Source organism: Streptomyces sp. NPDC007088 (assembly GCF_042869355.1).
Classification (GTDB): Bacteria; Actinomycetota; Actinomycetes; order Streptomycetales; family Streptomycetaceae; genus Streptomyces.
Window position 1 is genome coordinate 539,383 of the sequence record NZ_JBIAFO010000002.1, and the last position, 57,671, is coordinate 597,053.

The 57,671-nt window shown below is 72.8% G+C and carries 43 protein-coding genes and 1 pseudogene; 36 read left to right on the forward strand and 8 right to left on the reverse strand.

Features of this window, described 5'->3' with window-relative positions; all coding sequences use genetic code 11:
- Positions 1-118, forward strand: a pseudogene (locus ACFYMP_RS05455) (tRNA 2-thiouridine(34) synthase MnmA); the annotation flags it as partial.
- On the opposite strand, the gene ACFYMP_RS05460 reads toward ACFYMP_RS05455, so the two are convergent.
- The gene (locus ACFYMP_RS05460; RefSeq protein ID WP_388850835.1) at positions 100-426 is read right to left on the reverse strand and encodes a DUF427 domain-containing protein; all 327 of its coding nucleotides are present in this window, start codon (positions 424-426) and stop codon (positions 100-102) included. The pseudogene ACFYMP_RS05455 and the gene ACFYMP_RS05460 sit on opposite strands and share 19 nt — an antisense overlap.
- A gap of 138 nt (positions 427-564) precedes the next feature.
- Between ACFYMP_RS05460 and ACFYMP_RS05465 the strand changes: the two genes are divergently transcribed.
- From ACFYMP_RS05465 to ACFYMP_RS05535, 15 genes are all read left to right on the forward strand, one after another.
- Positions 565-1,104 carry a TIGR00730 family Rossman fold protein gene (locus ACFYMP_RS05465; RefSeq protein ID WP_388850838.1) on the forward strand — a complete coding sequence of 180 codons (540 nt, stop codon included), beginning with the start codon at positions 565-567 and terminating at the stop codon, positions 1,102-1,104.
- Between the two features lie 70 nt (positions 1,105-1,174).
- A complete protein-coding gene (locus tag ACFYMP_RS05470; RefSeq protein ID WP_388850841.1) occupies positions 1,175-1,864 on the forward strand; it encodes an SDR family oxidoreductase in 690 nt (229 codons plus the stop codon).
- 80 nt (positions 1,865-1,944) lie between these two features.
- Positions 1,945-2,943, forward strand: a complete 999-nt coding sequence (locus ACFYMP_RS05475; protein WP_388850844.1) for a methionine synthase — start codon at positions 1,945-1,947, stop codon at positions 2,941-2,943.
- Between the two features lie 61 nt (positions 2,944-3,004).
- The gene (gene ligA / locus ACFYMP_RS05480) at positions 3,005-5,260 is read left to right on the forward strand and encodes an NAD-dependent DNA ligase LigA (protein WP_388850847.1); all 2,256 of its coding nucleotides are present in this window, start codon (positions 3,005-3,007) and stop codon (positions 5,258-5,260) included.
- 209 nt (positions 5,261-5,469) lie between these two features.
- Positions 5,470-7,635, forward strand: coding sequence for a putative bifunctional diguanylate cyclase/phosphodiesterase (locus tag ACFYMP_RS05485; RefSeq protein WP_388850850.1), 2,166 nt, complete (start codon positions 5,470-5,472; stop codon positions 7,633-7,635).
- A 167-nt stretch (positions 7,636-7,802) separates the two neighbouring features.
- Positions 7,803-8,102, forward strand: coding sequence for an Asp-tRNA(Asn)/Glu-tRNA(Gln) amidotransferase subunit GatC (gatC, locus tag ACFYMP_RS05490; RefSeq protein WP_363149104.1), 300 nt, complete (start codon positions 7,803-7,805; stop codon positions 8,100-8,102).
- Between the two features lie 2 nt (positions 8,103-8,104).
- The gene (gatA, locus tag ACFYMP_RS05495) at positions 8,105-9,598 is read left to right on the forward strand and encodes an Asp-tRNA(Asn)/Glu-tRNA(Gln) amidotransferase subunit GatA (RefSeq protein WP_388850854.1); all 1,494 of its coding nucleotides are present in this window, start codon (positions 8,105-8,107) and stop codon (positions 9,596-9,598) included.
- Positions 9,595-9,837: a hypothetical protein gene (locus ACFYMP_RS05500; RefSeq protein WP_363149106.1), complete on the forward strand. Its 243-nt coding sequence runs from the start codon at positions 9,595-9,597 to the stop codon at positions 9,835-9,837. The genes gatA and ACFYMP_RS05500 overlap by 4 nt, the downstream gene beginning before the upstream one ends.
- Before the next feature lie 16 nt (positions 9,838-9,853).
- Entirely contained in the window at positions 9,854-11,365 is a 1,512-nt protein-coding gene (gatB, locus tag ACFYMP_RS05505) for an Asp-tRNA(Asn)/Glu-tRNA(Gln) amidotransferase subunit GatB (RefSeq protein WP_388850858.1), read from the forward strand.
- Positions 11,366-11,664: 299 nt separating this feature from the next.
- Positions 11,665-13,944, forward strand: coding sequence for an MMPL family transporter (locus ACFYMP_RS05510; protein ID WP_388850862.1), 2,280 nt, complete (start codon positions 11,665-11,667; stop codon positions 13,942-13,944).
- A 61-nt stretch (positions 13,945-14,005) separates the two neighbouring features.
- Positions 14,006-14,578, forward strand: a complete 573-nt coding sequence (locus ACFYMP_RS05515) for a GNAT family N-acetyltransferase (protein ID WP_388850865.1) — start codon at positions 14,006-14,008, stop codon at positions 14,576-14,578.
- Between the two features lie 35 nt (positions 14,579-14,613).
- A complete protein-coding gene (locus ACFYMP_RS05520; RefSeq protein WP_388850868.1) occupies positions 14,614-15,297 on the forward strand; it encodes a hypothetical protein in 684 nt (227 codons plus the stop codon).
- 215 nt (positions 15,298-15,512) lie between these two features.
- Entirely contained in the window at positions 15,513-15,686 is a 174-nt protein-coding gene (locus tag ACFYMP_RS05525; RefSeq protein ID WP_388850871.1) for a hypothetical protein, read from the forward strand.
- A gap of 140 nt (positions 15,687-15,826) precedes the next feature.
- On the forward strand, positions 15,827-18,907 hold the full coding sequence (locus ACFYMP_RS05530) for a helix-turn-helix transcriptional regulator (RefSeq protein ID WP_388851037.1): 3,081 nt from the start codon (positions 15,827-15,829) through the stop codon (positions 18,905-18,907).
- Positions 18,908-19,022: 115 nt separating this feature from the next.
- On the forward strand, positions 19,023-19,343 hold the full coding sequence (locus tag ACFYMP_RS05535) for a DUF6191 domain-containing protein (protein ID WP_388850874.1): 321 nt from the start codon (positions 19,023-19,025) through the stop codon (positions 19,341-19,343).
- A gap of 61 nt (positions 19,344-19,404) precedes the next feature.
- Here ACFYMP_RS05535 and ACFYMP_RS05540 read toward each other — a convergent pair whose 3' ends face one another.
- A complete protein-coding gene (locus ACFYMP_RS05540; protein WP_388850877.1) occupies positions 19,405-20,595 on the reverse strand; it encodes a PQQ-dependent sugar dehydrogenase in 1,191 nt (396 codons plus the stop codon).
- Between the two features lie 283 nt (positions 20,596-20,878).
- On the reverse strand, positions 20,879-21,952 hold the full coding sequence (locus ACFYMP_RS05545) for an aldo/keto reductase (protein WP_388850880.1): 1,074 nt from the start codon (positions 21,950-21,952) through the stop codon (positions 20,879-20,881).
- Between the two features lie 158 nt (positions 21,953-22,110).
- On the opposite strand from ACFYMP_RS05545, the gene ACFYMP_RS05550 reads away from it, so the two are divergent.
- The 6 genes from ACFYMP_RS05550 to serA all read left to right on the forward strand — a co-directional run bounded on the left by ACFYMP_RS05550 (position 22,111) and on the right by serA (position 32,595).
- Positions 22,111-23,073 (forward strand): 2-hydroxyacid dehydrogenase, encoded by a 963-nt coding sequence (locus tag ACFYMP_RS05550; RefSeq protein WP_388850883.1) that lies wholly within the window; start codon positions 22,111-22,113, stop codon positions 23,071-23,073.
- A 575-nt stretch (positions 23,074-23,648) separates the two neighbouring features.
- Positions 23,649-26,780 (forward strand): putative bifunctional diguanylate cyclase/phosphodiesterase, encoded by a 3,132-nt coding sequence (locus ACFYMP_RS05555; RefSeq protein WP_388850887.1) that lies wholly within the window; start codon positions 23,649-23,651, stop codon positions 26,778-26,780.
- A gap of 236 nt (positions 26,781-27,016) precedes the next feature.
- Complete coding sequence (locus tag ACFYMP_RS05560) at positions 27,017-28,876, forward strand: acetolactate synthase large subunit (RefSeq protein WP_388850890.1); 1,860 nt, start codon at positions 27,017-27,019, stop codon at positions 28,874-28,876.
- Positions 28,877-28,906: 30 nt separating this feature from the next.
- Positions 28,907-29,431 (forward strand): acetolactate synthase small subunit, encoded by a 525-nt coding sequence (gene ilvN, locus ACFYMP_RS05565; RefSeq protein ID WP_388850893.1) that lies wholly within the window; start codon positions 28,907-28,909, stop codon positions 29,429-29,431.
- A gap of 219 nt (positions 29,432-29,650) precedes the next feature.
- Positions 29,651-30,649 carry a ketol-acid reductoisomerase gene (gene ilvC / locus ACFYMP_RS05570; protein ID WP_388850896.1) on the forward strand — a complete coding sequence of 333 codons (999 nt, stop codon included), beginning with the start codon at positions 29,651-29,653 and terminating at the stop codon, positions 30,647-30,649.
- A 344-nt stretch (positions 30,650-30,993) separates the two neighbouring features.
- Positions 30,994-32,595 carry a phosphoglycerate dehydrogenase gene (serA, locus tag ACFYMP_RS05575; RefSeq protein WP_388850899.1) on the forward strand — a complete coding sequence of 534 codons (1,602 nt, stop codon included), beginning with the start codon at positions 30,994-30,996 and terminating at the stop codon, positions 32,593-32,595.
- Between the two features lie 73 nt (positions 32,596-32,668).
- On the opposite strand, the gene ACFYMP_RS05580 is transcribed toward serA, so the two are convergent.
- The gene (locus ACFYMP_RS05580; RefSeq protein ID WP_388850902.1) at positions 32,669-34,315 is read right to left on the reverse strand and encodes an MFS transporter; all 1,647 of its coding nucleotides are present in this window, start codon (positions 34,313-34,315) and stop codon (positions 32,669-32,671) included.
- A 96-nt stretch (positions 34,316-34,411) separates the two neighbouring features.
- On the opposite strand from ACFYMP_RS05580, the gene ACFYMP_RS05585 reads away from it, so the two are divergent.
- On the forward strand, positions 34,412-35,005 hold the full coding sequence (locus ACFYMP_RS05585; protein WP_388850905.1) for a TetR/AcrR family transcriptional regulator: 594 nt from the start codon (positions 34,412-34,414) through the stop codon (positions 35,003-35,005).
- A 383-nt stretch (positions 35,006-35,388) separates the two neighbouring features.
- On the forward strand, positions 35,389-36,729 hold the full coding sequence (locus ACFYMP_RS05590; protein WP_388850908.1) for a hypothetical protein: 1,341 nt from the start codon (positions 35,389-35,391) through the stop codon (positions 36,727-36,729).
- Positions 36,730-36,780: 51 nt separating this feature from the next.
- On the opposite strand, the gene ACFYMP_RS05595 is transcribed toward ACFYMP_RS05590, so the two are convergent.
- Entirely contained in the window at positions 36,781-37,944 is a 1,164-nt protein-coding gene (locus ACFYMP_RS05595; RefSeq protein ID WP_388850911.1) for a PucR family transcriptional regulator, read from the reverse strand.
- Positions 37,945-38,100: 156 nt separating this feature from the next.
- On the opposite strand from ACFYMP_RS05595, the gene ACFYMP_RS05600 reads away from it, so the two are divergent.
- From ACFYMP_RS05600 to ACFYMP_RS05620, 5 genes are all read left to right on the forward strand, one after another.
- Positions 38,101-39,027 carry a proline dehydrogenase family protein gene (locus tag ACFYMP_RS05600; RefSeq protein ID WP_388850914.1) on the forward strand — a complete coding sequence of 309 codons (927 nt, stop codon included), beginning with the start codon at positions 38,101-38,103 and terminating at the stop codon, positions 39,025-39,027.
- A gap of 181 nt (positions 39,028-39,208) precedes the next feature.
- A complete protein-coding gene (gene pruA, locus ACFYMP_RS05605) occupies positions 39,209-40,840 on the forward strand; it encodes an L-glutamate gamma-semialdehyde dehydrogenase (RefSeq protein ID WP_388850917.1) in 1,632 nt (543 codons plus the stop codon).
- 253 nt (positions 40,841-41,093) lie between these two features.
- On the forward strand, positions 41,094-41,627 hold the full coding sequence (locus tag ACFYMP_RS05610) for a GNAT family N-acetyltransferase (protein WP_388850920.1): 534 nt from the start codon (positions 41,094-41,096) through the stop codon (positions 41,625-41,627).
- A gap of 158 nt (positions 41,628-41,785) precedes the next feature.
- On the forward strand, positions 41,786-43,603 hold the full coding sequence (locus ACFYMP_RS05615) for an acyl-CoA dehydrogenase (RefSeq protein ID WP_388850923.1): 1,818 nt from the start codon (positions 41,786-41,788) through the stop codon (positions 43,601-43,603).
- A gap of 341 nt (positions 43,604-43,944) precedes the next feature.
- Entirely contained in the window at positions 43,945-44,079 is a 135-nt protein-coding gene (locus tag ACFYMP_RS05620; protein WP_388850926.1) for a hypothetical protein, read from the forward strand.
- Between the two features lie 172 nt (positions 44,080-44,251).
- Here the strand turns inward: ACFYMP_RS05620 and ACFYMP_RS05625 are convergent, their stop codons facing one another.
- Positions 44,252-45,838 (reverse strand): purple acid phosphatase family protein, encoded by a 1,587-nt coding sequence (locus tag ACFYMP_RS05625; RefSeq protein WP_388850929.1) that lies wholly within the window; start codon positions 45,836-45,838, stop codon positions 44,252-44,254.
- A 129-nt stretch (positions 45,839-45,967) separates the two neighbouring features.
- Between ACFYMP_RS05625 and ACFYMP_RS05630 the strand changes: the two genes are divergently transcribed.
- Both ACFYMP_RS05630 and ACFYMP_RS05635 read left to right on the forward strand, forming a co-directional pair.
- The gene (locus tag ACFYMP_RS05630) at positions 45,968-47,008 is read left to right on the forward strand and encodes a 3-isopropylmalate dehydrogenase (protein WP_388850932.1); all 1,041 of its coding nucleotides are present in this window, start codon (positions 45,968-45,970) and stop codon (positions 47,006-47,008) included.
- A gap of 264 nt (positions 47,009-47,272) precedes the next feature.
- Complete coding sequence (locus ACFYMP_RS05635) at positions 47,273-48,358, forward strand: branched-chain amino acid aminotransferase (RefSeq protein WP_388850935.1); 1,086 nt, start codon at positions 47,273-47,275, stop codon at positions 48,356-48,358.
- Positions 48,359-48,486: 128 nt separating this feature from the next.
- Here the strand turns inward: ACFYMP_RS05635 and ACFYMP_RS05640 are convergent, their stop codons facing one another.
- A complete protein-coding gene (locus ACFYMP_RS05640) occupies positions 48,487-49,896 on the reverse strand; it encodes an NAD-dependent succinate-semialdehyde dehydrogenase (RefSeq protein ID WP_388850938.1) in 1,410 nt (469 codons plus the stop codon).
- A 569-nt stretch (positions 49,897-50,465) separates the two neighbouring features.
- Between ACFYMP_RS05640 and cimA the strand changes: the two genes are divergently transcribed.
- Together cimA and ACFYMP_RS05650 are read left to right on the forward strand one after the other, a co-directional pair.
- Positions 50,466-52,124, forward strand: coding sequence for a citramalate synthase (gene cimA, locus ACFYMP_RS05645; RefSeq protein WP_388850941.1), 1,659 nt, complete (start codon positions 50,466-50,468; stop codon positions 52,122-52,124).
- A 159-nt stretch (positions 52,125-52,283) separates the two neighbouring features.
- Entirely contained in the window at positions 52,284-53,681 is a 1,398-nt protein-coding gene (locus ACFYMP_RS05650) for a hypothetical protein (protein ID WP_388850944.1), read from the forward strand.
- Between the two features lie 208 nt (positions 53,682-53,889).
- On the opposite strand, the gene ACFYMP_RS05655 is transcribed toward ACFYMP_RS05650, so the two are convergent.
- Entirely contained in the window at positions 53,890-54,516 is a 627-nt protein-coding gene (locus ACFYMP_RS05655; protein WP_388850947.1) for a YceI family protein, read from the reverse strand.
- Positions 54,517-54,809: 293 nt separating this feature from the next.
- Here ACFYMP_RS05655 and ACFYMP_RS05660 point away from each other — a divergent pair, with 293 nt between their 5' ends.
- The 3 genes from ACFYMP_RS05660 to ACFYMP_RS05670 all read left to right on the forward strand — a co-directional run bounded on the left by ACFYMP_RS05660 (position 54,810) and on the right by ACFYMP_RS05670 (position 57,443).
- On the forward strand, positions 54,810-55,355 hold the full coding sequence (locus ACFYMP_RS05660) for a hypothetical protein (RefSeq protein ID WP_388850950.1): 546 nt from the start codon (positions 54,810-54,812) through the stop codon (positions 55,353-55,355).
- A 242-nt stretch (positions 55,356-55,597) separates the two neighbouring features.
- Positions 55,598-57,172, forward strand: coding sequence for an acyl-CoA carboxylase subunit beta (locus tag ACFYMP_RS05665; RefSeq protein WP_388851040.1), 1,575 nt, complete (start codon positions 55,598-55,600; stop codon positions 57,170-57,172).
- A 55-nt stretch (positions 57,173-57,227) separates the two neighbouring features.
- A complete protein-coding gene (locus ACFYMP_RS05670) occupies positions 57,228-57,443 on the forward strand; it encodes an acyl-CoA carboxylase subunit epsilon (protein ID WP_388850953.1) in 216 nt (71 codons plus the stop codon).
- The last annotated feature ends 228 nt before the right edge of the window (positions 57,444-57,671 follow it).

The window sequence follows — 57,671 nt, forward strand, 5'->3', positions numbered from 1 at the left end:
CCTCGACGTGACCGGCCTGACCGCCGTACGCCCCCGCTGGTGCGGGACGGCACCCACCGGGCCCGGCCGGTACACGGCGCAGCTGCGCGCCCCCGGCTCTCAGCCGGCGACGACCTCCGTGTCGTAGAAGCAGTAGTGCCCCTTGATCGCGGCGACCTCCTTCTTCGGCTCCTCGTACGCCCAGACCAGATCCGGGGCGTCCGGCAGCGACCAGTAGGAGGCGTCGCCCTTGAACGGGCAGTGCGTCGAGGTGCCCGAGGGCGTCAGCAGCGCCGTGCGGACGTCCTCGGGCGGCAGGTAGTAGCGCACCGGGCAGCCCGTCTCGCGCAGGACCAGCGGCCGCCGGCTCTCCGCGAGCAGCTCCCCGTCGTGCACGACCCGCACGTGTTCCCCGCCCCGCTCGACCGTGATCGTGTGTCCCGCCATGGTGGTGTCCTCCCGTATCGTCCGCGCTGTGACGCGCGTCGGCTGACAGGTTCAGCTCCCCGTCCCCGCCGAGTGTTCCCGCGCGCCGCGCGAAGCCCCCCTTCCGGGAGGAAACCGGCGCGCCGTACCGTGGCGCCCATGAACATCTGCGTCTTCCTCTCCGCCGCCGACCTCGACGAGCGCTACACCCGGCCCGCCCGCGAGTTCGCCGAACTCCTCGGCAAGGGCGGCCACACCCTCGTGTGGGGCGGCTCCGACACCGGCCTGATGAAGGTCGTCGCGGACGGCGTCGAGGCGGCCGGCGGGGAGCTGCTCGGCGTCTCCGTCGAGTTCCTGTCGCACAAGGCCCGCCCCGGGCTCGACACGATGGTCGTCACCAAGGACCTCGCCGAACGCAAGGCACAGCTCCTGGAGCGGGCCGACGCGATCGTCGTCCTGGTGGGCGGGGTCGGCACCCTCGACGAGGTCACCGAGATCCTGGAGCTCAAGAAGCACGGCCGGCACACCAAGCCCGTCGTCGTCCTCAACACCGAGGGCTTCTACGACGGCCTCAAGCAGCAGTTCCAGCGCATGGACACCGAGGGCTTCCTGCCGCTTCCCCTCACCGATCTGGTGTTCTTCGCCGAGGACGCGGTCGGCGCGCTCGCCTACGTCGAGGAGGCGGGCGGCCTGCGCTGAGCACGCCTCCCCGGGGCCCGCGCCCGGCCCGGCGCGGATCGCGCGCCGGGCCGGTGGGACGATGGGCCGCATGGCTACCCATGTGATCACCGGCGCCGGCTCCGGCATCGGCGCGGCCCTCGCGCGCCGCCTGCACGAGCGCGGCGACGAGCTCGTCCTGCTCGCCCGCGACGCCGGACGCGCCAAGGAACTCGCCGCCCAGCTGCCCGGCGCCCGCACCCTCGTCGGCGACCTCTCCGACCCCGACCGGCTCTCCTGGGCCTTCTCGCACCAGAGCCTGCCCGACCGGGTCGACTCGCTGCTGCACGTCGCGGGCGTCGTGGACCTCGGCAGCGTCGCCGAGACCACGCCGAAGACCTGGCGCCACCAGCTCAACGTGAACCTGCTCGCCCCCGCCGAGCTGACCCGGCACTTCCTGCCGCAACTGCGGGCCGCCCGCGGCACCGTCGTCTTCGTCAACTCCGGCGCCGGACTCTCCGCGAGCCCCGAGTGGGGCGCCTACGCCGCGTCCAAGCACGGCCTCAAGGCCCTCGCCGACTCGCTGCGCGGCGAGGAGAAGCAGCACGGCGTGCGCGTCACGACGGTCTACCCGGGGCGCACCGCCTCCCCGATGCAGGCCAAGATCCACCACCAGGAGGGCAGGCCCTACGACGCCTCCGCGTGGATCGACCCGGACTCGGTGGCCACCGCCGTCCTGACCGCCCTCGACCTCCCGGCGGACGCGACGATGACAGACGTGACGGTACGGCCCGGAGGCTGACCCGCGGGCCGCGCGTACGGGTACCGGCCCGGCTCGTGGGCCGGGCAGTGACCCCTCCCACCTCGGCCTACCCTTACCGGGTGACTGAATCCACCCCCTGGCCCGCAGCGACAGCCATCGGCTCCCTCCCCGGCACGGACGCCCGCGAGGCGGCCAAGTCCACCACCGGCTCCTTCGAGGACTTCCCCTACCTCGCGGAGCTGCCCGCCAGGGGGCCGGGCGCGGACATGACGGGCCGCACCATCGGCCTGCTGGCCGAGCTGTACGCCCACGTCGAGCCCAGCGGCTGGCGGGTCAGCGACCGCCCCGGGCGCGACACCCGCCGGGCGCGCTCCTGGATGGGGGAGGACCTCGACGCCCTGGAGGAGTTCACCCAGGGCTACGAGGGCTTCCTCAAGGTCCAGGTGACCGGCCCGTGGACGCTTTCCGCCGCCCTCGAACTGCGCGGCGGGGAGGCCGCCCTCTCCGACCCCGGGGCCACCCGCGACCTCACCGCCTCCCTCGCCGAGGGGCTGCGCGCCCACCTCGCCGAGGTCCGCCGCCGCATCCCCGGCGCCCGCGTCGTCCTTCAGCTCGACGAGCCCTCGCTCACCGCCGTGCTCAGCGGCCGGGTGCGCTCCGCGAGCGGCTACCGCACCTACCGCGCCGTGGACCGCCAGCTCGTCGAGTCCGGGCTGCGGGAGATCCTCGCCGTCCACGACGGACCCGCCCTCGTGCACTCCTGCGCCCCCGACGTGCCCTTCGCGCTGCTGCGCCGGGCCGGGGTGGACGCCGTCTCCTTCGACTTCTCACTGCTCACGGAACGTGACGACGAGGTGCTGGGGGAGGCCGTCGAGTCCGGCACCCGGCTGTTCACCGGTGTCGTGCCGGGCACTGACAGCCCATTGTCCGACCCTGCCGGTAGCGTCATGGGGGTCAGGGCGTTGTGGCGCAGGCTGGGGCTGTCACCGGCGATCCTCTCGCAGGCCGTCGTGGTGACCCCGTCCTGCGGACTCGCGGGTGCCTCACCCGCGTACGCACGGGCGGCGATGGCGCACTGCGCCCGCGCGGCCCGTTCGCTCGCGGACCACCCGGAGTGACCGACGGGGCCCCGCGAGCAGGGTGACGAACGGGACGACGGCGACAACGGGAGGACGGACGATGGCAGGCGAGGAACAGGACGGCGCGGACGTGACGAGCGGCGCCACGGCGGACACCGGCGCGGCGGGACCGGCGGAGTCGACGGTGCCGGCCGAGGCGCGCGAGGAGCACAACACCCTCGCCCAGCAGGTCGAGGAGCACCGCTTCCGCTACTACGCGAAGGACCAGCCGGTCGTCAGCGACGCCGAGTTCGACCGGCTGCTGCGCACCCTCCAGGAACTGGAGGAGCGCTATCCCGAACTGCGCACGCCCGACTCGCCGACCCAGAAGGTCTCCGGCGCCTACGAGGGGTTCACCCCCTTCGCCTCCGTCGAGCACCGCGAGCGCATGCTCTCGCTCGACAACGTCTTCGACGACGAGGGGCTCGCCGCCTGGGCCGAGCGCCTCGCCAAGGAGATCGGCGCCCCCGGCTACCACTACCTGTGCGAGCTGAAGGTCGACGGCCTCGCCGTCAACCTCACCTACGAGGAGGGCCGGCTGACCCGCGCCGCCACCCGGGGCGACGGCCGGGTCGGCGAGGACATCACGCCCAACGTCCGCACCATCTCCGACGTCCCGGCCCGCCTCCGGGGCGAGAACGTCCCCGCCCTGGTCGAGATCAGGGGCGAGGTCTACTTCCCGATGGAGGACTTCGAGGCGCTCAACGCCCGCCTCGTCGAGGCCGGTGACAAGCCCTTCGCCAACCCGCGCAACGCGGCGGCCGGTTCGCTGCGCCAGAAGGACCCGGCCGTCACCGCGACCCGCCCGCTGCACATGGTCGTGCACGGCATCGGCGCCCGCGAGGGCTTCGACATCGACCGGCTCTCGCAGGGCTACGGGCTGCTGCACGACTGGGGCCTGCCCACCGCCCGGCACAACAAGGTGGCCGACACCCTCGACGGCGTACGGGAGTTCATCCGCTACTACGGCGAGAACCGGCACTCCGTGGAGCACGAGATCGACGGGGTCGTCGTCAAGCTCGACGAGATCCCGCTCCAGGGCCGCCTGGGCTCCACCTCCCGGGCCCCGCGCTGGGCCACCGCCTGGAAGTTCCCCCCGGAGGAGGTCAACACCAAGCTGGTGGACATCCGCGTCGGGGTCGGCCGCACCGGCCGGGTCACCCCCTACGCGGTCGTCGAGCCGGTCACCGTCGCCGGCAGCGAGGTCGAGTTCGCGACCCTGCACAACCAGGAGGTCGTCAAGACCAAGGGCGTCCTGATCGGCGACACCGTGGTCCTGCGCAAGGCCGGGGACGTCATCCCGGAGATCCTCGGCCCCGTCGCCGATCTGCGCGACGGCAGCGAACGCGCCTTCGTCATGCCCGCCGAGTGCCCCGAGTGCGCCACCCCGCTGCGGGCCATGAAGGAGGGCGACATCGACCTGCGGTGCCCCAACGCCCGTTCCTGCCCGGCCCAGTTGCGGGAGCGGATCTACTACCTCGCCGGACGCAAGAGCCTCGACATCGAGCACTTCGGCTACGTCGCGGCGACCGCCCTCACCCAGCCGCTGGAACCGCAGGAACCTCCGCTGAAGGACGAGGGCGACCTCTTCGACCTGACCGTCGAGCAGCTCCTGCCGATCCGCTCCCACGTCCTCGACCCCGACTCCGGTCTGCCCAAACGCGACCCGGACACCGGGGAGGAGAAGATCGTCACCTTCTTCGCCAACAAGGAGGGCGAGGCGAAGAAGAACACCCTGTCGATGCTGGAGAACATCGAGGCGGCCAAGCAGCGCCCGCTCGCGCAGATCATCACCGGCCTCTCCATCCGGCACGTCGGTCCCGTCGCCGCCCGCGCGCTCGCCCGCGAGTTCCGCTCGATCGACCGGATCGACCAGGCCGGCGAACAGGAACTCGCCGACACCACCGGCGTCGGCGGCATCATCGCCGCCTCCGTCAAGGAGTGGTTCGCCGAGCCCTGGCACCGCGAGATCCTGCGCAAGTGGAAGGCCGCCGGGGTCCGCATGGAGGAGGAGGGGGCCGACGAGGACAGCGGCCCGCGCCCCCTCGAAGGACTCACCGTCGTCGTCACCGGAACCCTGGAGCACCACACCCGGGACGGCGCCAAGGAGGCCCTGGAGAGCCGTGGCGCGAAGGTGACGGGTTCGGTTTCGAAGAAGACCGCTTTTGTCGTTGTGGGCGATAACCCCGGTTCGAAATATGACAAAGCTGTGTCGCTGAAAGTCCCCGTCCTCAACGAGGAAGGCTTCGCGATCCTCCTCGACCAGGGCCCGGAGGCGGCCACGGAGGCGGCTCTTCCCCCTGCTGAGGAGGGCTGAGGCACCGCCCGTACGGGCGCATACCGGAAGCATCCGGGTGGCTGGGGCGCATTCGGGCAACCCTCGGCTACGCCTGCCCCAGGAAGCCTTCAGCGGCCTACTGTTGGGAGACGCGCCTGCGGTGGACTCCCGTGTGGTGGAGTTTCGGACGTGGCGCTGAAGGCTTCGAGCCGCGGTACGGGCTGCCGTCGGCTGTGAGAGGGACGGGAATGGAACCGACCGAGAGCGTCGCCCCAGTCTCCTGGCTGCGGCTGCGCAGAGGTGTGCGGGCCCTGTGGGCAAGCGGTACCGGGCGGACGGGCCCCGCGCTCCCCGAGCGGCTCCCCCCGTCCAGGCGCGCGGGGCCGGGGGAGCGCGGCGGGCGACCAGCCGCCCTGCCCCTCGTCGTGGTCGCCCTCGCCGCCGCGCTTCTGGGCGCCGGAGTGGTCCGTGCCCTCGGCGCGCGCCACGGCCTGTTCCCCGGATCGGTGGCCGGCTGGTCCTTCGCCGTGCTCACCGGGCTGATCGTCGGCCACCTCGTCGCCCTGGGCCGCGACCGCTGGTGGGGCGGCACCGGCTCCGGCGCCGCCCTCACCCTCGCCGTCCTGCTGCTGTACGGCTGGCTGCCGGCCGTTCTCGTGAGCCTCACGGTCCTCGTGCTCGTCGGCGCGGCCCGCCGCAACCGCTGGCGCCAGGGCGTCCTGCACGGCGCCGTGGACGTCCTCGGCATCGGCGCGGGAGCCCTCGCCCTGGCGCTGTGCGGACAGGTTCCCACCGTCGAACACCCCTGGGCCCCGGCGACCTGGGACCTCTACACCCTGCCCGAACTCCTCCTCGTCGCCGCCACCTATCTCCTCGTCAGCCGCGCCCTGTTGTGGGGCGTGCACGCCCCACAGGGACACGCCCCGCGCACCGCCGCCCGCACCGCGCTCGCCCGCCAGCTCCTCTTCGGCGTCGCCCTCCTCGGCATCGCCCCGCTCATCTGCGTCGTCGCGGCCGCCCGGCCCGTCCTGCTGCCCCTGTTCGCGATCCCGCTGTTCGCCCTGGACTCCACGCTGTGGATGGCCCGCGCCCGTGCCGAGGAACAACTGCGCGACCCGCTGACCGGACTGCCCAACCGGCAGTGGCTGCTGGAACGTATCTGGACCACGCTCGACGAGGCCGAACGCGAGGGGGTGCGCTCCGCCCTCGTCCTCATCGACCTGGACCGCTTCCGCTCCGTCAACGACACCCTCGGGCACCTGGCCGGCGACCGGCTCCTGCTCCAGATCGCGGACCGGCTGCGGCTGGCCCTGCCGCGCGGGGTGGAGGTGGCCCGGCTGGGCGGCGACGAGTTCGCGGTCCTGCTGTCCGTCGCCGACTCCACGACCTCCGCGCAGCGACTGGCCAGATGCCTCGTCAGCGGCCTCGGCGCCCCGCTCGACCTCGACGGGCTCACCCTCGTCCTGGAGGCCAGCGCGGGCGTCGCCGTCTACCCCGACCACGCCCTCGACGCCGAGGGGCTGCTGCGCCGCGCCGACGTCGCCATGTACCAGGCCAAACGGGACCGCACCGGCGTCGAGGTCTACGAGTCCAAACGGGACTCCAACACCCCCGACCGGCTCGGCCTCCTCGGCGACCTGCGCCGCGCGCTCGACGCGGGCGACGTCGAACTCCACTACCAGCCCAAGGTCCGCTTCGACGGCCAGGTCGCCGGCCTTGAGGCGCTCGTCCGCTGGGTGCACCCGGAGCGGGGCAAGGTGCCGCCCGACGAGTTCATCGCCATCGCCGAGACCTCCGGCCTGATGCCGTACCTCACCGAGTACGTGCTGGAGACGGCGCTCGCCCAGGTCGCCCGCTGGCGCGCCCAGGGCCTGTTCGTCCCCGTCGCCGTCAACGTCTCCCCGCGCGACGTGCACACCCCCGGTTTCGCCGGCGCCGTGGCCGGCCGGCTCGCCCGCCACGGGGTCCCGCCGGGGGCGCTCCAGCTGGAGATCACCGAGCACGTCCTGCTGGAGGACCCGCAGCGCGCCGCCGACACGCTGGCCGGGCTGACCGGGCACGGCGTCAAGATGTCCCTCGACGACTTCGGCACCGGGTACTCCTCCCTCGTCCACCTGCGGCGCCTGCCGGTGAGCGAGCTGAAGATCGACCGCTCCTTCGTCGCGCGCCTGGCCGTCGACACGGAGGACGCCGAGATCGTCCGCTGCACCGTGGACCTCGCCCACTCCCTCGGCCTCGTCGTCGTCGCCGAGGGCGTCGAGGACGACGAGACCTGGGAGCGCCTTCGGGACCTGGGCTGCGACGCGGTGCAGGGGTGGCTGGTCTCGGCCGCGATGCCGGAGGAGGAGGCGACGGCCTGGCTGCGCGCGCGGGGGGCGCGGGGCTGGCAGCGCGAGTCCGACCGGGTGGGGTAGCCCGCGAGGGCCGGACGGGCCAGGCCCGCGGCCGGCCGCGCGCCGGCGGGCGGGCCCGCCCGCCGGCGACCGGGGCGGGGACGGGCCAAACCCCGTAACCGCTCGCCCCGCCCGACCCATAGGATTGGGCGAAAGCCCACACACCGAACCCCCAGAAGGATCGCCGCATGCCTGGCATCACGCGCGAGGAGGTCGCCCACCTCGCACGGCTGGCGCGTCTGGAGCTGAGGGACGAAGAGCTTGCGCACTTCGCCGGACAGCTCGACGACATTCTCGGCGCGGTCGCCCGCGTCTCCGAGGTCGCCGACCAAGACGTACCGCCGACCTCCCACCCGCTGCCGCTGACCAACGTCATGCGCGCGGACGAGGTCCGTCCCTCGCTCAGCCCCGAGCAGGCGCTCTCCGGGGCCCCCGCGCAGGAGCAGCAGCGTTTCAAGGTGCCGCAGATCCTGGGTGAGGAGAGCTGAGCATGTCGGAGATCATCAAGCTCACCGCCGCCGAGACCGCCGAGAAGGTCGCCTCCGGCGAGCTGACGGCCGTCGAGGTCACCGAGGCCCACCTGGCCCGCATCGAGGCCGTGGACGAGAAGGTCCACGCCTTCCTGCACGTCGACCGCGAGGGCGCGCTCGCGCAGGCCCGCGCCGTGGACGAGAAGCGCGCCCGGGGCGAGAAGCTCGGCCCGCTGGCCGGCGTCCCCCTCGCGCTCAAGGACATCTTCACGACCGAGGGCGTGCCCACCACGGTCGGCTCCAAGATCCTCGAAGGCTGGATCCCGCCGTACGACGCGACCGTCACCAAGCGACTCAAGGCCGCCGGCGTCGTCATCCTCGGCAAGACCAACATGGACGAGTTCGCCATGGGGTCCTCGACCGAGAACAGCGCGTACGGGCCGACCGGCAACCCCTGGGACCTCACCCGTGTCCCGGGCGGCTCCGGCGGCGGCTCCAGCGCGGCGCTCGCCTCGTTCCAGGCGCCGCTGGCCATCGGCACGGACACCGGCGGCTCGATCCGCCAGCCCGCCGCCGTCACCGGCACGGTCGGCGTCAAGCCGACCTACGGCGGGGTCTCCCGCTACGGGATGGTCGCCTTCTCCAGCTCGCTCGACCAGGGCGGCCCCTGCGCCCGCACCGTCCTCGACGCGGCCCTGCTGCACGAGGTCATCGGCGGCCACGACCCGCTCGACTCGACTTCCATCGACGCTCCGGTCCCGCCGGTCGTCGAGGCCGCGCGCAACGGCAGCGTCGACGGCCTGCGGGTCGGCGTCGTCCAGCAGTTCCGCGGCGAGGGCTACCAGGCCGGGGTGCTCCAGCGCTTCGACGAGTCGGTGGAGCTGCTCAGGGAGCTCGGCGCCGAGATCGTCGAGCTGGACTGCCCGTCCTTCGACCTCGCGCTGTCGGCGTACTACCTGATCGCGCCCTCGGAGTGCTCCTCCAACCTCGCGCGCTTCGACGCCATGCGCTACGGGCTGCGCGTGGGCGACGACGGCACCCGCTCCGCCGAGGACGTCACCGCGATCACCCGCGAGGAGGGCTTCGGCGACGAGGTCAAGCGCCGCGTCATCCTCGGTACGTACGCGCTCAGCTCCGGCTACTACGACGCGTACTACGGCTCCGCCCAGAAGGTCCGCACCCTCATCACCCGGGACTTCGAGAGGGCCTTCGAGCAGGTCGACGTCATCGTGTCGCCGACCACGCCCACCACCGCCTTCCCGATCGGCGAGCGCGCCGACGACCCGATGGCGATGTACCTCGCGGACCTGTGCACCATCCCCACCAACCTCGCCGGCAACGCCGCCATGTCCCTGCCCTGCGGTCTCGCACCGGAGGACGGACTGCCGGTGGGCCTGCAGATCGTGGCTCCCGCCATGAAGGACGAACGGCTCTACAAGGTCGGAGCCGCCGTCGAGGCCGCGTTCGTGGAACGCTGGGGCCACCCACTTCTCGAGGAGGCACCGTCGCTGTGAGCAACACGCTGAGCAAGGCCAAGGGTTTCAAGAAGTCCAGGACCGGCACCTACGTGTCCATGGGCACGACCGCGTTCGGCGCGATCAACGTCGTCAAGCAGGCGAAGAAGGCCCGCACAGAGGGGGACAAGCTGCGGCTGGTCGACGCCGTGGTGACCGCCGCCGGCATCGTCACCGGGCTGGCCATCCTCTACCGCGAGCTGAAGCGCCTCGGCGACGACGACGTCCTGCTGGGCTGAGAGGGAAAGTTTCACCGTGACCGTCACTACCGATCTGGTGTCGTACGAGGACGCCCTCGCGTCCTACGACCCCGTCATGGGCCTTGAGGTCCACGTCGAACTCGGCACCAGGACCAAGATGTTCTGCGGCTGCTCCACGGAGCTGGGTGCCGAGCCCAACACGCAGACCTGCCCGACGTGCCTGGGCCTGCCCGGTTCGCTGCCGGTGGTCAACGCCGTCGGCGTCGAGTCCGCCGTCAAGATCGGCCTCGCGCTGAACTGCTCGATCGCCGAGTGGTGCCGCTTCGCCCGGAAGAACTACTTCTATCCGGACATGCCGAAGAACTTCCAGACCTCCCAGTACGACGAGCCCATCGCCTTCGACGGTTACCTCGACGTCCAGCTGGAGGACGGGGAGGTCTTCCGGGTCGAGATCGAGCGCGCCCACATGGAGGAGGACACCGGCAAGTCGAAGCACGTCGGCGGCGCGACCGGCCGCATCCACGGCGCCTCGCACTCGCTGCTCGACTACAACCGGGCCGGCATCCCGCTCATCGAGATCGTCACCAAGCCGATCGAGGGAGCGGGCACCCGGGCCCCCGAGGTGGCCCGCGCCTACGTCGCCGAGCTGCGCGAGCTCATCAAGGCGCTCGGCGTGTCCGAGGCCCGGATGGACCGCGGCCAGATGCGCTGCGACGTGAACCTGTCCCTGCGCCCGCACGGGCGCGAGGAGTTCGGTACCCGCTCGGAGACGAAGAACGTCAACTCGCTGCGCTCCGTCGAGCGCGCGGCGCGCTTCGAGATCCAGCGGCACGCCGCGGTGCTCTCCTCGGGCGGCACGATCCTCCAGGAGACCCGCCACTTCCACGAGGAGGACGGCTCCACGACCTCCGGCCGGATCAAGGACAACGCGGAGGACTACCGGTACTTCCCGGAGCCCGACCTCGTGCCCGTGGCCCCGCCGAGGGAGTGGGTCGGGCAGCTGCGCGAGAAGCTGCCCGAGCTGCCGCTCACGCGCCGCAACCGGCTGCGCGAGGAGTGGGGTGTCAGCGCCCACGACATGCAGTCCATGCTGAACGCCGGGGCCATCGACCCGATCGTCGAGACGATCGCCGCCGGGGCCCCCGCCGACCAGGCCCGCAAGTGGTGGATGGGCGAGCTGGCCCGTAACGCCAACGAGTCGGGCCGCGTCCTGGACGAACTGCCCATCACCCCAAAGCAGGTCGCCCGCGTCACCGCGCTGGTCGCCGCGGGGGACCTCAACGACAAGCTCGCCCGTCAGGTCATCGAGGGTGTGCTCGCCGGCGAGGGCGACCCGGACACCGTCGTCGAGAAGCGCGGCCTCAAGGTCGTCTCCGACGAGGGCGCGCTCGGAGCCGCCGTCGACGAGGCCATCGCGGGCAACCCCGGCATCGCCGACAAGATCCGGGGCGGGAAGGTCGCCGCGGCCGGGGCGCTGGTCGGCGCCGTCATGAAGGCCACCCGCGGCCAGGCGGACGCCGCGCGCGTCAAGGAGCTGATCCTCGAGAAGCTCGGCGTCGAGGGCTGAGCGCGTAGCTCACGGCCTGAGGGGCGGCGCCCGGTGGAACATCCCACCGGGCGCCGCCCCTTTCGCGTGCGCGGTCCCGGGATGCGGCGCGCCGGGCGCGTCCGTTCGCGTAGGCACGGGATAAGTACCTGTGAGGAAGCGCACGAAACGGTCAAAGGATCTCTTCCTGCTGGGACAGTAACCGGAACCAGCCGGTCCGGTATTCCGCTTCCCGGCGGGTCAGGGCACGCGCTCCGTGCGGCGCCCGTGCGCCGAGGGCTCTCCCTCCGCACGTCCACGAACCACTCAGGGAGACGTCCGTGGCAGCACTCGCACGGTGGTGCGTCCACCACCGCCTCCTCACCGTCGCCCTGTGGCTGCTGGTCCTGGCCGCCACCGCGACCGGGGCGCTGTGGGCGGGGTCCGCGTACTCCAACGACTACGAGGCGCCGGGCACCGAGTCCGGACGGGCGACCCGGCTGCTGCACGAGGACTTCCCCGGGCTCGACGGCGACAGCGACACCGTCGTCTGGCACAGCGAGCACGGCACCGTACGCGCCGCCGCCGTCGAGCAGACCATGGGCCGCACGCTCGACGAGATCGGCGCGCTGCCCGGCGTATCGGCCGTCCGCAGTCCCTACCACGGGCAGGGCGGTGGAGGCGGGATCAGCGCCGACGGGCACACCGCCTACGCGACCGTCACCTACACCGGCCGGGCCGAGGACATCGGCGCCGAACGGGCCGGGGCCGTCCTCGACACCGCCCGGTCGGCGCGCGGCGAGGACCTCCAGGTGGAGGTCGGCGGCAGCGTCGTGGCCCTCACCGAGGCGCCCGGGGCGCACCTGAGCGAGGCCGTCGGCGTCGTCGTCGCCGGGATCGTCCTGTTCCTCGCCTTCGGCTCGCTCGCCGCGAGCCTGCTGCCGCTGGCCACCGCCCTCGTCGCGGTCGGCACCGCCTACAGCGCGATCACCCTGCTCGGCCACGCCATGACGGTCGCCGACTTCGCGCCGATGCTCGGCATGCTCGTCGGCCTCGGAGTCGGCATCGACTACGCGCTGTTCATCGTGACCCGGCACCGCAGAGGGCTCAGACGCGGCACCGGCGTCCAGGAGTCGGCGGTGACGGCGGTCGCCACCACGGGCCGCGCCGTCGTCTTCGCCGGCGCCACCGTGTGCGTCGCGCTGCTCGGCCTGCTCATCCTGCGCCTGTCCTTCCTCAACGGCGTCGCTCTCGCCGCTGCCCTGACCGTGCTGCTCACCGTGGCCGCCTCCGTCACCCTGCTGCCCGCCCTGCTCTCCTTCACGGGCAGCAGGGCGCTCAGCCGCCGCGAACGCCGCAGGCTCGCCGAACGCGGCCCCGGGCCCGAGACGCCCACCGGGTTCGCCGCCCGCTGGTCGGCCTTCGTCGAACGCCACCCGAAACCGCTCGGCCTCGCCGCCCTCGCCGTCATGGCCGTCCTCGCCCTGCCCACGCTCTCCCTGCACCTCGGCACCTCCGACCAGGGCAACGACCCGGCCACCGCCACGACCCGCAAGGCGTACGACCTGCTGGCGGGGGAGGGCGGGCCCTCCGGCTTCGGGCCCGGCGTCAACGGCCCCCTCACCCTGGTCAGCCCCGTGGCCGGCGCCGCCGAACGGCTCGCCCTCGACCGGCTCGGCCCCGCCCTGGAGGGCACCCGCGGTGTCGCCTCCGTCAGCCCCGTGACGTACAACGCCGAGGGCACCGCCGCCGTGCTCACCGTCGTCCCCGAGTCCGCGCCCCAGTCCGAGGCCACGAGCGCACTCGTGCGGCGCCTGCGCCACGAGGTCCTGCCGCGCGCCGAGTCCGGCACCTCGCTGGAGTTCGCGGTCGGCGGCGTCACCGCGAGCTACGACGACTTCGCCCGGCTCATCGTCGGCAAGATGCCGCTGTTCGTCGGCGTCGTGATCGCCCTCGGCAGCGTCCTGCTGCTGCTCGCCTTCCGCTCCCTGGCGATCCCCCTCAAGGCCGCCGCCATGAACATCGCGGCCGTCGCCGCCGCCTTCGGGGTGGTCGTCGCGATGTTCCAGTGGGGCTGGGGCAGCGACCTGCTCGGGCTCGGCGCCGCGGGCCCCGTCGAACCCTTCCTGCCGGTGATCATGGTCGCCGTCCTGTTCGGACTCTCCATGGACTATCAGGTGTTCCTCGTCAGCCGCATGTACGAGGAGTGGCGGGAGACCGGCGACAACCGGCGCGCCGTCCGGGTCGGGCTCGCCGAGACCAGCCGCGTCATCAACTCGGCCGCCGTCATCATGATCTCCGTCTTCCTCGCCTTCGTCCTCAGCGGGGACCGCGTCATCGCGATGTTCGGCATCGCCCTGGCCACCGCCGTCGCGCTCGACGCCTTCGTCCTGCGCACCCTCCTGGTCCCCGCGCTCATGCACCTGCTGGGCGGCGCCAACTGGTGGCTGCCCGCGCGACTGGACCGGCTGCTGCCGCGCCTGAGCATCGAACCGCCCGAAAGCGCCCACGCCGCCGCGCCCACCGCTGTCCCCGCGCCCGCCGGAGCGTCTACGATGCAGCCCGCCGCGGCCCCGGTGAGCGGGGCCGAGCCCGGCCGGCGACTGTCCGGAACGAGCTGAGCCCACCGCCGGCCCCCGCCCGGCAGGTCCCGGCGGTCCACCGCACCCGGAGAGGAGCACCGTGTTCGCGAGATCCCTCGGCGAGGACGGGGCCGAACTGCGCCCCCTCGAACTCTGGAACGCCGCCGAACTACTGGCCCACATGGACCGGGGCCGCGACTACATCGGCACGTACATCGGCTTCGCCGACGCCGTGCGGGACGAGGACTCCGCGCGCGCCCTGCTGCGGCGCTACGCCGAACAAGGCGCCGCGGACGGCGCCCGGATATACGGGCTGTGGCTGGACGGGCTGCTCGTCGGGGGCGTCCTGTTCCGCGTCTTCGACGCCGCAGCCGGGACCTGCGAGATCGGCTGCTGGCTGGAGCCCCGGGGCGTGGGACGGGGCCTGGTGACGCGCGCCGTCCGCGTCCTGATCGACTGGGCCGTCGAGGAACGCGGCATCCACCGCGTCGAATGGGTCGCCGCCTCCGCCAACACCGCGAGCCTCAAGGTCGCCGAACGGCTCGGGATGACCCGCGAGGGCGTCCTGCGCGAGAGCCACCCGCACCGCGGCCTGCGGTACGACACCGAGATCTGGTCGGTGCTCGCCCCCGAGTGGCGCGCCGCCCGCTTCGGCCCGGACAGCGCGCGTTAAGACGCCTCTCAGACTCCGTCCGTACGGTGCGGGCCATGGATACGAAGACGACCGCGGGCGCCGCACCGGGCGGCGCCGAGACCGACAACGAGACCAACGACAAGGCGGGCGTCGACACCCCTCCCCGGCAAGACCCCGACACGACCCAGGAAGCCGGGCCCACCACGCACCGCGCGGAGGCCGCCTCCGACGACGGGGCCGCGGCCGACACCGGCGCGGCGGACGCGGAGGCCCGCCACGAGGACCCGGACGAGGACGGTCCGCAGGGCGAACCGGAGGACGCCACGCCGCCCCTCGCCCCGCGGCCCGCGGGCACCGGCCTCGGCGCCGGGGCCGTCGTCTCCGCCGCCCTGGGCTTCGTCTCCCTCTCCGGCAGCTGGATCGGCACCGTCGCCGGTGACCGCCAGTCCCTCGCCGGGCAGCTCAAGGCCCAGTCCGCGCAGCAGGCGCAGTCCGCGAGCGACGTCCGCGAGCAGCTGAGCGGTGTGTACGGCGACTCCTGGCACCTCACCGCGTGGTTCGGCGGCGCCTTCGCCCTCGTCGCCCTGCTCGTCGGGGTCTTCGTGCTGGTCCGCCCGGCCTTCGGCGCCCCCGGCCGCGCGGACAGCGCCCGGTGGGTCAAGTCCGTCGCCTGGGGCGGCGTCGTCCTCGCCGTCGTCGGACTGGTCCTCGCCGTCCTCAAGGTGACCGACGTGGTGCTCGGCATCCCCTCGGTGTAGGGCGGGACACCGCCGGGACACGGGGCGCGGGGGCCGCGGCTCCCAGCCCCTCCGCGTACCCGCGCCCGGCGCCTAAGGCCCCGGCCCCGCGCGGATAAGGCGGTCCGCTCCCGGGGACCCGTCATCCTCCCGATGCGGCCCCGCCCCCTGCCCGAGCACTGTGGAGACCTCGCGACAGTCGCGAGGCACCACACGCAACACCGGGGGTACACCGCATGTTCGAGTACGAGTTGGCCCAACTGCGCCACGCCCAACTGGAGGCGGAGGCCCGCGCCCGGCGACTGCGGCGCGAGGCCAGGGCCGCCCGGCGCGCCGAGCGCGGGGCCGCCCGGGGGAGCGAGGCCCCGCGCCGCACATGGGGGCGCAGCCGCTTCACGCGCGCCGCCTGAGCGGCGGGGTTCGCGCCATGGACAGAAGCGGTCCGCCGGCCGGGGCACCCGCCCCGGCCGGCCGCGCCGCCCCGCTCGCGCCCCGCCCCGCCCTCCCCGGCCCCCCGACAATTCCGCGCGTGCTGTCGCACCGCTGTGCGATGCTCGGTCCCGTGGAGATCGAGTCCGTCAGTCCTGTGTTCGTAGGCCGCGCCGAGGAGTTGGACGCGCTGCGCGCGGCCCTCGCGCGCGTGGGCGCCGCGCCCGAGGGCCCCGGCCCGGCGGCCGGCGAGAGCACCGGGCCGAGGACCCTGCTGCTCGGCGGGGAGGCCGGCATCGGCAAGACGAGGCTCGTCGAGGAGTTCACCACCGCCGCGGACCGCGAGGGCGCCGTCGTCGCCCTCGGCGGCTGCGTCGAGATCGGCGCCGAGGGACTGCCCTTCGCCCCCTTCTCCGCGGCCCTGCGCTCCCTGCGCGCCCAGCTCCCCGCGGCGTTCGACGAGGCCGTCGAGGACCGCACCGGCGAACTCGCCCGGCTCCTGCCCGAACTCGGCGAGGCGGAGGAGAGCGGGCACCACCCCGACGCCCTCGCCCGCCTCTTCGAGCTGACCGTCACCCTGCTGGAGCGGATCGCCGCGCGCCGCCTCGTCGTGCTCGTGCTGGAGGACCTGCACTGGGCCGACGCCTCGACCCGGCACCTGCTCGCCCACCTCTACCGCAACCTGCGCGCCGGGCGGCTCCTCGTGCTCGCCACCTACCGCTCCGACGACCTGCACCGCCGCCACCCGCTGCGCCCCCTGCTCGCCGAACTCGACCGGCTGCGCACCGTCCAGCGCCTCGAACTGCACCGCCTCGACCACGAGCAGGTACGCCGGCAGATGACCGGCATCCTCGGCACCGCACCCGAACCGGCCGTCCTCGACGAGGTGTTCCGCCGCTCCGAGGGCAACCCCTTCTTCGTCGAGGAACTGACCGTCGCCTCCTTCGAGGGCTGCCGCGTCGGCCTCAGCGAGTCCCTGCGCGACCTGCTGCTGGTGCGCGTCGAGGCGCTGCCCGAAGAGGCGCAGACCGTGGCCCGGCTCGTCGCCGAGGGCGGCTCGGCCGTCGAGCACCCGCTGCTCGCCGCCGTCAGCGCGATGAGTGAGGACCGGCTGATCGCCGCACTGCGCGCGACCGTCGGCGCGAACCTCCTGAGCCCGACCCCGGACGGCGAGGGCTACCGCTTCCGCCACTCCCTGGTGCGCGAGGCCGTCTCCGACGACCTGCTGCCCGGCGAGCGCTCCCGCATCAACCGCCGGTACGCCGAGGCCGTCGAGGCCGAACCCGCGCTGGTGTGCGCCGACGCGCGTCCTGCCCGGCTCGCCAGCTACTGGTACCACGCGCAGGCCCCCGACAAGGCGCTGCCCGCCGTGCTCGACGCCTCCGTCGAGGCCCGCCGCCGGCACGCCTACGCCGAACAACTGCGGATGCTGGAACGCGCGATGGAGCTGTGGGACGCCGCCCCGCGTCCGCTGCCCGACGCCCTCAGCCCGATGGCCGAGGCGTACCCGCCGTCCGGCCGCGACCCCAGGAGCACCACGCTCGCACTGCTCGACGTGCTGGCCGAGGCCACCGAGGCGGGCCGCATGTGCGGGGAGCGCGAGCGCGCCCTCGCCCTCACCAAACGCGCCCTGCGCCTGGTCGACGAGGCCGCCGACCCGCTGCGCGCCGCCTGGTTCTGGGTCCAGCGCTCCCGGCTCGTCACCAATCTCACGCGCGGCGACGGCTGGGAGGAACTGCGCACCGCGAGCGAACTCGTCAAGGGCCTGCCGCCCTCCGCGGTGCACGCCGAGGTCCTCGCGCACGTCGCCGGCTGGGAGATGCTGTACAACCCCGGCCCCGACAGCCTCGTCTCCGCGCAGCGCGCCGTCGACTACGCCCGTATGGTCGGCGCCCAGGACACCGAACTGAGCGCCCGCACCACCCTCGGCTGCCTCCTCGTGGACTCCGGCTCCGTCGAGGCCGGCCTCGCCGAGCTGCGCGCCGTCAAGGAGCGCTCCACGGCCCTCGGGCTCGCCCCGCACATCGGCCGCGTCCACGTCAACCTGCCCTCCTCGCTCGAAAGCATCGGGCGCTCCGCCGAGGCCGTCGAGGTGCTGCGCGAGGGCACCCGGCTCGCCCGCCGCTACGGGCTCGCGGGCACCGCCTCGTACGTGTGGAACAACCTCGCCGAGTCCCTGCTGTCCCTGGGCCGCCAGGCCGAGGCCGAAGGGGCCCTCGCAGAAGCCGACCGCACCTCCGCGGGCACCGCCTCCCGCGGTTTCACCGCCTGTCTGCGCGCCGAGCTGGCGCTGCGCCAGGGCGCGTACGCCCGGGTGCGGCAGGAGATGACCGCCGCCGCCGGGTACGCGCCGGGCGCGGGCCGGGACACCCCGCAGCGCGAACTGCCGACACGCACCCTCGCCGTCACCCTCGCCGCCCGGGAGGGCCGCGTCCTGGAGGGCCGGGCCCTGGTCCTCGCCGCGCTGGACGCCGGTTTCGCGACGGGCGTCCACCGCTACGCCTGGCCGCTGCTGCTCGCCGGAGCCGAACTGGAGGCCGACGCCCGCGGACTGCCCGCCGCCGAACCGGGCCGCGAGGCCGTCCTCGACCGGCTGGAGCACGCCGCCCGCCGGCTGACCACCCCCGCCCCCGTGTGGCAGGCCCACGCCCAGTGGGTGCGCGCGGAACTGCGCCGGGCCCGGGGCGAGGACACCGCCGCCGACTGGGCCGAGACCCACGCGGCGGTACTGCCCCTGGACCGCCCCCACGACCTCGTACGGGTCCGGCTGCGGCTCGCCGAGGCGCTGCTCGCCGAGGGGGACAGGGAGGCCGCTCTCGCCCTGCTGCGGCAGGCGCACGGCGCGGCGAGCGCGATGGGTGCCTCAGCCGCGGCCGAGGCCGCCGCGCAGACCGCCCGCCGGGCCAGGCTGTCCCTCACCGAGACCGCCCCGGCCGCCGGGCCGTCCCAAGGCCCGGTCGACCCGGCCGCCGAGCTGGGCCTGACCTCCCGCGAGCGCGACGTCCTGCGTCTGGTCGCGGCCGGGCGCAGCAACCGCCAGATCGCCGAGACGCTGTTCATCTCCCCGAAGACCGCCAGCGTCCACGTCTCGCACATCCTGGCCAAGCTCGGCGTCACCGGGCGCGGGGAGGCGGGGGCGCTCGCCCACCGGCTGCGGCTCTTTCCGGCGGAACAGCGGCAGACCGAGGGCGCCGTCTCCTGAGCCGCCCCCGGCCCGGCGGCCACCCCGCAGTGCGCGGGCTCACGCGCCCGGCCCCGTTCTTTCGCCGGGCACCTCGCTTACGCTGGCTTGTGATGCCTGGTGGCGGGAGGTCACTGTGTTCAACGCGTTCGAAGCCCTGTTCTCGCCGGGACGCAAGCACACCGAGGACGAGAACCGCCGGCTGGAACTGACCCGCGAGCAGCTCGGCGACGCCGACCCGGGCCGGGGCCCGATAGACCTCAGCTCCGGCAGGGTCACCGTGACCGTCACCGCGGGCCGGGGCCCCCAGGCGCCCACCCGTGAGGCCGCGGACGCCGAGGAGGACGGGGCCGCCGAGGAGGACGGGGCCGCCGGGCCCGGGGACGGGGCGGGCCCCCGGACGCCCCCGTCACCGGCCCCGTCCGCGTCCACCGACCCGGGCGCCTGGAAGCCGTGACGAAGGGCCGGCGCGCGGTCGCCACCCGGTCCGGGCGAACGGACGGCGGGGTGGCCGGGTGTCACCTCACCCGGACCTCCAGAATCCTGTCGTCCCCCTTCTGAGGGGTGCCGCGCGAGTCCGTCTCGTTGGTGAGCACCCACAACCTGTCGCCGCCCGCCGCGACCGCCGCGCGCAGCCGCCCGTACTTCCCCTTGAGGAAGGGCTGCGGATCGGCCGCCTCCTTCGTGCCCTTGAGCGGGACCCGCCACAGGGCCTCGCCGCGCAGACCCGCCATCCACACCGAGCCCCCGGCCCACGCGATGCCGCTCGGCGAGGACTGCGAGGTCCGCCACTGGGCGACGGGGTCGACGAAGTCCTTCCCGCCCGCCCGGCCCTCCGCCTTCGGCCAGCCGTAGTTCCCGCCCGGCTCGATCAGGTTCAGCTCGTCCCAGGTGTCCTGGCCGAACTCGGAGGCCCACAGGCGGTTGTCCGCGTCCCACGCGAGGCCCTGCACGTTGCGGTGGCCCCAGGACCACACGAGGGAGCCGGGATCGGGGTTGCCCTCGGCGGGACGGCCCTCCGGCGTCATCCGCAGGATCTTGCCCGCCAGGGACTTCCTGTCCTGCGCCAGGCCCCGTTCGCCGGTCTCCCCGGTCCCCGCGTACAGCATCCCGTCCGGTCCGAACGCGATCCGCCCCCCGTTGTGCACCGTGCCCTTGGGGATGCCGCGCAGCACCGTGTTGGGCGCCCCGAGCTGCTGACCGGCCGGTTTCCTCTCGTCGTACAGCAGACGCGCGATCCGGTTGTCCGACTCGGTCGTCAGGTACGCGTACACGAAGTGGTCCGAGGCGAAGCGGGGCGAGACGGCGATCCCCAGCAGACCGCCCTCCCCGGCCGCGGCGACCCCCGGCACCGTGCCCACCTCGGTCTTCTTGCCCGAACCGGTGTCCACCCGTACGAGCTTCCCGTCGTCGCGGAGGGACACGAGCAGGTCCCCGCCCGGCAGCGGGGCGAGCCCCCACGGCGCCTTCAGACTGTCGGTGACGGTGCGGACGACCTCGGCGGAGCCCTTCGCGGGCGGTCCCTTCCCGGCCGGGCTCGCCGAGGGCCCGGTGGCCGAGGGCCCGGTGGCCGAGGGCGGTGAGGAGCCGGAGGGCCCGGCGGACACCGGCGACCACCTGCCCTCCTCGGCACCGTCCGAAGAGGAACATCCGGCGGTGAACAGCACTCCCGCTGCGGCCAGCGCGGCGGCCACGGTTCTGCCTCGCATCAAGCGGTCCTTCCCTCGCGGTCCCGACGGCCCCGGCGGACCGTCGTCGATACCGGGTCCTGATGAGACTCACCGGGTCTTTCTGAGATACACCGGTCCCCTCGAAGGTTCCCCCCCGGCGGCCGGAGACGCGCCGCGAACAGACTCGGCGGGCCTCAACCAGCAAAGCAACCCCCGGCCATCGGCCCCCAGCCGTCGGCGCCCGGCCGTCAACCCCCCAGCCATAGGCACATCGCCCATCAACCTCCAGCCATAGGCACACAGCCGTCGGCCCCCCCCGCCCTCAGTCCCAGGAGCCCAGGGCGCGCGGCAGTCGCGCGATCTCGGCCAGATCCCGCTCCGTCAGCCGCAGCCGCGCCGCCGCCGCGTTCTCCGCCGCCCACCGGGCCCGCTTCGTCCCCGCGAGCGCGACGATCCCGCGGTCCCGGCTCAGCACCCAGGCCAGCGCGACCTGCGCCACCGTCGCCCCGTGCCGCCGCGCGACACGTCGCAGCCCCGCCACCACCGGCTGGTTCGCCGCCATCATCTCGGCGGTGAACCGCGGATGCCGCGCCCGTACGTCCTCCGGCTCGAACCCCTGACCGGGCGTCAGCGTCCCCGTCAGGTACCCGCTGCCCAGCGGCATCGCCGCGAGGAAACCGACGTCCCGCGCCGCACACCACGGCACCAGACGGGCCAGCGCCTCCGGCGACCACACGGACAGCTCCGCCTGCACCGCGCTCACCGGGAACACCTGCTGGACACGCTCCAGCTGACGCACGGTCGCCGCGTACGGGTCCTCGGCGGGGACGGGCGGACCCGGCCGCACACCGCCGCGCGCGCCCGCCGCCACCCGCTCACGCGCCGGAACACGGCGCGGCGCCGGCAGCCGCCGCGCGGGCTGCGGGTTGAACGCGCACAGCCCCAGCGCCCTGACCTTGCCCGCCGCGACCAGCTCGGCCATCGCCCCCCAGGTCTCCTCCACCGGGACCTCCGGATCGGGACGGTGCAACTGGTACAGGTCGATCACCTCGGTCTGCAACCGGCGCAGGGAGGCGTCGCAGGCCCGCCGCACGTACCCCGGCCTGCCGTTGGTGACGAGATGCTGCTCGCCCACCAGCAGCCCGCACTTCGTGGCCAGAAAAGCCTCGTGGCGCCGCGCGCCCAGCGCCCGCCCCAACAGCAGCTCATTGGTGAACGGGCCGTACATGTCGGCCGTGTCCAGCAGGGTGCTGCCGTGGTCGAGGGCCGCCCGCACCGCCCGTACCGACTCCTCGCCGCGCTGCTGCGAGCGGGTGTAGGCCCAGCTCATCGGCGCGCAGCCGAGACCGACCGCGCCCACCTCAAGAGCCGCGGAGCCGACTGTCCTGCGCTCCAACTGGTCCGTCCTCCCGCCGCGCCGTCCGCGCACCAAATTAACCTCCGGGCCGCCCGCCCCCGCGCCCGCCTCCGGCGACGCGGCCGTCCGCGGCCGGTCCGGGGCGCTTGCCGCCCCGGACCGTCCCGTCGAGCGGGGCGGGTCATAACCTCCTGACCATGACAGATGACGTATGGCTCCCCTACCGCACGCACGAGCTGCCCGGACTGCCCGACCCCGTCCCGGCCGGACTGCGCTACCTCTTCTGGGACGGTGAGGAGGAGTTCCCGGGCGATCCGGCCCGGTGCGCCTTCTACGCCGTCCCCTACATGCGGGGAAGCGAGGTCGCGGTGCGGCCACTGCCCTCCATGACCTCCGTACGCGTCGTGCAGACCCTCTCCGCGGGCACCGACAACGTCGCGCCCGCACTCACCGGGCTGCACGCCGGGGTCCGGCTGTGCAACGCGCGCGGCGTGCACGAGGCGAGCACCGCCGAACTGGCCCTCACCCTGGTCCTCGCCTCGCTGCGCGGCATCCCCGGCTTCGTCGAGGGGCAGCGGACCGAGCGGTGGCGTTCCGGCTTCCACCCGGCGCTCGCCGACAAGACCGTGCTCATCGTCGGTTACGGATCGATCGGCACGGCCATCGAGGACCGGCTCGCGCCCTTCGAGTGCGCGCGGGTCCTGCGCGTCGCACGCTCGGCTCGCGCGGCGGAGCGCGGCCCGGTGCAACCGCTTGCCGATCTGCCCGCGCTGCTGCCACAGGCCGACGTGGTGATCCTCTCGACGCCGCTCACCGACGCCACCCGCCACCTCGTGGACGCCGGGTTCCTGGCCGCCCTCAAGGACGGGGCGCTCCTGGTCAACGTGGGACGCGGCCCCGTCGTCGACACCGAGGCGCTGCTCACCGAACTGGAGTCCGGACGGATCACCGCCGCCCTGGACGTGACCGATCCCGAACCACTGCCCGCCGGTCACCCGCTGTGGCACGCTCCCGGGGTGCTGATCACCCCCCACGTCGGGGGCCCGACCTCGGCCTTCGAGCCCCGCGCCAAGCGGTTGCTCGCCCAGCAGCTCACCCGCTTCGCAACCGGCGAGGAGCCGCACAACGTCGTGCTGACCACGGGGGAGCACGGTCGGTGAGCCCCCGCTGAGAGCGTCCCCGCCGCCCGCGGGGACGCGGCCGTACGCCCCCGGCCGCAAGGCGCGTCGGCCCCCGGAGCGATTGTCACAGAGAGTAGAGAGACTATGTCCCTGAGTGACAATCCTGGTGTATCGTCCCCGCAGGAGCGACGTCGCGCACGGTGACGGCGCCGGGGACGGGCCGCCGGAGGGACGCCGGCCGGCCGGGCGAAGCACTCGAAGGGACCGAGGGGGCGACGGGCGATGCGCGGCCGACCGACACAGCAGCGAAGCGAGTGCGGCCCCGGGGCCGCCGCACGGCACCGGTCTTCGGGCCGACGGGCCGCGAGCCACCGGTCCCGGGCCGTTCCGCTCCACGGAGTCCCCCACCCGGCCGGAGCGGTCCGCGGGTGCCCTGGACAGCCGCCCGCGGGTCGTGAGGGCGCCCCGCGCGGGCCGGTCGGCGACCGGCCCCTCGCCCTGGGCCCCGTCCCGGGCCGCCGTCCCGACCGGCCCGCCCGGCGTCGTGCGACGTGCGCGCACCCCGCGCCGGGCGCCCCCGCCCAGCGGTCCGGGGGCTTTGAGGGGGCGGTCCGGTGAGCGCCCCGGGGCTCGGTCTGCTCCACCGCCGGACTCCCGGCGGGGGGCTCCTCGGCCAACTGGTCCTGGCCCTCGTGTGCGGCGCGTACGCCCTGGGGGCCGCCCTCGGCTGGGGCTCCTCGCGCTTCGCCATGTTCATGGGCGACTTCGGCCTCAGCGGCGCCGCAGCCGCCGCCTCCGTCTCCTGCCTCCTCTACAGCCGCAGGCGCAGCACCCGGTTCCGCCCGGCCTGGGTGCTGTTCTCGTTCTCCTCGGCCATGGCCGCCCTCGGCAACGGCGTATGGGGCTGGTACGAGGTGGTGCTCGCCCGGCCCGTGCCCGCGCCGAGCCTCGCCGACGTCTTCTTCCTGCTCTTCGCCCCGCCCGCCATCGTGGGCCTCCTCGTCCTCGCCAAACGCCCCGTCACCCGGGCCGGCTGGGCCTGCCTCGCGCTCGACTCCTGGCTCATCGGCGGCTCCCTGCTGACCCTCTCCTGGAGTCTCGCTCTCGCCCACACCACCCAGTTTCGGGGCGAGAGCGTCCCGCGCGCCGCCCTCTCGCTGGCCTACCCGCTGCTCGACATCGCCCTGGTCAGCATGGTGCTCGCGCTGCACTTCAAACGCTCCGCCGCGGGCCGCTCCGCGATCAACACGGCCGTCGGCGCCCTCGCCCTCACCGTGCTGTGCGACGCGCTGTTCACCTCGCCGCTGCTGCGCGACTCCTACCGCTCCGGACAACTCCTCGACGCGGGCTGGTTCGCCGGATCGCTCCTGCTCGCCTACGCCCCGTGGGTGGCCGTCAAGCGCGGCCGGCGCGCCCCGGTCCCCGAGGAGGGCACGGCCCCGCCCGAACCGACCGGCTACCCGCTGCCGGCCGGCCCCCGGCAGATCACCGGCTCCCTCGCGGCGCTCACCCCGTACCTCGCGGCGGCCGTGTGCACCCTCGGCATCCTGTACAACGCGGTCAGCGACCGCAGCGTGGACCGCGTCGTGCTGTTCACCGCCTGCACCGTGGTGCTCGCGCTCGTCCTGCGCCAGGGCATCATGCTCATCGACAACATCTCCCTCACCCAGGAACTGGCCCACAAGGAGAACCACTTCAGATCCCTGGTCCAGGGCTCCAGCGACGTCATCATGATCGCCGCGCCCACCGGGACGCTGCGCTACGTCAGCCCCGCCGCCTCCGGCGTCTACGGGCGGGAGCCGCAGGACATGGTGGGCCGCGAACTGACCTCCCTCATCCACCCGGAGGACCGCGGTCTCGTCGTCCACGAGGTGCGCCGCTTCCTGGCCACGGACCCGGCGCGGGAGCCCACCACCCGCATCGAGTGCCGCTTCAGGTCCGGCCGCGGGGACTGGCTCAACGTCGAGTCCACCGTCAACCGGCTGCACGGCGGCCTCATCTTCAACAGCCGCGACGTCACCGAGCGCGTCCGGCTCCAGGCCCAGCTCCAGCACAACGCCGAGCACGACCCGCTCACCGACCTGCCCAACCGGGCCCTGTTCACCCGCCGGGTCCGTCAGGCCCTCATGGGGCGGCGCACCGGCGACCGGGGCATCGCCGTGCTCTTCATCGACCTCGACGGGTTCAAGGGCGTCAACGACACCATCGGCCACCAGGCCGGGGACGAACTCCTCGTGCAGGCCGCCCGCAGGCTCCACGAGTCGGTGCGCTCGGGAGACACCGCCGCCCGCCTCGGCGGCGACGAGTTCGCGGCGCTCATCCTCGGGGACGGCTCGCGCGAGCGGACCGGCCGCGAGCGGCAGATCAAGGAGCTGGCCGAGCGACTGCGGCTCGCCCTCTCCCAGCCGTACCGCATCGACGGGCACGAGGTCCGGGTGGCCGCCTCGATCGGGGTGGCCTTCGTCGAGCCGGGCCTGGGAGCGGGCGAGTTGCTGCGCAACGCCGACCTCGCGATGTACCGGGCCAAGGCCGCGGGCAAGGACCGCGTCGAGCTGTACGTCCCGCAGATGCAGGCCGAGGTCGCCCGCCGCACCCACCTCGCCGGCCGCCTGCGCACCGCTCTGAACGAGGGGGAGTTCTCCCTCCTCCACCAGCCGGGCGTGTGCCTGAGCACCGGCCGCGTCACCTGCGTCACCGCTCAGGCCCGCTGGCGCTCCGCCCAGGGCATCCTGTTCACCCCGGCCGAGTTCCTGCGCTCCCAGGAGGACGGCGAACGCACCGGGGCGCTCGGCCGCTGGCTGCTGGAAGAGGCCGTCGCCCAGGCCGCCGACCGGCGCGCGGAAGGCCACACGGTGCCCGTCTCCGTACGTGTCAGCGCGCAACGGCTGCTCGACCGCACCGCGCCCCTCGGCTCCGTGGAGGCCCTGCTCACCCGGCACGGGCTGCCCTCGGGGGCGCTCCAGATCGAACTGGTCGTGGACGACCCCCGCGTCCCCCTCGACGAGCTGGAACGCAGACTCAACGCGCTGCGCCGGCTCGGCGTACGCATCGGGCTGGACGGCTTCGCGCAGGGCCACGCCATGATCAACGCCCTGCGCAGACTCCCGCTGGACTCCCTGAAACTGGACCGGTCGCTCACCGAAAGCGTCGTCGAGTCGGCCCGGCAGTACAAGATCACCGCCGGCCTGCTCAAGATCGCCACCGATCTCGGGCTCTACACCTTCGCGGACGGCGTCGACCGGCCGGAACAGGTCACCGTGCTGCGTGCGCTCGGCTGTACGCACGGCCAGGGCATGGCCTTCTCCGGCCCGCTCGACGAGTACCGGCTGCGCCGCGCCCTCAGCCTCGGGAGCTACCCGCTGCCGGGCGCCCAGGAGGCCGAGGAGCCCGTGCTGGCCGCCTCCGGCGCCGCGGCACGCGGTCGCGGGGCGCGGGGCGGCCTGCCGGTCCGCCGCACCGCCCCGGGCGGCTTCCCGGCCCAGCCGCTGCGCGGCGACCCCCCGGAGGGCCACGGTGATCCCCCCGTACGGCCCCCAGAGGGCCCCGCTCGGCACGAACCCGCCGCGCGGCTCGCCGACCTCGCGCACGGCACCGCACGCGATAACGGCCCCGGACCCGGCGAAGGGCCCGACGGGCTGATGCCGGCCCCTGTCCCCGCCCCCACCAGCCACGACGAGAGGGCGGACGGCCGCACGGCCGCCCCCGCGGACAGTTCACATCATGAGACTCCCGTCCCACCGACTTGACAGTCACCACGGCACGGGAGGAGGGTCAAGGCCATGCGCACCCGAATTCTCGTACTTGGACAGCGCGTCGGCTGAAGCCGGAGACGTACCGTCCCGGCCACCGCACCCGACGCGCTCCCCTCGCCTGCCTCCCGGCACGAGGGGTTTTTTGTTGCACAGACGCCCTCCGGCGGTCTGGGTGACAGCCCGGAATACCACGCGAAACCGTCGAAAAAACCCTCAGCATCGAGAAGAGAATGCCGATGACCGAGCAGGCCACCGGGGCCCATCATCCGCAGCCGCGGCCCCGTTCCGGCGGACAGCAGTCCGCGACCGTCGAGCACGTCACGGGTGCGCAGTCCCTCATCCGTTCTCTTGAAGAGGTCGGCGCCGACACGGTATTCGGTATTCCCGGCGGAGCGATCCTCCCCGCCTACGACCCGATGATGGACTCCACCCGGGTCCGTCACGTCCTCGTCCGCCACGAGCAGGGCGCGGGACACGCGGCCACCGGATATGCGCAGGCCACCGGCAAGGTCGGGGTCTGCATGGCCACGTCGGGACCGGGGGCGACCAACCTCGTCACCCCGATCGCGGATGCCAACATGGACTCGGTGCCGATCGTCGCGATCACCGGTCAGGTCGCCTCCAAGGCCATCGGCACGGACGCCTTCCAGGAGGCGGACATCGTCGGCATCACGATGCCGATCACGAAGCACAACTTCCTGATCACCGACCCCGCCGACATCCCCCGGACCATCGCCGAGGCCTTCCACATCGCCTCGACCGGACGCCCGGGACCGGTCCTCGTCGACATCGCCAAGGACGCCCTCCAGGCCGAGACCACCTTCAGCTGGCCGCCCGTCCTGGACCTGCCCGGCTACCGGCCCGTCACCAAGCCGCACGCCAAGCAGATCCGCGAGGCCGCCCGGCTGATCGCCACCGCCAAGCGCCCCGTCCTCTACGTCGGGGGCGGCGTCGTCAAGGCCGGGGCCACCGCCGAACTCAAGGTGCTCGCCGAGCTGACCGGCGCCCCCGTCACCACCACGCTGATGGCCCTGGGCGCCTTCCCCGACAGCCACCCGCTGCACGTCGGCATGCCCGGGATGCACGGCAGCGTCACCGCCGTCACCGCCCTGCAGAAGTCCGACCTGATCGTCGCCCTCGGCGCCCGCTTCGACGACCGCGTCACCGGCAAACTCGACAGCTTCGCGCCCTTCGCGAAGGTCGTGCACGCCGACGTGGACCCGGCCGAGATCGGCAAGAACCGCCTCGCGGACGTGCCCATCGTGGGAGACGCCCGCGAGGTCATCGCCGACCTCGTCCAGGCCGTCCAGGCCGAGCACGCCGCCGGTCACGTCGGCGACTACACCCAGTGGTGGACGGACCTCAACCGCTGGCGCGACACCTACCCGCTCGGCTACGAGAAGCCCACCGAGGGCGTGCTCTCGCCGCAGCAGGTCATCGAGCGCGTCGGCGCCCTCGCCCCGGAGGACACGATCTTCGCGGCCGGCGTGGGACAGCACCAGATGTGGGCGGCCCACTTCATCCAGTACGAGAAGCCCGCGCACTGGCTGAACTCGGGCGGCGCCGGGACCATGGGCTACGCGGTGCCCGCCGCGATGGGCGCCAAGGCCGGGCGGCCCGGACAGACGGTGTGGGCCGTCGACGGCGACGGCTGCTTCCAGATGACCAATCAGGAACTGACCACCTGCGCCCTCAACAACATCCCGATCAAGGTCGCCATCATCAACAACGGCGCCCTCGGCATGGTCCGCCAGTGGCAGACGCTGTTCTACAACCAGCGCTACTCGAACACCGTGCTCTCCTCCGGGCCCGACACCGCGCCCGAGGACCGCCCCGCGGGCACCCGGGTCCCCGACTTCGTCAAGCTCGCCGAGGCCATGGGCTGCGTCGCGCTGCGCTGCGAGGACCCCGCCGAGCTGGACGCCGTCATCGCCAAGGCGAACTCCATCAACGACCGCCCCGTCGTCGTGGACTTCATCGTCCACCAGGACGCGATGGTCTGGCCGATGGTCGCCGCCGGCACCTCCAACGACGAGGTCATGGCCGCCCTCGGGCTGCGCCCCGACTTCGGCGACGGCGCAGACGACTGACGACGGACGAGCGAAGAAAGAGACCCACCCATGTCCAAGCACACGCTCTCCGTCCTGGTGGAGAACAAGCCCGGTGTCCTCGCCCGGATCACCGCCCTCTTCTCCCGCCGCGGCTTCAACATCGACTCGCTCGCGGTCGGCACCACCGAACACCCCGACATCTCCCGCATCACCATCGTGGTGAATGTCGAGGACCTGCCCCTGGAGCAGGTCACCAAGCAGCTCAACAAGCTGGTCAACGTCCTGAAGATCGTCGAGCTGGAACCCGGCTCCGCGATCCAGCGCGAACTGGTCCTGGTGAAGGTCCGCGCGGACAACGAGACCCGTTCCCAGATCGTCGAGATCGTCCAGCTCTTCCGCGCGAAGACCGTGGACGTCTCCCCGGACGCCGTCACCGTCGAGGCCACCGGGTCCAGCGACAAGCTGGAGGCCATGCTCAAGATGCTCGAACACTTCGGCATCAAGGAACTCGTGCAGTCCGGCACCATCGCCGTCGGCCGCGGCGGGCGGTCCATCACGGACCGTTCGCTGCGCGCGCTGGACCGCAGCGCCTGACCCGCGGCCCCGGCCGGCGGCGCCCGCACCAGGGCCCGCCGCCGGCCCCGCCGCACCGGGACGTCACCGCGCGCGCGACCCGCGCGCGGACTCCTTCGCACCACCCGTCACGCCCGCGCACCGTCCCCCGGGACCGTTCGTATGGCGAGACCTGAGAACGAACCCGTCGTCCCCCGCCGTACGGTGGGACGCATCATCTGTACACAAGGAGATAAACCAGTGGCCGAGCTGTTCTACGACGACGATGCCGACCTGTCCATCATCCAGGGCCGCAAGGTCGCGGTTCTCGGTTACGGCAGCCAGGGCCACGCCCACGCGCTGTCGCTGCGCGACTCGGGCGTCGAGGTGCGTGTCGGTCTGCACGAGGGCTCCAAGTCGAAGACCAAGGCGGAGGAGCAGGGCCTGAAGGTCCTCACCCCGGCCGAGGCCTCCGCGTGGGCCGACGTGATCATGATCCTGGTGCCGGACCCGATCCAGGGCAAGGTCTACGAGGAGTCCGTCAAGGACAACCTCAAGGACGGCGACGCCCTGTTCTTCGGCCACGGCTTCAACATCCGCTTCGGCTTCGTCCAGCCGCCGGCCGGCGTCGACGTGTGCATGGTCGCCCCGAAGGGCCCCGGCCATCTGGTGCGCCGTCAGTACGAGGAGGGCCGCGGCGTCCCGTGTATCGCGGCCGTCGAGCAGGACGCCACCGGCAAGGCCTTCGAGCTGGCGCTGTCGTACGCCAAGGGCATCGGCGGCACCCGCGCGGGCGTCATCAAGACGACCTTCACCGAGGAGACCGAGACCGACCTGTTCGGTGAGCAGGCCGTGCTGTGCGGCGGTACCTCCGCCCTGGTCAAGGCCGGCTTCGAGACGCTGGTCGAGGCCGGTTACCAGCCGGAGATCGCCTACTTCGAGTGCCTGCACGAGCTGAAGCTCATCGTCGACCTCATGTACGAGGGCGGCCTGGAGAAGATGCGCTGGTCGATCTCCGAGACCGCCGAGTGGGGCGACTACGTCTCCGGTCCGCGCCTCATCACCGACCAGACCAAGGCCGAGATGAAGAAGATCCTCGGCGACATCCAGGACGGCACCTTCGCCAAGGCGTGGATGAAGGAGTACGAGTCGGGCCTGCCGAAGTACAACGAGTACAAGAAGGCCGACGAGGACCACCTGCTGGAGACCACCGGCAAGGAGCTGCGCAAGCTCATGAGCTGGGTCGACGACGAGGCCTGAGCCGCCTGATCGGGGTGGGGGGGGGGGGGGGGGCGGCCCCCCCCCCCCCCCGCCCCCCCCCCCCCCCCCCCGCCGTTGTCATCCCGCCGGACCCGCCCGTCGAGACGCCGCCGGCACCCCGCCCGCTCCCGCTCGGCACCCCGCTCCTGCTTCACTGGACAAGGGGGCCGCTCCCGAACGAGTGAACCCTCCGCACAGGAGGAATCAGCGGGTCGGCGCAGCACTACACTGCTCAGAACACACGCGTCAGGCCCACAGTGTCGTGCGTCTTCCACGCGGCCAGAACCCCTCCACCGCCTGCGGCCGTCGGGACGGCCGTCCGCATTGGACATGTGAGGACACACGTGAGCGCGCACACGCAAGACAAGCCGGTCGTACTCATCGCCGAGGAGCTGTCGCCGGCCACCGTCGACGCCCTCGGACCCGATTTCGAGATCCGCCACTGCAACGGCGCCGACCGGGCCGAGCTGCTGCCCGCGATCGCCGACGTCGACGCGATCCTGATCCGCTCCGCGACCAAGGTCGACGCCGAGGCCGTCGCCGCGGCGCACAAGCTCAAGGTCGTCGCCCGCGCGGGCGTCGGGCTCGACAACGTGGACGTCTCCGCCGCCACCAAGGCCGGTGTGATGGTCGTCAACGCCCCGACCTCCAACATCGTGACCGCCGCCGAACTGGCCTGCGGACTCCTCGTCGCGACCGCCCGCAACATCCCGCAGGCGAGCCAGGCGCTGAAGAACGGCGAGTGGAAACGGTCCAAGTACACCGGCGTGGAGCTGGCGGAGAAGACCCTCGGCGTCGTCGGCCTCGGCCGCATCGGCGTGCTCGTCGCGCAGCGCATGTCGGCCTTCGGCATGAAGCTCGTCGCCTACGACCCCTACGTGCAGCCGGCCCGCGCCGCGCAGATGGGCGTCAAGCTGCTGAGCCTGGACGAGCTGCTGGAGGTCGCGGACTTCATCACCGTGCACCTCCCGAAGACCCCTGAGACGGTCGGCCTCATCGGTGACGAGGCGCTGCACAAGGTCAAGCCCTCGGTGCGCATCGTGAACGCCGCGCGCGGCGGCATCGTCGACGAGGAGGCCCTCGCCTCTGCCCTCAAGGAGGGCCGCGTCGCGGGCGCCGGTCTGGACGTCTACGCGAAGGAGCCCTGCACCGACTCCCCGCTGTTCCAGTTCGATCAGGTCGTGTGCACCCCGCACCTCGGCGCCTCCACCGACGAGGCGCAGGAGAAGGCCGGTATCGCCGTCGCCCGGTCGGTGCGTCTCGCGCTCGCCGGTGAACTGGTGCCGGACGCGGTCAACGTCCAGGGCGGCGTCATCGCCGAGGACGTGAAGCCCGGCCTGCCGCTCGCCGAGCGCCTCGGCCGCATCTTCACCGCGCTCGCCGGAGAGGTCGCCGTGCGGCTCGACGTCGAGGTGTGCGGGGAGATCACCCAGCACGACGTCAAGGTGCTCGAACTCTCCGCCCTCAAGGGCGTGTTCGAGGACGTCGTCGCCGAGACCGTCAGTTACGTCAACGCCCCGCTGTTCGCGCAGGAGCGCGGCGTCGAGGTGCGGCTGACCACGAGCAGCGAGTCGCCCGACCACCGCAACGTGGTGACGGTGCGCGGGACGCTCGGCGGCGGCGAGGAGGTCGCGGTCTCCGGCACGCTGGCCGGGCCGAAGAACCTCCAGAAGATCGTCGCCATCGGTGAGCACACCGTGGACCTCGCGCTCGCCGACCACATGGTCGTCCTGCGCTACGCGGACCGTCCCGGCGTCGTCGGCACCGTGGGCCGCGTCCTCGGCGAGGCCGGCATCAACATCGCCGGTATGCAGGTCTCCCGCGCCGAGGAGGGCGGCGAGGCCCTCGCCGTCCTCACCGTCGACGACTCGGTGACCCCCGCCGCCCTCTCCGAGGTGGCCCAGGAGATCGGTGCGACCTCGGCGCGCGCCGTGGACCTGACCTGACGCGCCGACGTGGGGGAACGGCCCCGGCCCGGGGCCGTTCCCCCACGTCGCGGCCCTGACGGCCCGCCTTCCGCTAAGGGAGGCGGGCCGTCGCGCTGTCCACGGCGGAGGGCGTGCTCGCCGGGGCGGTGCCGGCTGCCGTGGGTGTGCCCGCCGGGGCGGCCTCGGCCGTCCGGGCGGGCGGGGCCGTGGCCGGCCGGCCGCGCAGGGCGAGCGCCGCCCCGAGGGCGCAGAGGAGGAACAGCGCCACGCAGGCCAGGGCCGCCGCGTGCATCCCCGACACGAACGCCTCCCGCGCGGTGCTCAGCAGTTTCCCCGCCTCGGCCCCGGGCAGCCGGACCGCGACGGCGAGCGCCCCGCCCAGCGTCTCGTGCGCCTCCGACGGGGCCTGGGGGAGCGCGTCCGTGATCCGGTGCCGGTACAGCGCGGTGGCGATCGAGCCGAGCGTCGCGAGGCCCAGCGCCCCGCCGAACTCCTGCCCCGTCTCCAGCAAGGCCGAGGCCGAACCGGCCCGTTCGACCGGGACGGCGCCCATCGCGAGGTCCGTGAGCTGCGACATGACGGTGACCACGCCCATCGCGAGCAGTGCGGCGCCGGTCAGTACGAGGGCGAGCGCGTCGGTGTCCGGCAGGGCGAGGACGACGTAGCCGCCCGCCGCGAGCAGGAAGCCCCCGGTGACGACGTGCGCGCGGGCCACCCCGCGCTGCACGAGCGCGGTCACCGCCGGGGCGGTCAGCGCGATGGGCACCGAGGGCAGGAGGCTCCACAGCGCCGCCTCCAGCGCGCTGTTGCCGAGCACCGACTGCAGGTACTGCGTCGTGAAGAAGGCCGAGCCCATCATGCCGAAGGTCGCGAGGGCCGCGAGGACGGCGGCGGGGCGGTAGCCGCGGGCCCGGAACAGTACGGGCGGCAGCATGGGGTGCGCGGTCCGGCGCTGGCGCCGTACGAAGAACACCGCGCACACCAGCCCGAGGACGAGAGCCGCGACGTACCGCGCGCGCACGCCCCCGGAGGCGATCTCCTTGAGCGCGTAGACGAGCGGCAGGACGGCGGCCAGCGACAGCGGGACGCTCAGCAGGTCGAACCCGCCCCGTCCCGGCGTGCGGTACTCGGGGATGAGCACGGGGGCCAGGACGAGCAGCAGCACCATCGCGGGAAGGTTCACGAGGAAGACCGAACCCCACCAGAAGTGCTGGACGAGTACCCCGCTGGCCACCGAACCCAGGGCAATCCCGCTGGTCATGACGGCGCTCCAGATCCCTATGGCCTGGGCGCGCTGTCCGCTGTCCTGGAAGACCGACCGGATCAGGCCCATCGTCGAGGGCATCAGGGTGGCCCCGCCGACGCCGAGGACGGCGCGCGCCGCGATCAGCGTCTCCGGACTGTTCGCGTACGCCGCCGCCACCGAGGCGGCACCGAAGGCGGCAGCCCCGCACATCAGCAGGCGGCGCCGGCCGATCCGGTCGCCGAGGGCGCCCATCGTCATGAGCAGACCGGCCAGCACGAAGCCGTAGATGTCGAAGATCCACAGCTGTTCGGTGCCGGACGGGGCGAGGTCCGCGTTGATCGCGGGGATCGCGAAGAACAGGACGGAGGCGTCCATCGAGACCAGGAGGAGAGCCAGCATCAGGACGCCGAGGGCGGCCCATTCGCGGCGCCCGGCGCGGGGCGGAGTGGAGACGGTGTCAGGAGCGGTGTCGGACGCGTTGTCAGCTGCCATGGCCAGGACTGTACGCATGTATTAAACGGTTGTCTATGACGCTTGTTCCATACGCTCGTCTGGGACGGTCGTCAGTGAGCCGATAGGCTCGGCGGCATGGGACACCGTGAGGATCTGCTGGAAGGGGCCCAGCGCTGCCTGCTGGCCAAGGGCTTCGCGCGCACCACCGCGCGCGACGTGGTGAAGGAGTCGGGCGCCAATCTGGCCTCGATCGGCTACCACTACGGCTCGAAGGACGCTCTGCTCGCCCAGGCCTACGTCGCCCTCATCGAGAAGATGGACATGCGGGCGCCGGTCGCCGGGACGTCGGACGGGGCGACGGCTCCCGGCTCCCTGGAGCGCTTCCGCGCGGTCTGGGCGAAGGTCCTCGACGACTTCCCCGAGAGCCGCGCCGTGTGGCTGCTGTCCTTCGAGTTCCTGCTGGTCGGCGACCGGATGCCGCAGGCTCGCGAGGTCTTGGTCGCCGCTCAGGCACAGGGGCGCAGCGGACTCGTCCCGCCCTTCACCGACCTGCTGGAGGAGTCCCTGCCGCAGGACGTCGTGGAGTCCGAGGGGCGCTTCTACCAGACGGTGCTCAACGGCCTCATGCTCCAGTGGCTCTTCGACCCCGGATCGGCCACTACCGCCGACCAGTTGACCGAGGGGCTGCGACGCGTGCTCGACGGCGCGCGGAAGGCCGAGGGGGGCTGAGGGACGGCACGCCCGCCCCCGGCACGGGGGACACGGGACGGCACGCCCGTCGCCGGTGCCGGAGCGGGGAGGGCGCGCCCCTCCTCGGTGCCGTAGCGCCCCGGACGGGGCGATACGAGGGTCTGGACCGCCCCGGCCGTCCGGCCCCTCGTGGTGACCGCCGAGGGCCCGCACGGATCGGGCGCGTGCCCCGTGTCCTATGCCACGGGGCCCTGAGCCCCGTGTCCTGTGCCACCTGGCGCTGAGCCCCGTGTCCTGTGCCACGGGGCTCAGGGCCACCGCGCGTCCGCGGGGGGGGGCACCTGCCACGCACGGTCTCCCCGACGGGGCGTCAGTTCCCCGCACGGGCCGGGCTGTCAGTGCCCGCCAGCAGAATGGCGCGCATGATCCGTACTCTTCCGCAGGCCCCGCCGCGCACTCTTCCGCTGGCCCTGCCGCGCACTCTGGTGGACACCCACCGCATCGACCTCACCGCGCCCTACTCCACGGGCTGGTCCGTGAAGGCGCAGGACGTCGTGGCCGCGCCGGGCGGGGACGTCTACGCCCTCTACGGAGTGCACCGCCACACCCACGGAGTGGCCGAGGACGAACCCGACCCGGCGAAGGCCGACTTCGGGTACCGGATCATCACGTGGTACTCCGCGGACGGCGAGGTGCTGGCCGGCGCCCTGTGCTGCCCGTCCTCCGGCGACGGGGAGACGACCGCCGTGGCCGGGGGCAGCGACATGACGCTGTGCGTCCTGCCGGACGGCACCCTGGCCCTCGGCGCCCACCCGGACTCCACCACCCTGATCGCCCCCGACCTCAGCCGGGTGCTCGCCACCTACGACGCGAAGGACGAGCGCCCCTTCGAGGAGCTGACGTCGCCGGGCGACGGCTTCGCCGGCTCGATCGCCGTCACGCCCTCGGGCCGCCTGCTGTGCGCCAACGCCGAGTACGGGGTGTGGAACTACGGCAATCCGCTGGCCGGACTCGTCGGCCTCGCCGCGGGCGGCCTGAGCCCCACCACCAAGCCGGTGATCGAGGCGATAGCCGCGCTCGACCCCAGCCCCACCCCGTACCGCGCGGACGACCGGCGCGCCCACCTCCAGTACCGGGGCGCCCCGGTCGGCCCCCGCCACCGGCCCGAGCCCGCCCTGACCGAACTGCTGGCGGACGAGGACCGCCTGTCGCACTGGCACGACTCCCGGCTCGGCAGGCCCGTGCCGCTGGCCGAGGACCTGTTCGTCGTCCCCGTCTACGCCGGCACCTTCCGCGGCGGAAGCCGCGGCCAGCCCTTCGTGTTCGCCCTCGTCGACGACCGGGGAACCATGACGGGGCGCCTGCACGGACTGCACCCCTGGCACGACAGCCCCTTCACCGGCTTCTGCTTCAACCTGGCCGCCGACCCGCACCGGGGCCACGCCTTCCACCTCAACCGCTACGGGCTGTACGCCTGGAACAAGGCCGGGGTACTGCGCGCCAAGCTGGACACGACGGTCAAGGAGTTCAAGCCCCTGGCCCACTTCACCCTCACCACCTGCTCACCCGAGGGCGAACTGCTGCTGGTCCACCGCAAGCAGCACCTCGTTCTGCGCGTCCCCGTCCCCGAGGACCTCGGCGCGCTCGCCCCGGCCGTCGAAGCGGCCCTGCGCGCCTACACCAGGCAGCGCACCGCCCTCAAGAAGCGGTACGCACCCGTCAACTGGCACTGGACCCACACCGCCCCGGTGCACCGCCTGTGAGCCGGGCCGCGCCCCCTCCCGCACCGCTGGTGGGGCGAGCCGAGCGGCGTCTTACAGGCGGGCCGCCTTGACCCCCATGTGCAGCAGCAGCCGGTGCTCCCCGTCGTCCAGGTCCAGGCCGGTCAGCTGCTCGACGCGGGACAGCCGGTAGTACAGGGTCTGGCGGTGGATACCGAGGGCGGCGGCGGTGCGGCCCGCCTGGCCGGCGTGGTCCAGGAAGACCTCCGCGGTGCGGGCCAGCTCGGCGTGGGCGGGGCTGAGCAGGTCCCGCAGCACGGGATCGTGGGCGGCGCCCGGGGGCAGCGCCGTCAGCAGGCGGTAAGGCCCGACCGCCTGCCACTGCGCCACCGGCCCCAGCTCCGGTTCGGCCGCCGCCGCCCGCGCCGCCGCCGACGCCTCCCGCCACAGCTCGGGCACCTCGGCCGGTCCCCGGCGCGGCGCCCCGACCCCGGCCGCCGCACCCGCCGCGAGCTTGCCCGCCGCGGACAGCACCGAGGCCGGCACCCCGGGCCCCGTGCGGACCCGTACCAGCAGCGCGAGGCGGCGGCCGCCGCCCGCCGTGGGCAGTACGCACGAGGCGGCGGTCCCCGGCACCCGCCGCGCCGACGGCGGCTCCTCGGCCGGCCAGGGCGCCACGCACAGCACCGTGTAGAGGTCCTCCGCGTTCGGGCCGAGCGCCGTGCGCAGCGCGGCGAGCGCCGTGTCCCGCTCCCAGTCGGCCTCCGTCGTGATCACCCGGCGGAACTCGCGCGTCGCGGCGTCCTCCGCCGTCGCCTCGTCCGCCATGAGCGTCCCGATGCGGTCGGCCACCTGCATCGCGGCGGTGAGCTGCGGCCCCGTCGGCCCCCGCTCGCCGTCCAGCAGCCACACGTAGCCGTACGCGGCGCCGCGGTGCCGTACCGGCAGACAGATGCGGTCCCGCAGTACCCCCGCCTCCGGGGCGGCGGGGATGCGCACCGGGCCCGTCGCCCGGGTGATGCCGAAGCCCTCGAACCAGGCCCGGACGGCGGAGGAGGAGGTGCGGGTCAGGATCGACCGGGTGCGGACCGGGTCGAGCGCCGACTCGTCCACGTCGCTGCCGCTGTCGTGGGCCCCGAAGGCGATCAGCCCGAAGTCGCGGTCCTCCAGCGTCGCGGGGGCGCCGAGCAGCGCGGAGATCTCGTCGATCAGTTCCTGGTAGTCGGCCTTCACCCCGCCATTGTCGCGCGCTCTCATACAGATGTCTGAGATCCGCGCGGAGGATGCGTGACAGGTGTCGATGGCAGAGCGCGCGCGGCGTCCCTACATTCAGCAGTGGCTGTCCTCGCCCTCGCCCGTTTCCGCAGCCCGCGTCCGGGTCAGGCGTGTTCCTACTCGTCCGTGGAGGTCCCCGTGCTGGGTCCTGTCATCCTCGCCGCGTCCCGCAGCGACAAGCTGCGCCGCGTGATCTCGGCCGCGCCCGTCACCAAGCCGGTCGTGAACCGGTTCATCCCCGGCGAGTCGGTCGAGCAGGTCGTCCCGATCATCGTGGACGCCGCCGCCAAGGGCCTCGAACTCACCATGGACGTGGTGGGTGAGGACATCACCCGTCCCGAGCAGGCCACCATCGCCCGCGACGCCTACCTCGAACTCATCGAGCACCTCAAGACCCTGGGCCTGGGCACCCGCGCCGAGATGTCCGTCAAGCTCTCCATGTTCGGCCAGGCGCTGGAGGGCGGCCACGAGCTGGCCCTCGCGGGCGTCCGCCCCGTCGTCGAGGCCGCCGCCGCGATCGGCACCACGGTTACGCTGGACGCGGAGGACCACACGACCCTCGACTCGATGTTTGCCATCCACGAAGAGCTGCGGAAGGACTTCCCGCAGACCGGCTGCGTCATCCAGGCGTACCTCTTCCGCACCGAGGAGGACGCACGGCGGCTGGCCGCCGCGGGCAGCCGCGTGCGCGTCGTCAAGGGCGCCTACAAGGAGCCCGCCTCGGTCGCGTACCAGGACAAGGCCGAGATCGACAAGGCGTACGTCCGCGTCCTGCGTGTCCTCATGGAGGGCGAGGGCTACCCGATGGTCGGCTCGCACGACCCGCGCATCGTCGCCATCGCCCAGGACCTCGCACGGCGCGCCGGACGCAAGCCCGGTGACTTCGAGTTCCAGATGCTCTACGGCATCCGCTCCGAGGAGCACCTGCGGCTCGCCGCCGAGGGCCACCGGATGCGGGTCTACACCGCGTACGGCACGGACTGGTACGGCTACTTCATGCGGCGTCTCGCCGAGAAGCCCGCCAACCTGCTGTTCTTCCTGCGCTCGATGGTCACCAAGAACTGACCGGCCGAGCCCTCCCCACCCGGCCCGCGGTCACCGAGAACCGAACCGGAGGCCGGTGCGGACCCCGGCCCGGGAGAACCCGGAAGCAGGGGGCCCGCCCCCGGCTCGCGCCCCGTACGCCGCACCCCGCCCCCGGCGAAACCGAACCGCCGCCCCCACGACCCAAGGAGACACGGAACCCATGGACGCTGTGACCCAGGTCCCCGCCCCGGTCAACGAGCCGGTCCACGGCTACGCCCCCGGATCGCCCGAGCGGGCCCGCCTCGAAGCCAAGCTCAAGGAGCTGGCCGAGAACCCGATCGAGCTCCCCATGACCATCGGAGGCGTCAAGCGCCTCGGTGGCGGCGAGGAGTTCCAGGTCGTCCAGCCGCACAACCACAAGTCGGTCATCGGCACCGGCCGTGCCGCGACGCGCCAGGACGCCCAGGACGCCGTGGACGCCGCGCTCGCCGCCGCCCCCGGCTGGCGCGCGACCTCCTTCGACGACCGCGCCGCGATCATCCTGCGCGCCGCCGAGCTGCTCTCCGGCAAGTGGCGCGAGACCCTCGCCGCCTCGACGATGCTCGGCCAGGGCAAGACCGCGCAGCAGGCCGAGATCGACACCCCGTGCGAGCTGGTCGACTTCTGGCGCTTCAACGTGCACTACGCGCGAGGCATCCTCGCCGAGCAGCCCCCGGCCAACTCCGCCGGCGTGTGGAACCGCATGGACCACCGCCCGCTGGAGGGCTTCGTCTACGCGATCACGCCCTTCAACTTCACGGCCATCGCCGCGAACCTGCCGACCGCCCCGGCCCTCATGGGCAACGTCGTCGTGTGGAAGCCGTCCCCGACGCAGACCCACGCCGCCGTGCTCATGATGGAGCTGCTGGAGGAGGCCGGACTGCCCAAGGGCGTCATCAACCTCGTCACCGGCGACGGCATCGCCGTCTCCGAGGTCGCCCTCACCCACCGTGACCTCGCGGGAATCCACTTCACCGGCTCGACCAAGACCTTCCAGCACCTGTGGAAGGAGGTCGGCAACAACATCGAGAACTACCGCACCTACCCGCGCCTGATCGGCGAGACCGGCGGCAAGGACTTCGTCGTCGCCCACCCGAGCGCCGACCCCGCCGTGCTCAAGACCGCGCTGACCCGCGGCTCCTTCGAGTACCAGGGCCAGAAGTGCTCGGCCTCCTCGCGCGCCTACATCCCGGCGTCGATCTGGGACAACGGGTTCAAGGAGGAGTTCGCGGCCGAGGTCGACGGCATCGCCATGGGCGACGTCACCGACCTGTCGAACTTCATCGGCGCCGTCATCGACGAGCGGTCCTTCGCGAAGAACAAGGCCGCCATCGACCGCGCCAAGAACGACCCGGCCTGCACCATCGTGGCCGGAGGCACCTACGACGACTCGGTCGGCTACTTCGTCCGCCCCACCGTCATCGAGTGCACCGACCCCGAGAACGAGGTCTTCACGACCGAGTACTTCGGCCCGATCCTGGCCGTCTACGTCTACCAGGACGAGAACTACGACGCGATGCTCGACCAGATGGAGGCGGTCTCCGACTACGCCCTCACCGGCTCGGTCATCGCGAACGACCGCCAGGCCGCCGCGCGCACGATGGAGAAGCTGCGCTACGCCGCGGGCAACTTCTACATCAACGACAAGTCGACCGGCGCCGTCGTCGGCCAGCAGCCCTTCGGCGGCGGCCGCGCCTCCGGCACCAACGACAAGGCGGGCGCCCCGCAGAACCTCCAGCGGTGGACGCTCACCCGCGCCATCAAGGACTCGCTGGTGTCGCCGACCGAGTACGGCTACCCGCACATGGGCTGACCCCGGCCCTCGGAGGACCGGCCCGCGTGCCCTCCCCCTCCCTCCCGGCCCCCGCCCCCGGCCCCGGTGCTCATACCGGCCGGGGGCGGTGTCGTGTCCGCGTACGGTGACGGCCGGGACGGCGTGGCGGGGGTCCGGCCGCACTCCTTCCGCCACGAGGGGCCCCGGCGGCGCCCGCCCCGCGCGGTGCCCGCCCCGTCCCGCTTCCCGGATGCGCCCACTCCGCCCCCTCCCACTGACTACCGTGTACGGGATGACTCAACAACGCACTGTGCACACCGCCGATCTGACGGAGCGGGAGCTGTCCCGCGTCCGCACCCTGCTCGACGCCGCCTTCGCGGGCCGCTTCGACGACCGGGACTGGGCCCACACGCTTGGCGGGCTCCACGTGCTGATCACCCACGGCGGAGGGCTGATCGCGCACGGCAGCGTCGTCCAGCGGCGGGTGCTGCACCACGGGCGGTCCCTGCGCGTCGGCTACGTCGAGGGCGTCGCCGTCCGCGCCGACGCGCGCCGCAGGGGCCTCGGCTCCCGGGTCATGGCCGAACTGGAGCGGATCGTCGACGCCGCCTACGAACTCGGAGCCCTGTCCGCCTCGCGCCTCGGGGCGCCGCTCTACGCGACGCGCGGCTGGCAGCCCTGGCCCGGATCGCTCGCGACCCTGGGCCCGGCCGGGCCGATCCCGCTGCCCGAGGAGGAGGGCAGCACGTGGGTACGGGCCGCGCCCGAGCTGCTGGACCCGGCACACGTGCTGCACCTCGACTGGCGCGACGGCGACATCACGTGAACGCTCGAACGCCGTAAGCAGGAGCCAGCGGACCGAGTGCGCCCCTTACGGCAGCACGCGCCCCACCGGGGCGCACCCCTGTCCAGATCACTAAGCGTCCGCTTAGTATGGCCCGGTGGGCGGGACCGCCCGTAACGCCGCCCGAGGAGAGGGACGCCATGCCGAAGAAGGACGACCGCGCACACTCCCTGCTGCTGTCCCGCCGGGACCTCGGTTTCCTGCTGCACGAATGGCTGCGGGTCGAGGAGCTCACGAAGCGGCCCCGCTACGCCGAGCACGACCGGGAGACCTTCGACGCGGTCCTGGAGCTGAGCGAGACCATCGCGACCCGCCACTTCGCCCCGCACAACAAGAAGAACGACGCGCAGGAGCCGAGTTTCGACGGCGAGCGGGTGCACATCATCCCCGAGGTCGGCGAGGCGCTGAAGGTCTTCGCGCGGGCGGGGCTGACCGGCGCGGGCCTGGACGCGGAGGTCGGCGGGATGCAGCTGCCCCGTGTCGTCACCGACGCGTGCTTCGCGTGGTTCCAGGCCGCGAACGTCGCGACCTCGGCCTACCCCTTCCTCACGGTCGGCAACGCCAACCTGCTGCTCGCGCACGGCAGCCGGGAGCAGATCGACACCTATGTCCGCCCCATGGTCGAGGGGCGCTGGTTCGGCACCATGTGCCTGTCGGAACCGCAGGCCGGCTCCTCGCTCGCGGACGTCCGCACCCGCGCCGAACGCGCCCCGGACGGGACCTACCGCCTCTTCGGCAACAAGATGTGGATCTCCGGCGGCGACCACGAGCTGTCCGAGAACATCGTCCACCTCGTCCTGGCCCGCACCCCGGGCGGCCCCGCGGGCACGAAGGGCCTGTCGCTGTTCGTCGTGCCCAAGCGGCTCGTGGGCCCCGACGGGGCGCTGGGGGAGCGCAACGACGTCGTGCTCGCCGGGCTCAACCACAAGATGGGCTACCGGGGCACCACCAACACTCTGCTCAACTTCGGGGAGGGCGCGCACCGTCCGGGCGGCGAGCCGGGCGCCGTCGGGTACCTCGTGGGGGAGGAGAACCAGGGCCTCGCCCACATGTTCCACATGATGAACGAGGCCAGGATCGGCGTCGGTCTCGGCGCCACCGCGCTCGGCTACACCGGCTACCTGCACGCGCTCGACTACGCCCGCTCCCGCCCCCAGGGCCGCCCCGTCGGGGCGAAGGACCCGGCCACGCCGCAGGTGCCGATCATCGCCCACGCCGACGTGCGCCGGATGCTGCTCGCGCAGAAGGCGTACGTCGAGGGGGCGCTCGCCCTGACGCTGTACTGCGGCCGCCTCGTCGACGAACAGCGCACCGCTCCCGGCGAGGCGGAGCGCGAGCGCGCCGGACTGCTGCTCGACATCCTCACCCCGATCGCGAAGAGCTGGCCCTCTCAGTGGTGCCTGACCGCCAACAGCCTCGCCATCCAGGTGCACGGGGGCTACGGCTACACCCGTGAGTACGACGTCGAGCAGTTCTACCGCGACAACCGCCTCAACCCCATCCACGAGGGCACGCACGGCATCCACGGCCTGGATCTGCTCGGCCGCAAGGCGGTGATCGGCGGGGGAGCGGCGCTGCGGCTGCTCCTCGGGGCCATCGGCGAGAGCGCCGGGCGCGCCCGGACGGCGGGCGGCGACCTCCCGGCGTACGGGGAGCGACTCGTGGAGGCCGCCGACCGTGTCGCGCGCGTCACCGCGGCGCTGTGGGCCGACAAGGACCCCGACACCGCGCTCGCCAACGCCTCGGTCTACCTGGAGGCCGTCGGCCACGTCGTGATCGCCTGGATGTGGGTCGAACAGCTCCTGGCGGCGGACGGCCGTACGGGCGACTTCTACGCGGGCAAGCGCGCGGCCGCCCGCTACTTCTTCCGCCACGAGCTGCCGGCCACGGGGCCCAGGTTCGACCTCCTGGAGAGCCTGGACACCACCGCCCGCGACATGGACCCGGCGCAGTTCTGAGACAGCCTCCGGCGCACCGTCCCGAGGGCGGGCGCGCCGGAGGCCGTCTCAGATAGTAGGAAGTCCGAGTAATTGTGGAGACAGCGAAGGGAACCTGGCCTACTTTTGTAGGAGCCGGACTGTTCTCGCTGTATCCAGCGAAGGCGGACGCGTACCGCGGCCCCGTGCAGGCGAACCCTGCGGGCCGGGTCCCCGCCCCTTGCGGCGCTCCCCAGCTCTCCCCTCGACCACACCCGGCCCGCCCCGAGCGGCCCCGCCGTGGCCCCCGAGGCCGCCAGCGCACCAGCACCGCCCGTACGACATGGCTTCGTACGGCAAGGACCTCAAAGGAGTCGATCCTCATGGCCGCAGAGACGACCGCCCGCCGAGTCCGTCACCGCTCCGCGACCCAGAGCGAGTCCGAGCGCAAGAACGCCGCAGCCGCCCTCCAGCGCGCCCTCGACCGCCGGGACAACGGCGGCGTCACCGGGCACTGACCCCCCGGTGGCCCGGGTCCCCGCGCCCGGCACACCCTGCCGCGGGGGCCCGCCGAACTGATATACGTACCGGACCGGGAGCCGCCGGTGGCCGGCCGGACCGCTTCGCGCGGACCGGCCGGCCCATTTCCGCCCGGCCCGGCCGCCTGCCGCCTGCCGGGCCCGCCCCCGGTCAGCGCGTGATGGTGAAGTGGTCGATCCGTTCACCGCTCTCGGCGAGCGCCGAGACCTCCAGCCGGGGCCTGGCCCCCGCCGTCACCTCGACCGCCAGGAACGAGAAGCCCGTGTAGCGCACCCGCGACCACTCGACGGCCTCCTTGACCTTGCCGGAGGCGGTCCAGTGGTAGGAGTCGACGCTGTCCACGTGGGCCTCGTGGCCCTCGTAGGAGTCGGGCGCGGGGAAGTTGTAGAGCGCCTTCCCCGCGCCACCGGCCGTGACGTACACGATGCCGTCCCGCGTGGAGCTGACCGACTCGCCGACCGGGACGGTGCGCGCGACCTGCCCGCCGCGCAGCGCGTCGGTGCGCTCGTACACGTGGTTGTGGCCGTTGACCACGAGATCCACCCGGTACTTGTCGAACAGCGGCACCCACGCGTCGCGCACCCCGCCGTCCGAGGCGTGCGCGTTGGTCGTGGAGAAGGCGCAGTGGTGGAAGAAGACCACGAGGAAGTCGACGTCGCGGTGGGCCCGCAGCTCCTTGAGCCGCCCCTCCAGCCAGCGGGTCTGCGCCCCGTCCGTGTATCCCGTGTTGGCCTTGATCTCCAGGCTCACGTCGTTCGCGTCGAGGGCGACCACACCCACGTTCCCGTACACGAAGGAGTAGACACCCGGCGACTTCTCGGCGTCGAGCCCACCAGCCGGCAGCGTCCAGCGGGCGTTCTGGCCGCCGTAGCCGTTCGGCGAGTACCACGCCTCCATGTCGTGGTTGCCGGTCGTCACCATCCACGGGACCCGCGCGGCCACCGACTCGGTCTGCGCGAGGAACTGGTCCCACACCCGCGCGTCGTAGGCGTCCGTGCTCTGCCCCGAGCCGCTCGAATCGGCGTAGCAGATATCGCCCGCGTGCAGGTGGAAGGAGGGGTTCTGGCCGAGGATCACCGCGTCGTTGGCCAGCGCGTCGTAGGACACGCCCTGGTCGCCGAAGGCCGTGAAGGTGAAGGAGCCCGGCCGGGCCGGCGCCGTGCGGAAGGTGCCCACCGTCCCGTAGTTGCGCGCGTCGGCCGGGTCGAAACCGGTGTGGCCCACCCCGTAGTAGTACGTCGTGTCCGGACGCAGGTGCTCCAGCGAGACGTGCAGGTAGTACTGGTCCACCGCCGGCAGCTTGGCGGTCAGCGCGGGCGTGTGCAGCGCGCGCACCTCGGCCTCGATCCTGCGGCTCAGGTCCCACGGCCTCGTACCCACCCGAAGGAAGGGTTTGCGCACCGGCAGCGGCACCTGCCAGCTCACCGTCATCTGCGTCTTCGGATCGGCGCCGAAGGCCAGGTGGCGCCCGAACGGGGCGACGAGCGAACCGTCGACCGGCGAGGCGCCGGAGTGTGCGCCCGGCAGGAAGTCCGGCGTCCTGGCGGGGGCCTGCGGCTGCGCCGCGCTCGCCCCCGCGCCGCCGAGCAGACCCGCGCCCGCGAGAGTGCCGGCGGTGACCGTGCCGGCCCGCAGGGCGCCGCGGCGGCTCAACGTGTGCCGCAGGTACTCGTGTTGCTCGGGCATCGTCATACGGGCGGCGAGCCGGTCGGGGATTCCGAATCGGGGAGTGTCCATGAACGGAACGTCCCACTCGGCGGTAACCGCTCCCTTACGGGTAGGTGGCCGGTACACGTCCTCCTGGCAAGGTGTCCGTATGATGGACGTGCCGTGTCAGGCAATGGGACGAGGAGTAGGGTGCCGGGCATGTCGCGCACCATCAATCTCGCAGTGATCCCCGGTGACGGAATCGGTCCGGAGGTCGTGTCGCAGGGCCTCAAGGTCCTCAACGCGGTCCTTCCGCAGGACGTCAAGCTGGAGACCAAGGAGTACGACCTCGGCGCCCGGCGCTGGCACCGCACGGGGGAGACCCTCCCGGACGCGGAGCTCGCGGCGCTGAAGGGGCACGACGCGATCCTGCTCGGTGCGATCGGTGACCCCTCCGTGCCCTCCGGGGTGCTGGAGCGCGGCCTGCTGCTCAAGCTCCGCTTCGCGTTCGAGCACTTCATCAACCTGCGCCCCTCGAAGCTCTTCCCGAACACCGCGAGCCCGCTGGCCGGCCGCCCCGACATCGACTTCGTCGTCGTGCGCGAGGGCACCGAGGGCCCGTACACCGGCAACGGCGGCTCGCTGCGCACCGGCACCCCCGCCGAGGTCGCCACCGAGGTCAGCGTCAACACCGCCTTCGGTGTCGAGCGCGTGGTCCGGGACGCCTTCGCACGCGCCCAGGCCCGTCCGCGCAAGAAGCTGACCCTGGTGCACAAGAACAACGTCCTCGTGTACGCGGGCCACCTCTGGAAGAACGTCTTCGACCGGGTCGCCCAGGAGTACCCGGACGTCACCACGGACTACCTGCACGTGGACGCCGCGACGATCTTCTTCGTCACCCAGCCCGAGCGCTTCGACGTGATCGTCACCGACAACCTCTTCGGCGATATCCTCACCGACCTCGCCGCAGCCGTGACCGGCGGCATCGGCCTGGCCGCCTCGGGCAACGTCAACCCGACGGGCGAGTTCCCCTCGATGTTCGAGCCGGTGCACGGTTCCGCCCCGGACATCGCGGGCCAGGGCAAGGCGGACCCGACCGCGACGATCCTCTCGGTCGCCCTCCTGCTGCGCCACCTCGGCCTCGACGCCGAGGCCGTCCGCGTCGAGGAGGCCGTCACCGCCGACCTCGCCGCCCGGGACGGCTCGCCCCGCACCACGGACGAGATCGGCGACGCGCTCGCCGTACGAGTAGCGGGCTGACCCGGCCGCCGCTCCACGCTCCACCGAGCGAACGAAGCCGCCGGGTCCCCAGACAAGGGCACCCGGCGGCTTCTCGCGTAGGCGAGACCGGGTGCGACCATCGACCCAGGACCGCGCCCTCCACCCCTCGGCATTCCCCCTCCCGCACATCCGCGCGATAATCGGAGGCGGAGCCGCGATATACGGGAATGCTTGGACGTCCTAGTACTCCACGTGCAGACGTGGGCGCGGTCCGTCACAACCCAGACCGGTGAAGGACACACCATGACGACGCCCACGATCGAGCTGAAGCCCACCTCGACCCCCCTGTCCGACGCGGAACGGGAGGCGATCCTCACCGCCCCCGGCTTCGGCCGGCACTTCACCGACCACATGGTGACCATCAAGTGGACCGAGGGCCGCGGCTGGCACGAGGCGCAGCTCGTCCCCTACGCGCCGCTCTCGGTGGACCCGGCCAACATGACGCTGCACTACGCGCAGACGATCTTCGAGGGGCTCAAGGCGTACCGGCGCCCCGACGGCTCCGTCGCGACCTTCCGCCCCCAGGCCAACGCCGAACGCTTCCAGCGCTCCGCGCGCCGCCTGGCGATGCCCGAGCTGCCCGTCGAGACCTTCGTCGAAGCCTGCGACGCCCTCGTCAAGCAGGACAAGGCATGGGTCCCGGCGCACGGTGAGGCCAGCCTCTACCTGCGGCCCTTCATGATCGCCACAGAGGTGGGGCTCGGGGTCAAACCGGCCAACGAGTACCTCTTCCTGGTCATCGCCTCCCCGGCCGGCGCCTACTTCCCCGGCGGCGTCCAGCCGGTCTCGGTGTGGCTCTCCGAGGACTACGTGCGCGCCGTCAAGGGCGGCACCGGCGCCGCCAAGACCGGCGGGAACTACGCCGCCTCCCTCGTCGCGCAGGCCGAGGCCGCGCGGAAGGGCTGCGATCAGGTCGTGTGGCTCGACGCCGTCGAGCACCGCTGGGTCGAGGAGATGGGCGGCATGAACCTGTACTTCGTGTACGGCGACAAGATCGTGACCCCCGCGCTCACCGGTTCCCTCCTTCCGGGCATCACGCGCGACTCCCTCCTCACCCTGGCCCGCGAACTGGGCTACGAGGCCGAGGAGGGCCGGATCTCCACCGAGGACTGGAAGCGCGACACGGAGAGCGGCCGGCTCACCGAGGTCTTCGCGTGCGGCACCGCCGCCGTCATCACGCCCGTCGGCACCGTCAAGTCGGCGAAGGGCGAGTGGACCCAGGGCGACGGCACCCCCGGCACGGTCACGATGCGCCTGCGCGAGGCCCTTCTCGCCCTCCAGTCCGGCGCGGCCGAGGACACCCACGGCTGGATGCACGAACTCGGCTAGACGCCCCGGCGCCCCGGAGCCGACGGGAGGGACGGGGGGCATGGGTAAGGGGCGCCGTCCCGGACGGCGCCCCTTACCCATGCCCCCCGTCCCGTGCCCTGCCCCCTGCCCGTGTAGCCCGGTCCCGCTCAGCCCGCGATACCGCGCAGCTCCGCGTCGTTGGGCAGGACCCGGACCAGCTTCTGGTTCACGAACTCGCGCATCCCGAGGTGCGACAGCTCCCGGCCGTACCCCGAGCGCTTGATCCCGCCGAAGGGCAGATCGGCCTGGGTGCCGGTGGGGTGGTTGATCCACACCATTCCGGTCTCGACGCGCTCCGCGACCCGCTTGGCCCGCTCCAGGTCGGCGCAGAACACCGAACCGCCGAGGCCGAAGTCGGAGTCGTTGGCGAGCGCCACCGCCTCGTCCTCGTCCGCCACCCGGTACACCACCGCGACCGGGCCGAACAGCTCCTCCGCGTACGCCCGCATGCCCGGCGTCACCCCGGTCAGGATCGTGGGTTCCACGAAGGCGCCCGGGTGGTCGATCCGGTTGCCGCCGGTCACGACGTGAGCGCCCTGGCCGACGGTCTCCTTGACCTGCTCGGCGAGGTCGGCGGCGGCCTTCTCGGAGGAGAGCGGCCCGAAGGTGGTCTCCTCGTCGGCCGGGTCACCGGGCCGCAGACGCGCGAACCGCTCCTTCATCCCCGCGACGAAGCGGTCGTGGATCTCGTCCAGCACGATGAACCGCTTCGAGGCCACGCAGCTCTGCCCCGTGTTCCCGAGCCGGCCCGCCACCGCGGCGCCCACCGTGCGCTCCAGGTTCTCCGCGTCCAGCACGATGAAGGGGTCGCTGCCGCCCAGCTCCAGCAGGCTCTTCTTCATGTTCCGCCCGGCGGACTCGGCGAGCGCCGCCCCCGCCCGCTCGCTGCCGGTCAGCGAGGCGCCCTTCACGTGCGGGCTGTCGATGATCCGGGCGACCTCCTCGTGCCCGACGAAGAGGTTCGTGTAGACCCCCTCGTCCAGCCCCGCGTCCCGGAACAGCTCCTCCAGGGCGAGCGCCGACTGCGGGCAGTTCCCCGCGTGCTTGAGCAGGATCGTGTTGCCGAGCACCAGATTGGGACCGGCGAAACGCACCACCTGATACAGCGGGAAGTTCCACGGCATGACCCCGAGCAGCACCCCCAGGGGCTCGTGCACGAGGTACGCCTCGCCCTCCTCCACGTCCAGGGACTCCGGGGCCGCGAAGCCGGGCCCGTGGTCGGCGTAGTACTGGAGGATCGACGCCGCGAGGTCCACCTCGCCGCGCGCCTCGCCGATCAGCTTGCCCATCTCCAGTGTCAGGAGCCGGGCCAGCCGCTCCCTGCGGTCACGCATCAGCGCGGCGGCCCGGCCCACGGCCGCCGCCCGCACCTTGACGTCCTTGGACCGCCACTCGGCGAAGGCCCGGTCGGCCCGCTCGATCAGCCGGTCGACCTCCACGCCCTCGATCGACGGGAACTCGGCGACGGTCTCCCCGTTGTACGGATTCACGGTCGCGAAAGCGGTCTTGTTCGCCATGGGGATCTCCTGGGCACTCCTGTGCCGGCTGTGGTCTCTGGTCACTGCCGGGTTACCCGTAGGAAAAGCCTTCAAACAGGTACAAATGTAGATCCTTATAAGTGGTTATCGGACCGGTGGTACCGGTGCGTACCGGTGCGAACCGGTACGGCCGGTACAGGCGGTACAGGCGGTACAGGCGGTACAGGCGGTACAGGCGGTACAGGCGGTACAGGCGGTACAGGCGGTACAGGCGGTACAGGCGGTGCGGCGGACCCGCGGGACGCTTCGCGCGGATCACATCATGAGATGAGCCGCCACGCCCGGCGCGTCCTGTGGCAGACTGCGGCCATGCTCGCTCACGCCATGATTATCGGCAGCAGCGCGCCGGTCCTCAGTGGCCGCTGAAACCGCGACACGACCTTCGCGGCAACGGCCACCGTGCCCCAGACCCGCGCGCAGACCTCTCGCACCCGCGAGGGGTCTTTTTCGTTTCCGGCCCCACCACGGCCGGGGCGCAGTGCGCGAGTAGGGGGGCAAGTGGAGCCAGAGCACGTACGGAGCCACTCTCCCGACAGGAGTCACCAGCCATGACCAGCCAGGCCACCGACGGCCTCGCCGCGCGCACCGCGCCGGCCGCCCCGAGCGAGGCCGACGCCGCCGTCGACCGCGACTTCCACGTCTTCGACACGACCCTGCGCGACGGCGCGCAGCGTGAGGGCATCAACCTCACCGTGGCCGACAAGATGACCATCGCCCGGCACCTGGACGACTTCGGCGTCGGCTTCATCGAGGGCGGCTGGCCCGGGGCCAACCCGCGCGACACCGAGTTCTTCGCCCGCGCCCGCCAGGAGATCAGCTTCCGCAACGCCCAGCTCGTCGCCTTCGGGGCGACCCGCAGGGCCGGCAGCACGGCGGCCGAGGACCCGCAGGTCAAGGCGCTCCTGGACTCCGGCGCCCCGGTGATCACCCTGGTGGCCAAGGCGCACGACCGGCACGTCGAACTCGCGCTGCGCACGACCCTGGAGGAGAACCTGGAGATGGTCCGCGACACCGTCTCCCACCTGCGCGCCCAGGGCCGGCGCGTCTTCGTCGACTGCGAGCACTTCTTCGACGGCTACAAGGCGAACCCCGGCTACGCGAAGGACGTGGTGCGCGCCGCCGCGGGGGCGGGCGCCGACGTCGTCGTCCTGTGCGATACCAACGGCGGGATGCTGCCCGCCCAGATCAGCGCCGTCGTGCACACCGTGCTCGCCGACACCGGTGCCCGCCTCGGCATCCACGCGCAGGACGACACGGGCTGCGCCGTCGCCAACACCCTCGCCGCCGTCGACGCGGGCGCCACCCACGTCCAGTGCACCGCCAACGGCTACGGCGAACGCGTCGGCAACGCCAACCTCTTCCCGGTCGTCGGCGCGCTGGAGCTGAAGTACGGCCGCCACGTCCTGCCCGAGGGGGCGCTGAGCGAGATGACCCGGATCTCGCACGCCATCGCCGAGGTCGTCAACCTCACCCCCTCGACCCACCAGCCGTACGTCGGGGTGTCGGCCTTCGCGCACAAGGCGGGGCTGCACGCCTCGGCCATCAAGGTCGATCCGGACCTCTACCAGCACATCGACCCCGACCTCGTCGGCAACCGGCTGCGCATGCTCGTCTCGGACATGGCCGGGCGCGCCTCCATCGAGCTGAAGGGGAAGGAGCTCGGCGTCGACCTCGGCGGGGACCGCGAACTCGTCGGCCGCGTGGTCGCCCGGGTCAAGGAACGCGAGCTCCAGGGCTACTCGTACGAGGCGGCGGACGCCTCCTTCGAACTGCTGCTGCGCGCCGAGGTGGAGGGCAAGGCCCGCCGCTACTTCCGCACCGAGTCCTGGCGGGCCATCGTCGAGGACCGCCCCGACGGCAGCCACGCCAACGAGGCCACCGTCAAACTGTGGGCCAAGGGCGAGCGCATCGTCGCGACCGCCGAGGGCAACGGCCCCGTCAACGCCCTGGACCGCGCGCTGCGCGTCGCCCTGGAGCGCATCCACCCCGAGCTCGCCCAGTTCGGGCTCGTCGACTACAAGGTGCGCATCCTGGAGGGGCGGCACGGCACCGAGTCCACGACCCGGGTCCTCATCTCCACGAGCGACAGCGCGGGGGAGTGGTCCACGGTGGGCGTCGCGGAGAACGTCATCGCCGCCTCGTGGCAGGCGTTGGAGGACGCGTACACCTACGGACTGCTGCGCGCGGGGGTCACGCCCGCCGAGTAACCGGCGCGCGGGCGGTCCGGGGCCGGGACGGGGCCGGGGCGCCCGCGCACGGGTCCGGCCCGCTCGCCCCTCCGGCCAAGGGAAAGTCCGGGGCGGCAAGGTGTAAAGGGAAGCTATTCCCGGCTGCCGAGCCACTCCAGGTGGGCTAGCGTCGAACACATGAGCCACTTGAGGCCGGAGTGCGGGCGCACCGCTCCCCGGCTGCTCGCGCCCCTCTTCGCGGTACTGCTCGCCCTGGGCGCCGTCCTCGCCTCGGCCCCCGGGGCGCGAGCGGCCGGGGTCGACGTCCGGGCCGCCGCCGAGGCGCTGCGCCAGGACCCCGTCTACGTCGATCCCGCGATGCGCGACCAGTTCTCCAAGGCGGGGGAGAGGGATCTGGAGAACCGGATCAAGGACGCCGGTCGCTCCGTGTTCGTCGCGGTGCTGCCCCCGGGCGGGGCGGACCGGGGCGAGGTGCTGGGCGACCTGCGCTCCCGTACCGGGATCGCGGGTGTCTACGCGCTCCGCTACGGCACCGAGTTCACCGCCGGGGCCGACTCCCGGGTCATGTCCCGTGCCGCCGTGGGCAACGCCGTCCGCACCGTCCGGGGCGAGAGCCTGACCGCCCAGCTCGACGACTTCACCGGTATCGCCCTGCGCACGGCCACCGGCGCCGCCCCCGCCTCCTGGGGCGCCGACGGCGCGGGCGGCGCTCCCGTGGCCCCGCTCGTCGTGGTGGGCGCCGTCGTAGTGCTGGGCGCGGGCGGCGTCTATCTGGTCTCGCGCGGCCGGCGACGCCGCCGCGAGCAGGAACGGCACGTGGCCCTGGAGCGGCTGCGGACCGTCGTCGACGAGGACATCACCGCCTTCGGCGAGGAACTGGACCGGCTCGACTTCCACCCGGCCGAACCCGGCGCCGACGACACCCGCAGGGCCGACTACGAGCGGGCCCTGAACGCCTACGACCAGGCCAAGTCGCTCATGGCGGCGGCCCGTGCGCCCGAGGACGTCCGCGCGGTCACCCAGGCGCTGGAGGAGGGCAGGTTCTCCCTCGCGACCCTGGAGGCGCGCCGTACCGGGGCGCCGCTGCCCGACCGGCGCCCGCCCTGCTTCTTCGACCCGCGGCACGGGCCCTCGGTCGCCGACGCCGAGTGGGCCCCCGCGGGCGGCACACCGCGCGAGATCCCCGTGTGCGCCGCCGACCGGGCCCGCCTCGACGACGGCGCACCCCCGATGGTGCGCACCGTGGCCACACCCGGCGGCGAACGCCGCCCCTACTGGGACGCGGGCCCCGCCTACGGCCCCTGGGCCGGCGGCTACTTCGGCGGCGGACTGCTGCCGGGACTGCTCCTGGGCACCGCGCTCGGCGGCGTCATGGCGACCCCCGCCTACGGCGCCGAGTACGGATACGGGTACGGCGACTTCGACGCCCAGAACGGGTACGAGGGCGGCGACGTCACCGGCTCGGACTTCGACCCCGGCGACTTCGGGGGCGGCGGGGACGGGTTCGGAGGCGGATTCGGTGGCGGGGACGGGTTCGGAGGCGGCAACAACTCCGACTTCGGCGGCGGCTTCTGAACAGGGCCTCGAAACCCTTCCCGTAAGACAGGGCCGGCGCGGGGGAGCGCGCGGCACGAGGAGCCCGCACGAACACGAGGAGCCCGCACGAACACGAGGAGCCCGCACGAACACGAGGAGCCCGCACGGAAAACGGCCGCGCCCCTCCGGCCAGGAGGGGCGCGGCCGTTTCCCGCGAGCGGTGCCGCCCAGGCGGCCGGGCGGCCGCTCAGCCGGCGTTCTTGATCGCGGAGATCTCCAGGGTGAGCTTGATCTTGTCCGAGACCAGCACCCCGCCGGTCTCCAGAGCGGCGTTGTAGGTCAGGCCCCACGCGGAGCGCAGGATCTCGGCGGTGCCCTCGAAGCCGACCCGCTCGTTGCCGAAGGGGTCCGTGGCCGCGCCGTTGAACTCCAGGTCCAGGGTGACCGGCTTGGTCGTGCCGAGGATCGTCAGGTCACCCGTGACCCGGTAGTCGTCGCCGCCCAGCGCCTGCGCCGAGGTCGAGCGGAAGGTCATCGCCGGGTGGACCTCGGTGTTGAAGAAGTCCGCGCTGCGCAGATGCCCGTCACGGTCGGGGGAACCGGTGTCGATGCTGTCCATCCGCACGTCGATCGAGGCCGTCGACTTCGAGGGGTCGGTGCCGTCGAGGTGCAGCGTGCCCTCGAAGTCCTTGAAGCCGCCCTTGACGTTGGTGACCATGGCGTGCCGGGCGGAGAAGCCGAGGCTCGAATGCGCCGGGTCGAGGGTGTAGTCACCGGTCAGTGCGGCGAGGTCCGGGCTGACCTCGGCGGGGGCCGCCGCCGGGGCAGCGGTGCCGGTGGTGTCCGTGTCGTTCTTGCGGCCGAAGAGACCCATGAGACTGCTCCTGGAGGACGAGCCCCGGCTGACCGCCGAAGCTGTTGAACTTTCAACGATGTCGACGGTAGCGCCATTCCGTTCAACTTTCAACATCCAACGCTGGGTGGTGCCCCGTGCGCCCAGAGTGTTCCTCCCCGGCGCCTCCCGCGCTGCCGCCACCCGTCCGTTACGCCCTCTGGCGTACCGGTGCGGCGTACGGCAGGATCGCCCTGCCCCCGCCCGCACGGACCCCCACGCGGAGCGCTCCCACGCGCCCCGTCCGCCGCTGTGCGCAGAAGGAGAGACCCCTCATGTCAGCGATACCGGTGCCCGCCCCCGTCCGCCGCGGCCCCAGGCTGCGCTCCGCCCTCACCGTCGGCACGCTCCTCGGCGCGGCCCTCTTCGCACCCGGCCTCGGCGCGCTCGCCGCGGCCCCCGCCTTCGCCGTCACCAAGATCAGCCACGCGACCGCGACCTCGATGTTCACGTCCTCGGGCATCTCCTGGTCGTCCTCGGGCGGCTGCTCCAACCGCAACACCTCGACCTGTACGTCCTTCGACCAGCTCAACCTGGCCACCGCCCAGGGCGCCCAGACCCTGAGGTCCGCCTCCGGCTGCGCCCTCAACATCACCGGCGGCACCGAGACCGGGCACGCCTCCGGCACCTACTCGCACTGGAACGGCTACAAGCTCGACTTCGGCAAGAACACCTGCCTGACCAACTACGTGAAGAACACCTTCACCTACATCGGGCTGCGCGGGGACGGGTACCCGCAGTGGCAGGCCGCCTCCGGGAACCTCTACGCCGACGAGGGCAACCACTGGGACGTGACCTTCAAGAACTGCGGCGGCTGCTGAAACCGGAGCGCGTCACCCGGCGGGACCCGACAGTGCGGCCACGGCCGCCGGGCCCGCCGTGTGGCGCAGATCTCCCGGAGGGTATTGTGCGACCCCTACAAGCCGCACCCTCTCCAGACAGCCGGTCCCGTCCCTCCGGTGCTCGTTTCTGTCCAGGAGCACCAGGAAATGGCGCGCGAGACTGTGCGCTTCCGACGGACCCTTTGAGCCTCCTGGTTTCGTAAGGTCACTACATGACCGTTTTGGACGAGACGCAGGACGAGCCCAAGGATTCCCGCGGACGCGTGGCCGAACTGCACGCGATCCGTGCGCGGGCCGTGGCGGGCCCCAGCGAGCGGGCGACCGAGGCACAGCACGCCAAGGGCAAGCTGACCGCTCACGAACGCATCGAACTGCTCCTCGACCCCGGTTCCTTCCACGAGGTGGAGCAGCTGCGCCGGCACCGCGCCACCGGCTTCGGCCTGGAGGCCAAGAAGCCGTACACCGACGGTGTCGTCACCGGCTGGGGCACGGTGGAGGGCCGCACGGTCTTCGTCTACGCCCACGACTTCCGGATCTTCGGCGGCGCCCTCGGCGAGGCTCACGCCAGCAAGATCCACAAGATCATGGACAAGGCCATCGCGGCCGGCGCGCCCCTCGTCTCGCTCAACGACGGTGCCGGGGCCCGTATCCAGGAGGGCGTCTCCGCGCTCGCCGGCTACGGCGGCATCTTCCAGCGCAACACCAGGGCGTCCGGAGTCATCCCCCAGATCTCCGTGATGCTCGGTCCGTGCGCGGGCGGCGCGGCCTACAGCCCCGCCCTGACCGACTTCGTCTTCATGGTCCGCGAGACCTCGCAGATGTTCATCACCGGCCCGGACGTCGTCAAGGCGGTCACCGGCGAGGAGATCACCCAGAACGGCCTCGGCGGCGCCGACGTGCACGCCGAGACCAGCGGCGTGTGCCACTTCGCGTACGACGACGAGGAGACCTGCATCGCCGAGGTCCGCTACCTCCTGTCGATGCTCCCGCAGAACAACCGCGAGAACCCCCCGGTCTCCCCGAGCGACGACCCCGCCGACCGGCGCGGCGACCACCTGCTCGACCTCGTCCCCGCCGACGGCAACCGCCCCTACGACATGCGCAAGGTCATCGAGGAACTCGTCGACGACGGCGACTTCCTGGAGATCCACGAGCGCTGGGCCACCAACATCATCTGTGCCCTGGCCCGGCTCGACGGACAGGTCGTCGGCCTCGTCGCCAACCAGCCGCAGTCGCTCGCCGGGGTCCTCGACATCGAGGCCAGCGAGAAGGCCGCCCGCTTCGTGCAGATGTGCGACGCCTTCAACATCCCCATCGTCACCCTTCTGGACGTCCCCGGCTTCCTGCCCGGAGTGGACCAGGAGCACGGTGGGATCATCCGGCACGGCGCGAAGCTCCTGTACGCCTACTGCAACGCGACCGTCCCCCGGGTCTCGGTCATCCTGCGCAAGGCCTACGGAGGCGCCTACATCGTCATGGACTCGCAGACCATCGGCGCCGACCTCACCTACGCCTGGCCGACCAACGAGATCGCCGTGATGGGCGCCGAGGGGGCGGCCAACGTCATCTTCCGCCGCCAGATCGCCGCGGCGGACGACCCCGAGGCGACGCGCACCCGCATGGTCAAGGAGTACAAGGCCGAGCTGATGCACCCGTACTACGCGGCCGAACGCGGCCTCGTGGACGACGTCATCGACCCCCGCGAGACCCGTCAGGTCCTCATCGACTCGCTCGCGATGCTCCGCACCAAACACGCCGACCTGCCCTCCCGCAAGCACGGCAACCCGCCCCAGTAAGCGCCCGCCGCCCGCCGCCCGCTGTCACGGGCCAGAGACAAGGACAGATACCGAAATGAGTGAATCCGTCACCGCGACCGGCGACTTCCTGCGGGTCGAGAAGGGCCACGCCGGCCCCGAGGAACTGGCCGCCATCACCGCCGTCCTGATGGCCCGCGCCGCCGCCCGCTCCGCCGAGCCCGCGCCCCTGACCCACCGCGGCCGCACCCGCGCCGGCTGGCGCCGCCTGGAGCGCGAGCCCGGCTTCCGCGCCCCGCACAGCTGGCGCTGACCCGCCCCGCACGGCGAAGACCCCGCCCCCTGAGGCGAACTCCAGGGGGCGTTGCCACACAAGTTGACCAACTGGCCGTTGCCAGGAACTCAGCGAGACGCTCGGCCGGGGTTTCCCGGCCGAGCGTTTCGCGTGGGCGGCTGTTCCACTCGGCAGCCGCCGAGCGCTGATCATCACCATGTCCTTGGCCATGCGGGGGCCGGCGCCGTCAGGACTGGCGGTGCGGCC

Bases quoted from the DNA above. Each gene is read 5' to 3' on its own strand.
- ACFYMP_RS05460 (WP_388850835.1), bottom strand. From the start codon at position 426: ATGGCGGGACACACGATCACGGTCGAGCGGGGCGGGGAACACGTGCGG.
- ACFYMP_RS05465 (WP_388850838.1), top strand. From the start codon at position 565: ATGAACATCTGCGTCTTCCTCTCCGCCGCCGACCTCGACGAGCGCTAC.
- ACFYMP_RS05470 (WP_388850841.1), top strand. From the start codon at position 1,175: ATGGCTACCCATGTGATCACCGGCGCCGGCTCCGGCATCGGCGCGGCC.
- ligA (WP_388850847.1), top strand. From the start codon at position 3,005: ATGGCAGGCGAGGAACAGGACGGCGCGGACGTGACGAGCGGCGCCACG.
- ACFYMP_RS05485 (WP_388850850.1), top strand. From the start codon at position 5,470: ATGGAACCGACCGAGAGCGTCGCCCCAGTCTCCTGGCTGCGGCTGCGC.
- gatC (WP_363149104.1), top strand. From the start codon at position 7,803: ATGCCTGGCATCACGCGCGAGGAGGTCGCCCACCTCGCACGGCTGGCG.
- gatA (WP_388850854.1), top strand. From the start codon at position 8,105: ATGTCGGAGATCATCAAGCTCACCGCCGCCGAGACCGCCGAGAAGGTC.
- ACFYMP_RS05520 (WP_388850868.1), top strand. From the start codon at position 14,614: ATGGATACGAAGACGACCGCGGGCGCCGCACCGGGCGGCGCCGAGACC.
- ACFYMP_RS05525 (WP_388850871.1), top strand. From the start codon at position 15,513: ATGTTCGAGTACGAGTTGGCCCAACTGCGCCACGCCCAACTGGAGGCG.
- ACFYMP_RS05530 (WP_388851037.1), top strand. From the start codon at position 15,827: ATGCTCGGTCCCGTGGAGATCGAGTCCGTCAGTCCTGTGTTCGTAGGC.
- ACFYMP_RS05540 (WP_388850877.1), bottom strand. From the start codon at position 20,595: ATGCGAGGCAGAACCGTGGCCGCCGCGCTGGCCGCAGCGGGAGTGCTG.
- ACFYMP_RS05550 (WP_388850883.1), top strand. From the start codon at position 22,111: ATGACAGATGACGTATGGCTCCCCTACCGCACGCACGAGCTGCCCGGA.
- ACFYMP_RS05560 (WP_388850890.1), top strand. From the start codon at position 27,017: ATGCCGATGACCGAGCAGGCCACCGGGGCCCATCATCCGCAGCCGCGG.
- ilvN (WP_388850893.1), top strand. From the start codon at position 28,907: ATGTCCAAGCACACGCTCTCCGTCCTGGTGGAGAACAAGCCCGGTGTC.
- ACFYMP_RS05580 (WP_388850902.1), bottom strand. From the start codon at position 34,315: ATGGCAGCTGACAACGCGTCCGACACCGCTCCTGACACCGTCTCCACT.
- ACFYMP_RS05585 (WP_388850905.1), top strand. From the start codon at position 34,412: ATGGGACACCGTGAGGATCTGCTGGAAGGGGCCCAGCGCTGCCTGCTG.
- ACFYMP_RS05590 (WP_388850908.1), top strand. From the start codon at position 35,389: ATGATCCGTACTCTTCCGCAGGCCCCGCCGCGCACTCTTCCGCTGGCC.
- ACFYMP_RS05595 (WP_388850911.1), bottom strand. From the start codon at position 37,944: ATGAGAGCGCGCGACAATGGCGGGGTGAAGGCCGACTACCAGGAACTG.
- pruA (WP_388850917.1), top strand. From the start codon at position 39,209: ATGGACGCTGTGACCCAGGTCCCCGCCCCGGTCAACGAGCCGGTCCAC.
- ACFYMP_RS05610 (WP_388850920.1), top strand. From the start codon at position 41,094: ATGACTCAACAACGCACTGTGCACACCGCCGATCTGACGGAGCGGGAG.
- ACFYMP_RS05615 (WP_388850923.1), top strand. From the start codon at position 41,786: ATGCCGAAGAAGGACGACCGCGCACACTCCCTGCTGCTGTCCCGCCGG.
- ACFYMP_RS05620 (WP_388850926.1), top strand. From the start codon at position 43,945: ATGGCCGCAGAGACGACCGCCCGCCGAGTCCGTCACCGCTCCGCGACC.
- ACFYMP_RS05625 (WP_388850929.1), bottom strand. From the start codon at position 45,838: ATGGACACTCCCCGATTCGGAATCCCCGACCGGCTCGCCGCCCGTATG.
- ACFYMP_RS05630 (WP_388850932.1), top strand. From the start codon at position 45,968: ATGTCGCGCACCATCAATCTCGCAGTGATCCCCGGTGACGGAATCGGT.
- ACFYMP_RS05635 (WP_388850935.1), top strand. From the start codon at position 47,273: ATGACGACGCCCACGATCGAGCTGAAGCCCACCTCGACCCCCCTGTCC.
- ACFYMP_RS05640 (WP_388850938.1), bottom strand. From the start codon at position 49,896: ATGGCGAACAAGACCGCTTTCGCGACCGTGAATCCGTACAACGGGGAG.
- cimA (WP_388850941.1), top strand. From the start codon at position 50,466: ATGACCAGCCAGGCCACCGACGGCCTCGCCGCGCGCACCGCGCCGGCC.
- ACFYMP_RS05650 (WP_388850944.1), top strand. From the start codon at position 52,284: ATGAGCCACTTGAGGCCGGAGTGCGGGCGCACCGCTCCCCGGCTGCTC.
- ACFYMP_RS05655 (WP_388850947.1), bottom strand. From the start codon at position 54,516: ATGGGTCTCTTCGGCCGCAAGAACGACACGGACACCACCGGCACCGCT.
- ACFYMP_RS05660 (WP_388850950.1), top strand. From the start codon at position 54,810: ATGTCAGCGATACCGGTGCCCGCCCCCGTCCGCCGCGGCCCCAGGCTG.
- ACFYMP_RS05670 (WP_388850953.1), top strand. From the start codon at position 57,228: ATGAGTGAATCCGTCACCGCGACCGGCGACTTCCTGCGGGTCGAGAAG.